Raw genomic sequence first — 46,851 nt, 5'->3', positions numbered from 1 at the left:
CGCCGACAACCGCACCATGTTCATGTTCTACGCCGTCGCCATGGTCCCGTTCATGATCCTGGCCATCGTGCTCGCCGCCGGACTGATCATCGGCCCCGCCGACGCCACGCTGCGGAGGCGGATCACCGGCGCCTCGGTGGTGGGCGCCTTCACGCTGCTCGCGCTCGTCAACTTCTGGTGGCTCTACCCCGTGCTCACCGCCGAGATCATCCCCTACGCGGACTGGAGCTCCCGCATGCTCTTCAAAAAAGGCTGGATCTGACCGTTGGGCATATGAGCTGCTTAGCATTGATTTCCTAGGGTAGGCGACGTGCACGATCCATTACGTCACGTTCATCGTCAGAGCAGGCCCGTATACGGCAGACTTCGAAGCATGCCTGCACCGGACGTGGCCGCGCTCCTCTCCGAGCTGGAGCGATCGGAGCCAGACTGCGCCGAGCACGCCCGGAGCGCGATCGACTGGTTGACCGGCGGCGAACCGCTGGAGACGATCACCGAGCTCAACGTGTGCGAGTTCCTCTGGTACACCCTGCCGACCAAGGTCGGCGGCGACCGTACCGCGATCGCCCGCGCGCTGGGCAGCCTGTTACGGCTGGGCGGGTTGGAACGCTACGCCGCGATCTGCCTCTCCGCCACGACCGCGCGGATCCTGCGCGTCTACACCCGCTCCGGCGAGGACGCCGGGATGGCCGCCTACCAGAGCGCGCTGAACGCCACCGGGGTGCTCCCGCCGGACGTGCCGGAGCTCCGGTGGAGCTCGATCATGGGGCCCGAAGAGCTGGGCGCGCACGGCGCCTGCTCCGCAGCCCTGGAGCTCGCCATCGTCTCGGGAGAGCTCCGCCAGGACTCACCCGAGCGGACCACGCTGACCAGGCTCTGGCTCACCACACCCCGCCCTGAGCTGGGCGGGGACAACTGGCTCCACCGGGTGCAGGGGGAGCGGCTCAACCGCTGGGTGCTCGGCCGGGGTACCGCCTGGCGGGAGCTGGCCCAGCCCTTCGAGGTGCGCCTGCACGCCCCGATCCCGGCCCCGGCCGAGGATCACCTGGAGGCGCTGCGGTGGCTGCTGCGGATAGGCCGCCGCCCTGGCGGCATCCCGCTGACCCAGCGGCACAACCTCGCCCGCTCCGTGCTCGCGGAGAGCACCTGGAGCGCCGCCGAGCTGGCGGCGGTCCGGGAGGTGGCCCAGGGGCAGATGGGCGCGCTGCGCCGCGCGGGCAGACGGCTGGTGACCACCGCGACCGGGGAGCGCCTGCTCGAAGACCCCGACCTGCTCTGGGAGACCGCGGCCGCCGCGCTGCTGGCCCCGGCGTCGGGGGAGCACGAGTTCAGGGCGTCCGCCAGGGAGGTGGCGCTGATGCTGCTGGCCGACGGCTCGCCGGCCGACCGCGACCGGGTCACCGCGGTGATCGACTGCGAGGAGTGGCAGACCTCCGAGGTCGACGCCTCACTGACCGAACTGGGACGGCGCCTGGACGCGTTCGGCCTCCGGGTGGCCGGCGGGCTCACCCCGGCGGGCCGCTCGGCCGCCCTGGCCGCCCTGCGAAACCACGCGTTGCGCCCCCGCCAGTACGTCAACCTGACCTGAGCCCGCCGGACCACCGTCGAGCCGGGGGCCGGACCCGAGGCCGACAGAAGCCCCACCATCACTTAAATCAGGATATTTCACTATCTGCTGAAGACAGATTGTTTCGTCCCATAAAGGGCAGTGCCCAGGCGTGTCCGAGCCCCTCTCCCCCAACCGTGCCGCCCCCTCCCCCGACCGCGCCGGCGCGCCGGAACCGCCTCCCACACCGGAACCGCCTCCGTCGCCGGGCGAGCCGACCCTCACCTCGGTCGGCCCCGTACCCCCGCCCGGCGCCCCGCGGACCGGCGCGCCCTCTCCCGACCTGCCCTTCGGCCCGCCGGGCCGGTCGATGCGCGGCAATCCGTTCGTGTTCGGCTTCACCGCCGCCCTCGGCGTACTCACCGCCTGGTGGCTGGTGCAGGCCGTGGTGAGCGCGAGTTCGGTGCTGATCCTCATCGTCGTCTCGCTCTTCCTGGCCATCGGCCTGAACCCCGGGGTCGAGGGTCTGCAACGACTCGGCCTCTCCCGCCTTGTCGCGATCACCGTGGTCTTCCTCGGCGTCATCGCCGTCTTCGCCGTCTTCGGCCTGGCCGTGGTGCCGCCGCTCACCGCCCAGTCGACCGACTTCGTGGAGAGGATCCCGCAGTACGTCCAGGAGCTGCAGAACAACCCGCTGATCCGCGACCTGGATCAGCGTTTCCAGCTCCTGGAGAAGCTCCAGCGGTATGTGACAAGCGGCGACTTCGGCACCCAGATGTTCGGCGGCGTACTCGGCTTCGGCCAGGTGCTGATCGGGGCGGTCTTCAACGCGCTGACCGTGCTGGTGCTGACGCTCTACTTCCTGGGCTCGCTGAACTCACTCAAGAAGATGACCTATCGCCTCATCCCCCGGTCCCGCAGGACCCGGGCCGGCCTGCTCGGCGACCAGATCATCGACAGCATCGGCGGCTACGTCGCGGGAAACCTGATCGTCTCGCTGATCGCCGGAGTGACGACCTTCTTCTTCCTGGTCCTGATGGAGGTCCCCTACGCCCTGGCCCTCGCCCTGATCGTGGCCCTGACCGACCTGATCCCCATGGTCGGTGCCTTCATCGGCGCCGGAGCCGCCTCCATCGTCGGATTCTTCGTCTCCCCCACCGTCGGCATCGTCTGTGTGATCTTCTTCACCGTCTATCAGCAGATCGAGAACTACTGGATCGCGCCGAGCGTGATGAAGAGCTCGGTGGACGTCCCGCCGCTCGCCACGATCGTCGGCGCCCTGCTCGGCGGCGCCCTGCTGGGCGTGGTGGGCGCCCTGCTGGGCATCCCGCTGGTCGCCGCGGTCCTGCTCATCGTCCGCGAGGTGGTCATGCCCCGCCAGGAACGGGCCTGACCCGCGGACGGATCAGGACGACCGGCACGTCGAGCGGCCTCGGGCCCACCGGCGCGAGACCGGCTGCGCCGCGGCGCGTTCCGCGCTCAGCTTGACGGGCTGTGCGCCTCCCCGGCCCGGGGAGACTCGTCTCCGGTCGCCGGGCCGGGATGTACCGCCACGGTGAGCAGAACGACGGAGTCGTCGATCGCGGTCAGGTTGTGTCGCTCCGACGGTATGACGAGGTAGTCACCGGCCGCCCCCTCCCAGGTGTCGTGGCCGGTCGCGAGGCGTACGCGTCCGTGTAGCACCTGCAGGGTGGCCTCGCCGGGGCTCTCGTGATCGTCAAGACCCCGTCCGGCGGCGAGTGCGAGCAGCGTCTGACGCAAGGAGTGCCGGTGTCCGCCGTAAACAGTGTGGGCGCTGCGTCCGCTCCTGGCCTGTCGCGCTGTGGTCAGGTGCTCGTTCGCCAGGGAACCCAGGGAGATCGACTGCATGGTGGTGCCTTTCGGTGTCGGTCGGTTCATCGAAATTCCTTGAGTGTGGAGACCCCGCCCTCAGCCGCGGGGAGGAGGTCAAGCCGCCAGCAGCAGGATGCCGGTGGCGAGCAGGGCCGCGACCTTGGCGATCTCGAAGGCGACGTAAGCGTGGTGGCCCCTTGATCGTGGAACGTCCTCCCCGGCGAGGACGCGGTCGGAGCGCCGGGTCAGTCGCGGCCGGACCGCGCCGAGTTGCACCGCCAGGACCGCGACCGCGACGACGGCGGCGACCACGGTCCCGACCGGCACTCCGCCAACGGTGATCATGATGATGAGCACCACGGCGAGAACGGCTTCGACGCCATTGAGGGCACGGAAGACCAACCGGCCGATCCCGAGCCCGATGCGCAGGTCCACTCCGGGCGCGCGGAATTTCAACGGTGTCTCCAGGAACGAGACGGCCAGTACCATCCCGAGCCACACGAACGTCACACCTACGGCAACGGCCGACGCGGAAGTCATCTCCAGGTCCTCTCTCTCCGGACGGTCTCTCCACAGGCCTGCCGGCCCGCGTGACCGGTCATCCTGTGCCGCCCGCTGCCGTGAGGTGCGCGAGGCACAGATCGGGCTCGGCGAACGGGTCGAGCCGGCCCACCGTCACCCGCGCGCCGAGCGCTGTCATCGCCCCCTGCATGAGCCCGAGGTGCAGCGGGCAGATCACCTGGGCCCGGGTGGCGACCAGCTCAAGGAACGGGCAGTGCCGCAACCCGATCTGCCTGTGATCACCATCGGCCGATCGTTCCTCGGGTGCGAAACCGAGGTCGTCGAGCAGGCTCACCAGCCTGCGCACCGCCTGCTCCCGGGTGAGGGCGACCGGCGGAGCCGACTGATCGATCAAGAGGCCGCCCCATACCCGGCCGGCCTCGGTCGCCCTGGTGGCGGGTTCCGGGTCGGCGGCCAGACCGCCGGCCAGGATCTCGGCCAGCAGGCGGTAGTTGCGCGGCCCGCCACGGTCCATTCCCGGCCTCGCCCGGAACAGCAGCGGTGGCCGGCCGGGGCCGGCCGACGCGGTGTGCACCCGCTCGACCTGGCCCGTGTCGGCCAGGGCGTCGAGATGGAACCGCACCGTGTTGGGATGGACCCCGAGCCGCTCGGCGATGTCGGCCACCCCGAGGGGTGTCTCGGATCGGCGAAGCATCGTCACGATGAGCCGCCGGCGGCCGGTCGCCGGCGCAGTGGGATGTTCGGCAGCCCGTGCCGACGTCGCGCCGCCCGGGACGTCGTCGCTTCCACGGGGTTTCCGCCGCCGCTCGGCCACGGCCGGCTCACGCCCCCTGCGGCGGCAGGGCCGCGACCATCGCCGTGTCGGCACTCAGCGCACCCAGTTTGGCCGCACCGCCGGGCGACCCCAGAGGCGTGTCCCGGCCGGGGAGGGTCTCGGTGAAGAAGCGCTCGTTGTCGGCCAGATAGGCACCCAGCGCGACCGGGAGATCGTCCTCGTAGTAGATCGCCTCGACCGGACAGACCGGCTCGCAGGCACCGCAGTCCACGCACTCGTCCGGGTGGATGTACAGGCTCCGCCCGCCCTCGTAGATGCAGTCGACCGGGCACTCCTCCACACACGCCCGGTCCTTGACGTCCACGCAGGGAAGCCCGATCACGTATGTCATGGCTTGAGTTTATACAAAAATGACTTGTATAAATAGAGCCGACGAGAGGAACGCCATGCCCGACCAGGAGCTCGACGTACGGCCGCTGCGCAAGCCCGACAAGCACCCCCGGATCTTCCAGGAGTTCGACGGCCTCGCCGTCGGCGAGTCCTTCGTGCTGGTCAACAACCACGATCCGAAACACCTGCGACAGGAGTTCGAACTCGACCATCCGGGCGACCACCGCTGGGACTACCTCGACAAGGGGCCCGGCGTCTGGCGGATCCGGATCGGCAAACTCGCCTCCACCCCGTTGCCGCGGGTCCTCACCGACGCCCACGCCGTCGCCGCCGGCCCCCACGCCTCCGACGCGGCGGGGGCGGTGTGGAAACTCCAGATGAGCAGGCGCGACCTCGACTCCAACATCGTCCACCTGCGGCCCGGCACCACCGTCGAGACGCACGCGGGGCCCGCCCTCGACGTCCTTCTCCTCGTGCTCAGCGGAGACGGCCGGCTGGACACCGAACTGGACACGCTTCCCCTGCACCCCGGAGCGCTCGTCTGGCTTCCCCGGCTCTCCCAACGCCGCTTCACCACCGGGGCGAGCGGCCTGACCTACCTCACCGTCCACCAACGACGCCGGTCCCTGGTCCTCGACATCGCCGACCGGCCCTGAACCGGCGGCGAACAGCACACCGCGTTCCGGCTGGAGGTCCCCGCCCGTTACAACGGACCGCCAGGGGCCGAGGCACCGCGCAGGTTTCCGGACAGCGGGGACCTCGATGACTCCTCCATGGCCGACTGGATCGAGGAACTCGGCGCCATCCCCAGGGTGAGGACATCGGAGGCAGAAGCCATCTCACTCGGCGAGACGGAGCGAGCGCCGTTCCGGGAGTTTCGCAAAGTTCAAAATATGATCATGATTGGTATGTAAGGTGACGGTTCTGCCTGGTCACGCCAGCGAATCGAGAGCGTGCCGGCCGCAGGTGGAAGTCTCGTTTAAGTCAGTTCTTCCTTCCCAAGGAGCAAACCATCTTGTGGTGAACTTAAGCTATGACTGAAACTGGCACCGGACCCTTCGAGCTGTACGCCGGTGCTCACGGGAAGGTGATGGCGGTGAGACTGTCAGACGGATCTCTTCCCGCGGTCGACTTCCTCAAGAGCCTGCCCTTGCCCGCTCAGGCCACCTTCAAGGCGCTGTTCGCACGGCAACTTGATCATGACGTCCTGCTCGCCAAAGAGCGCTTCCGAATGTTGGCGACCGACACCAAAGATCCGCGAGTGTACGAGTGGAAGGTTCACAGCCCTCGCGCTTGGCGGCTGTACGGCATCAGGGATGGCAGCATCTGGTACGCCACTCACGGCAGCGCGAAAGCAGGCGAGACACGGGGTGTTCCACGAGAAGTGGGTCGGGCACGAAAGATCTTCGGAGAAGGGAGTGACGATGAGCTGGTTTGACGACACACCCGAGACCCGCCGACTGTTCGCCGAGGAGGAACTCCTCCTCGCAGCCACAGAGCTGGTCGCGGAAGCCATCGAAACACGAGGCATCACCCGGCAGGAACTGGCCCGACGCCTGGATGTGCGCCCCTCTGAGATCACACAGCGTCTCGCCGGCGCACGCAACCTCACCCTGCGAACACTGGCCGGAATGATGGACGCCCTCGGCTTCAAGGTCGTGCTCGGCCGCTGCGACCACAACGCTCCCCCGGAGGCGGTTCGTTCCCTGTCCCTGCAGATGCAGGAGGAGAAGGTTTGCGAACCCGAGGTCCGCTACACCTCAACGGGCGCAAGACTTCATGTGGTCAGGCAGGCGAGCACAGCGGCATGACTCCCGAAGAGATCGCGACTGCCGCAACACGGGTGGAAGCCCAGCTGGGGCTCTCCAACATCCGCCTCGAACGATCAAACTCAGAAGTGGGCCTACCGCTCAAAGCCGGTCAGCTGACCGTACAGATGGGCATTGAAGTCACACCTGAGCAGACAGCCGAAAGCATCGCCATGCGAGTGGCGTACACCGTCGTCGCCAACCGCCTGTCCAGGGGCGGCAAGGAAGACCTCTGCTGGAAGGTGGAGGTGACATACGTCGTCGATTACAAGACTCCCGCAGAGGTGTCCTTCTCCCGCGAAGAGCTGGACATGCTCGGCGCGGTCTCATCCACACTCACAGTCCACCCATACGCGCGCGCCTTTGTGCACATGATGACCACGCAGATGGGTTACCCGTCGTTCGGCCTTCAGCCGCTGACGGCACACGAACTGGCTGAACTGTCGACCAGCGAAACGCCGGCGGACGTGTAAACATCCACTCGACGGGAGCCCCTCGCCCGATCAGGCGGGGGCTTTGCCACACGGAAACCGAGCGACCGATCACCGTCGGCGCCAAAATCGCCACCACCGACGTCCCATCCCAGACACCCGGCGCAGCTGCACCACATCCGCGCCCCGGTGGGTGGCCACAGCGATCAGGAGTGCCCCGGCGACCGCTACCTGTTCCCATCCCCCAGCGGGCACTACCAGCGGAGCGGCCGGCAGCTGATGACGTCTCCCCCAGGCGAACGGCCGCACCTGGTGAGCCGGTCGCCGATCCGGAAGGGTCTCGCCCCGCACAGGCTGAGGCACGGGCATCAGACGTGGATGGACGACGTGGGGGTCAAGAAGGCCCCGAAGGTCAAGCGGATGGGGCATGAGGACCCGAGCATGCAGGGCCGTTACGGTCACGTAGCCACGTTCCGGGATCGGGCGGCTGCGCCTCCAGCCTGGTCATGTCGACCGCCACGACGCCGCGGACGCACGGGTCAACCGGCGAGACATCACGTCGATCATCGCCCAATACACCCGCGATTCGGAAGCGGTCGGCAGGTGATCGTAGTCGCGGACCAGGCGCCGATGGAGCATCAAGGTGCCGTAGGTCTGCTCGACGATCCCCGTGTCGGCCGGGGGACGAATCCCTTGCCCGCGCGATCGCGTTCGACAATCTCCACATCGATCTCCAGACCGGCCCCGGTTCGGGGATTCACCGACGTGGCCGACGCGATCGTCGCGATCGCCGGCAGCGCGGAGCCGCCGCTGCGCCTGGCCGTCGGAGCCGACGCGATCGACGGCGTCCGGGCCGCGCTCGAATCCCGGCCGAGCTGGAGAAGTCAGCCCAGCGTGGCCGCCTTGCGCAGCAGCACTGAGCGTTCGCGCTGGTTGGCGCAGAGCCGGGCCGCCAGCTCCAGCTCGGCGCGCGCTTCCGGTCGCCGTCCGAGCCGGGCCAGCAGCTCACCGCGTACGGTCGGAACCAGATGCGAACCGGGGAGCCGGTCCGAGGCGATCAGCTCGTCCACGATGGCCAGGGCTTGCGCCGGGCCCGAGGCCATGGCAACGGCGACGGCCCGGTTGAGCTCGACCACCGGCGAGGGCGCGACCCGGCCGAGCGCCTCGTAGAGCACCACGATCCGGTCCCAGTCGGTCGCCTCGACCGAGGGCGCCGACGCGTGGGAGGCGGCGATCGCGGCCTGCAGGCCGTAGGGGCCGAGGCCGCGAGTCGATGCCCTGGCCAGCGCGGCCAGCCCACGGCGAATCGCCGAGAAGTCCCACCGCCGCCGGTCCTGCTCGTCGAGCAGGACCGGCGAACCGTCCGGACCGGTCCGGGCCGGGAAACGCGCGGCCGTCAGCTCGCACAACGCCAGCAGGCCGTGCACCTCCGGCTCGTCCGGCTGCAGCGCGGCCAGCGTGCGGGCCAGCCGGATCGCCTCGTACGCGACGTCGGGGCGCAGCAGCCGGTCGCCCGACGTGGCCGTCGCCCCTTCGGTGAAGATCACGTAGAGGACGCTGAGCACGCCGCCCAGCCGCTCCCGGCGCTCGGCGGCCGGCGGCAGCTCGAACGGCACCCCGGCCGCCGCGATCGTCTTCTTGCCCCGGGTGATGCGAGCCTGCACGGTCGGCACGGGTACGAGGAACGCGCGAGCGATCTCCTCGCTGGACAGGCCGCCGACCACGCGCAGGGTCAGCGCCACCCGGGCCTCGGGGGAGAGCACCGGGTGGCAGCTGACGAACATCAGCGCCAGCACGTCGTCGTCGATCTTGTCGGGATCGATTTCCTCGTCAACCGCCAAGTCGGCCGCCAGCAGGGCGTATCGGTCCTGGAGGGCGGTCCGGCGGCGGATCGCGTCGATCGCCCGCCGCCGGGCCGTGGCCATCAGCCAGCCGGCCGGATTGGCCGGAGAGGCGAGCGGCCACGACACCAGCGCCTCGGCCACCGCCTCCTGGGCCGCGTCCTCGGCCAGCCCGAAATCGCCGGTGAACCGGGTCAGCGCGGCGACGATCCGCGCCGACTCGATCCGCCAGACGGCCTCGACGTCGGCCGTACCCATCAGATCCGGCCGTTGCTCTCGCGCCCGGCCCAGTCCTTGATGATCACTCGTCGACCTGCGGGACCTCGTCGCTCCCGGGCACCCGCCGGACCTCGATCTTGGACCCGGGGGTCGCCGGGACCCGCTTGGCCCACTCGACCGCCTCCTGTTTCGAGGCGACGTCGAGCAGGAAGAAGCCCCCGAACAGTTCCTTGGTCTCGCCGTACGGCCCGTCCGTGACCACCGGGGCCTCGCCGCTGAAGTCAACCACGACGCCCTGGCCCGGATCGTCCAGCCCCTCCGCCGCGAGGAGAACGCCGGCCTTGACCATCTCCTCGATGAACTGGCGGGTCGTGGCCATCGCCTCGTCGATCGAAGCCATCATGGCCGCGTTCGACTCGTCGGTGCCCCGCATGATCAGTATGTACTTCGGCATCGCGTTCTCCTCATCCGGCGGGGCCGCCTCTCGACCCTCGCACCCACACGTCGAACGAGCGGCCCGCGGATCGACACGGCCCCGGAGAAATCTCTCGCCGCGACGCGGCCGATCCCTCCGACCCGCGTTTCGCCCGTCAGACCGGCCCCTGAGCGATGGCTGACGCGGACGCCCTGCTGATCAGAAAGCTTAACGTCGCAGCTTTGGAGGGCGGCATCGTGATGGGCGGACTCGGAAGCGAGGAACTGATGGACTACCGGCTCGCCAGGGGTCCCCGCTCCGGCGAGCCCGGCGTCGGAGGGGCTGTCGGGCCGAAAACGTGGTGGCGCACGCACTGCAACATCTGGCGCATCTTCTGCACAGCGATCCCGTGGTGAAGGCCGCCGAGGCGGAGTCCATGGACGTCACCTCGTGCAGGTACAGCACGGTGAGGACGCCCACGCCGCTGTGCACCGACACCATACTCATACCGGACAAGATGATCTTCTTCATGTACGGTTCGCGGAGCAGTTCCAGCCGCACGCGGGACGTGGTCGGCATTGGGCGCCGGTCAGGTGGGCGGCGGTAGAAGGCCATGAAGGCGACGGCGCCTGACAGTGCGACGAGCGCGCCGGCCACGAGCGTCGACCGCCGGCCGAAGGCCGTTGCCAGTGAGGGAAGTGCGAGGGCGGCGAGGACGCCCCCGAGCGGGAGCCCCGCCTGGCGGATACCCATGGCCAAGCCACGCTGCGAGGCGTCGAACCAGGACGCCACCGATTTACTGCCGCCCGGCTGAATGGTGCTGTACCCCGCACCGACGATCAGCAGAACGACGAGCAAGGAGACGTACCCCGGGGCCGAGCTGCCGGCGGCCAGCGCGACGGCGACCACAAGAGCACCGATCCCGACGACCCAGCGTTCGTCGTGGCGGTCCAGCAGTCGTCCCGCCACGAGTAGTCCGGCGAGAGGAGTAGCTGAGCCGCCGACAGCAGCAGGCCCAGTTGGGTCGTGTTCAGCTCCAGGTCTTGTCGCAGGTGGACACTCATCGCGCCGATGCCCTGGACGAAAAACGCGGCCGCGGCCTGAGTGAAAGTCGCGACCCCCAGAATGACCCAGCGGTACTGCGATGTCCTCACGGCTTCCAGCACAACAAGGGGTCGGGGTGGTCGGAGAAGCCGAGCTGCCGGTAGAGCGGTTCCGCCTCGTGGGAGGCGGTGAGGTCGACCCGCACGGCGTTGCGGTCACGGAACCAATCGAGCAGACCGAGCATGATCGCCCGGCTGTGCCCACGCCGCCGGTACGACGGGTCGGTGACCATGCCGATGACGTGGCCGATCCTCCCGTTGCGGGAGTGGGGGCCGGGGAACCACTGTTCGATCGTGCCGATGCCGCAGGCGGCCAGGCCGGTGTCGCCATCCACGACCAGGATCCGGCAGTCGGGTTCGGCCAGCTTCTGCTTGAAAACCCATGCGAGCGCGTCGCGCCAGTCGTCACCGGCGTTCGCGGGGTTGAAGAAGTCGCCGAGGTCGTCGAAGAGCAGTGCCCGGAGACGGACGAGCTCCGGAATGTCGTGCTCTGTTGCTGTCCGCGTCATGACGTACAGGCTGATGTAATGAGCTTGTGCACCTCAACCCTTACGGCGCGGACGTGGTGAACTTCGCCGCGGAACTGGCGAACCACCCACCGGCGAGCGCCGATGAGCTCGCCGGCCGCTGCCGCACGGCCGGTCTGGTACTGGAACGCCCCGTCGAACCGTCGGATCTCGACCAGGCCCTCGCCGTCATCGACGTCTGGACGAAGGTCGTCGACACCACGGGCGAGCGCGCGAAGGCCGAGTTGGTCAACGAGATGCTGGCCCGGTCGGCCGCCTACCCCCGGCTGACCGACCACGCTCATGGTTGGCACCTGCACTACCGCGACGACCTGCAGCCGCTCGGCGCGGTGCTGTTCGCGCTGATCTCCGTGGGCACGGCGATGCACTTCGTCAGCCGGGGCATGGACCGGCTCGGACGGTGTGCCGCCGCCGGTTGCGAGACGATCTTCGCGGACACCTCACGCACCGCACGGCAGCGTTACTGCTCCCAGCCGTGCGCCAACCGGGATGCGGTACGCCGCCACCGCGCCCGTCGGTCCACGCCCCCCACCTGACCGCCCGGCAGGCGACGGTAGCCGGCGTCGACAGGGTGGCCAGGCCGCGTCGGCTCAGCTTCCGCGCGGCGAGTTCACCGGGGAGGGTGGCGGCGATCGCCTGGACGACGGCGGCGGCCGGGTGCCCGGCCAGGTCCGCGTGGGGCCAGGCCTGCGGGTTGTCGGTCAGACCCCGGGGCGCGGTGGAGCGGGCTCGTCCGCCGACCGTCGGCGTTACCGGTGAAGGTGGTCGATCGCCAGGTCCGCGAGCCGTGGGTCGACCTCGGGAAACGAGCCGTCGCCGAACAGGATCCGCGCCGCCAAGGCACGACCGGCACGACCGCGCAGCACGGTCACCGCCGCCTCTGCCGCAGCAGGGGATCGGATGCCGGCGAACACGCGGCGCAGCAACAGTCGGCCTCGAAACCGGGTCCGCAACGCGTTCCCGTCGTACCGGCTCAGCATCCGCTGGTCGCCAGTACGCAGGTACCCGGCGGTGACCGCCGCGGCCAGTTCGGACATACGTAAGCAAGGGTCCAACCCACCGGCCGTCAGCGGTGACACCGCGCCCGCCGCGTCTCCGACGAGCAGACCGGCGGGGCACGCCAGCCGTCGCAGCACACCGCCGACCGGAATCGGACCACCTCGGCGCTCGACCGGCCCGGTCGGCGGTGTACCGCCGGGCGCATCCGCGACGAAGGCGTCCAGCAGGTGGCGGATGCCGGCGCGCATCGCGTTCGGATATCCCGCGACACCAACATGCGCGTGCCGGCCGTCGTCGATGACCCATCCCAGGTACCCCGGAGCGATCCGGGGATCCAGCACGCAGTGGAACGCCGGGGTGGTCGTGCCCGACGCGATCGGGTGGACGATCTCGGCACCGACGAGGAAGCGCCGGTTGACATCAAGGCCGAGATCACGGGCCACTCGGGAGCGGGCACCGTCCGCGCCGACGATGAACCGGGCCGCCACCGGTTCCGCACCCTCGAACCGCACAGAACCCATCGACGCGTCGACATACCGTACGCCCAGGAAGACCCGTGCCCCGGCCGACTCCGCCGCGCGGTGCGCGTGCTCGTAGACGGCCGCCATGTCGGCCACGCGGTACTCGTCCCGGTCGCTGGTGAGCCGGATCGGTGCCCGCCTCGACGGCGGATACAGCAGCACGTCCCGGACGCCTGGCCCGAGCAGGTGATCCGGCACGTCGAAGTCATCGAGGGTGCGGCGCACGAAGATCCCTGTCGTGCGGATGCCCGTCGACAGCGACCTGCGACGGTCGACCACCATCACGTTCAGTTCCCGTCGCGCGAGCAGGCGGGCTGTGCGCAGGCCGGCCAGGCCCGCACCCACGACCAGTACATCCACTGTCTGCATACCTTGCGACGGTAGGGGCGGTGCCCCATCCGTACGATGGTTTGCACGCTACCTGCCCCATACCTCCACACCGTCGCCACACTCAAGACCGTGGATTGCCCCTCTGCCGAGAGACGGCTGCAGAACCGGCGTCATGCTCCTCCCTGGGGCGCGAGAGGGGTTGCGAAGATCGCTTCCCGTGTCCAAGAAGATCGCTTCCTGCTAAGCCTCTAGTCGCAGCAGGGCAGCGTCTGAACGCTCAGGCCGTAGGTGGCCAACGTTCCGTCCCCGGAGGAGAGAACTGGCGCTTCCATTTCGGTGGGTCATAGGCTCACGGCAGGACGCTTATGTACACCATGTTGTCCATTGGCAGCCCCGTGGCTGCAACCTGCTCGCATAGGTCGCCGCTCATGTGCGTCTGTTTGAGCTGCTCCACGGTAACGAGGACAGAAGGCCATCTGGCCGACTCCAGCCAGATTTCAGGCGACTCCCTGCGCGATACGGACCAGCCGCTCTGGTTCAGCCGTTGCTCGGCTGCGGCGAGTATGTCGTCCTTCACCTTGCCGTCGAAGGAGATCACGAGGTCGTTCGTTTCGACGTACGTGTTCTCCCACTCGTGGAGCATACTGGCGTCTTCGCCGACAACTCGGCCGACGGTTCGTAACTCCGAGAGCACGGCCGGGTCTACGCGCCGCACATCGGGCCCGAAGAAGAAGTACAGCGCGGCCCATCCCAGGCCAACCACCAAGAGGACAGCACCCAGCGGAACCACGAGCGGGGCCACGACGCTCTTCAGGCAGTTGTTTACGCGCGACAGCGCCATGCTACCTGCACCTCCTCAACGCGCTTGAACGCCGTCGCGACACCGGCGGCGCGGGAGCCGGGGCCCTTGGTGACTCGCCGGCGAAGCCTGAGCCGGCGAGGAAGTTCCACGACAACACCGTGAGGTCTCTCCCGGAGGAGCGCGCCGCCGAGATCGCGGCCCGAACGCCCGCCCTTCCTGACGCTCAGAGCGTCGAGGGTCTCACCTCACTGCTGACCTCGGCGGGGGAGCGCTGAGGTCGAGACAGTCACCGCTCCCGGACTGCGTAGGTCAGGTGGGTCACCCGCTGCGTCGGCTCCGCGCGGACCGGCTCCAGGGCCACACGGTCCGCGTCCACGCCCTCGAACAGGCGGATTCCGGAGCCGAACAACACGGGTGAGAGCGCGATCGAGAACTCGTCGATCAGGCCGGCGTTCACGTACTCCAGGATCGTCGCGCCGCCGCCCGCGATACGGACGTCTCGGTCGCCGACGGCCTCGCGGGCCTGGTCGAGCGCGGTCTCGACGCCGTCGTTGACGAAGTGGAAGGTGGTCCCACCCGGCCGCTCCCAGGGGGCACGCTTCTCGTGCGTCACGACGAAGACCGGCGTGTGGAACGGCGCCTCCTCCGGCCACGCCTGCTCGCCGGCGTCGAACATGCGCCTGCCCATCACGCTCGCGCCGGTGCGCTCGAACGTCTCCCGCGCGATGTCGTTGTCGCGCCCCTCCTCGCCGCCCTCGCCGAGCTTCAGGTTCTCCCGGAAGAACCGCTGCGGGAATATCCACTGCTGCAGTTCCATCCACTGCGCCGCCCAGCGCTGGAGCTGCTGGTCGTCCTGCCGCTCAGGCGAGATGAACCCCTCCAGCGACTCCGGCGCGATGAAGCCGTCCAGCGACATGGACACGCTGAAGAACACCTTTCCGGCCATCAGTCCTCAACTCCCTTCCGAACGATCTCGGTGACGTAGGCAGCCAGGTTGCTCAGGGTCTGCCGGCCGCCCTCGATCGCGTGGTACTTCTCGACCGCCTCGTCGTGCAGCTCCTTGGTGGGGAACACCGTGCGCATCTCGATCCGGGTCGCCGCGCCGTCGGGCGCGAACGTGAGGACCGACTCGAAGGCGTTCGGGTCGCCGCGGGACTCACCGTGCAGCAGCGCGATCCGCTCCGGCGGGGCGATCTCGGTCCAGGAGATCCACTCCTGGTAGTCCGTCCCGTCCGGTCCGTGCATCACGAAGTCCCACTCCCCGCCGACGCGGAACTCGAACGCCCGCGTGGTGGTGGTGAACCCCTCCGGTCCCCACCATCGCGACAGGTGCCGGACTTCGGTGAACGCCTCGAACACCAGCTCCCGTGGGGCACTGATGACCCGGGAGATCACGATCTCGCGGTTGGCCGTCGCTGACTGCGCCGGCGTGTCCCGTCCCGTTTCCGCCATCGGTCACTCCTCCTGCCTTGCCTGCTTGAGGTCCTGCACGTACGCGTCCAGCCGGTCGAAGCTCTCGTTCCAGAACCGCTCGAACCCGCCGGTCCACTCGTGGACCGGTCGCAGCCCGCGGGCGTCAAGGCCGTACAGACGCTGCTTGCCTGCCCTGCGGTCCCGCACCAGCCCGACCTCCCGGAGCACCCGCAGGTGTTTGGACGCCCCCGGCTGGGTCATCCCCAGCTCCTGGGCCAACTCGGTCACCGGCCGCTCACCCGCCCGCAGCAGCACCAGGATCTCCCGGCGCTGCGGCTCGGCGATCGCGTTGAAAACGTCCGACGTCGTCGCTGCTCGTGCCATGGGCGCCATCATATGCCCATATCGGCATGCGTCAAGCTGGAGGAATCAGGCGGGTCTTGTCAGATGACGATCGTGACCCTTGTCAGCGGCTGCGGAAACGCATATCCGGAGACGGCACGCGCGACGGCGACGACCACTAGAACGGAAGTCACTGGAGCCGGGCCTTTCGATCTTGTGGAGATGAAGGGATTCGAACCTCTGACCCCTTCGATGCGAACCCCGGTGGGGCGCGCCGGGCCTGCTCGCCGGATGCCGTCAGGTGTCGTCAGGTACCACGCCAATGCCGTCTGGTGATCTCGGCCACGTCCACGTGTCAGCGGGTCCGCTGACTTTTCGCTGACTCTCATCAGCCCTCCTCGGGCCAGTTCCGCCTGTCGGTCACGGAGCTTCCATGCCGGGGCAGTTCGATAGCCTGCCGCTGTGGATCACATGGAGCGTGTCGCCGGGGCAGTCGTCGGTTCGGCAGTGGGTGACGCGCTGGGCGCGCCTTTCGAGTTCGGTCCAGCGGGCGCGTTCTCCGCCCGCTTCCCGGCACCTGGTGCCGGAGTCGAGATGTGCGGGGGCGGTGGCTGGGACGCCGGGGAGGCCACCGACGACACTCAGATGGCCGTCCACGTGGCCGAGTCTCTGCTGGAGCACGGCGGCCTGGACCTGCCCGACGTTTTTACCCGCTTCCAACGCTGGGCGGCCGACGACCCCAAGGACATCGGCCTGCAGACCCGGGACGTTCTCACCCGCGGCCTGCCCTGGGACCAGGCCGCCACCGCTCATTACCGCGCCGGCCACCGCGCCGCCGGAAACGGCTCACTGATGCGGGCCACCCCTTCCGCGGTCTACTTTGCCGCCCACGGGCGACAGGCCACCATGGACGCCGCCCGTCGCATCTCCGCTCTCACCCACGGCGACCCCGCAGCCGGAGAAGGAACGGCGATCTTTCACGATCTGGTGCGCCTCGCCCTGAGCAGCGCGGACCCCCTGGGGGAGCTCTCGCAGACCCTCGCCGCCGTTCACCCCGGCCACCGCGAGCGATACGCCACCATACTGGCCCCTGACTGGCATCCCGGTCAGGCCACCGAGGTCAACGGCGCCGTCTGGCCCTGCCTCGGCTCCGCCGTATGGGCCCTGCGCACCACCCATAGCTACGAGGACGCAATCCGTACCGCGATCGACCTGGGTGGCGACACCGACACCGTCGCCGCGATCACCGGCGGCCTGGCCGGCGCCTTCTACGGACTGACCGCGATCCCGGCCCGCTGGACGGAACCGCTCCATGTCCCCCTTCCCGGAGGCGGCGGCCGGATCCTGCACCTTCCACATCTGCTTGACCTCGCTCACGCGCTGGTAGAGCGGCATTGATCAGTGACGACTCCGAACGACGGACGGTGACTCAGAAGACCAAAGGACCGCCTCTGATTATCGAGGGGTCCCTCCGCCAGTGCCCACACACCAGTCATCGAAAAAGGCCGCCTCTACCGCCCTCTCGCGGATCGGACATGACCCCGGCCCGTGGCGGCCGGTGACGAACGGCCGGCCCCGGACGGCTCAGCCTCGCCAGGCCCACCCCCGACCTGTTCACTCTTCCCGGCGGCGAGGCCGGCCTGTCCGCCGCCGCAATCAGCCGTCGCACTCACCATGGGAGGACACCAGATGACCAGCCGTAACTCCGTTGCGGACAGCGAAGTCCGGGACCCCTTCGACACGTTGCACCGCGCATTGTGGATCGGCGGTGGCCAGTGGGCCGGAAAGTCGACCGTGGCCCGGCTCTTGGCCGTCCGATACCGCATCACCGTCTATCACTATGACTACCACGACGCCCGCGGTCACAACGATCGCCGGATCGCCCGTCGCGTCGACCTCGGCGAGCCGGCCACCGAGCCCAACCCGGACAAGGTATGGGTCCACACCACCCCAGAAGAGATGGCCGCCACGACCCTGGCCGGTTTCCCGGCCCGGTTCGAGTGGGCCCTGGACGACCTGCGCGCGCTCGTCTCAGGCCACCCGATCATCGCCGAAGGCTGGGGACTCCGCCCCGAACTCGTCGCGCCCATCATCAACTCACCGCGCCGGATGGTCGTCATGGTGCCCACGCCAGAGTTCCGCCAGCACCAGCTCCAAGAATTACCGCGCGCCGCCTCGCTCGGGCACCGCGTCAGCGATCCGGCCCGCGCACAGGCCAACCGCCTCACCCGGGATCGCCTCGTCGCGGAGGACGCCGTCCACACCGCCCACCAGCTCGGCATCCGCGTGATCGAAGTCGACGGTTCCCTCGACGCCGCTGCGATCGCGGGGATCGTCGCCGACCATTTCAGCCCCTACCTCCCAGAGCAAGATCGCAAGTCCTGACCAACGGAGGAATTCAGAGGGTTTCAATACCCGGCGTCACCACTACATGCCTCGCGCGACCGCGATAGCAGGGCTCGCGCGGTGTCCGCTGACTCCGTCTCCCACATCTCTCCCAAAGGCGGCTACCAGGGGGGCGAGGAACGGGCGGGCGGAGAAGGACATTGAGCAGAAAATCAAGCTCTGAACAGCGAAAAGGCCCGGCTCCATGTTCTGGAGTCGGGCCTTTCGTCTGGTGGAGATGAGGGGATTCGAACCCCTGACCCCTTCGATGCGAACCCCGGTGGGACGTACCGCTTCCGATCATCGGATGCCATCCGGTGTCGTCAGGTGCTGCGGGAATGACGTCCGTTGATCTCGACTGCGCTCCCGTGCCAGCAGGTCCGCTGACTTTTCGCTGACTTCCTACAACGTTTCCAACCTGCTGGCGATCCCTCCGCCACTCCAGCAACCGCACACACGCTCAACCCATGGCCTGGCACAGCGATGAGCGAGCTCTTTCGATCGTGGCGGTACTGGTCAGGATGATTGCGTTCAATGAATAAGCTATACAGCTATTGGCCAGATCCGGATCGCATGCTCACTCTCGATAAATTCGAGCTCGCGTTCCTCAGAATCGCTCAAGACTAGTACGTCGTAGATCTCGCCCACAGGAAGCTCTCGTATTGTCTCCGCCAGATCATGTCCGCGCAGCAAATCGCCATCGGCATAAACGAGGAGCAAGTCCACATCTGATGGGAACGCTTTGCCTCCAGTCGATGATCCGAATAGATAGAGTTCAATGTCGCCAAGTTCAGCGACATGCTCCTCAATGCCGCTTAGGAGGCGTGTAAGTACGGAGTTGATCTCCGTCATAATTCAGTGCTCCCATCAGTTCGCTGATCTTATAGATCGGCACCCGTGCATCACGAGCGTGTGAATAAGCGGCCGTTGTTGCTCTCCCATTGGGGTTCGCATTCAGAATGATGTCTGCATCCGGGTGTCGACTGATAGCACGCACAGTTGCTTCTTCGCTAAATTCATACTCGTATTCGATGGCAATGACGACATCGCTAAGTGAACCTTCTCGTCGAAGACGCAGGGAACTCTCGCAGATCATGTCACACTTGACGATCCGAGAATGCTGCTCCAAGCGCTCGCGGTTGTAGCTGACATTCTTATCCAAGAATGGGCGCAGATCCGCCTCATGCATGAATGTGTATAGCTCTTTGACGGTGAGAATAGTTGAACCTTTTGCCATGGCGAGTTCCCGAGCGTCCCAGTCATAGTGACCAGACTTAGAAATAAGAACAATCGCCGTGGGAAGTACCTCAGCTAGCACCGCTTCGACGATAAGCTTGTCGATCCGACGATCACCCAATGGTGCCACGGTGATCGGAGAGACCTTCTTCCGCTCAATTCTGACCAGTCCGTCAGTCGAAATCGTGGCATTGGTCACCTCTGAATGTTTACTAAGCGTTGAGGCGAACCAGCTTGATCGAAAATCAGGACTCGTCATACTCATCCTCGACAAATAGGTTCTCTGTGGCTACCGGGAAGCGGCGAGCCGGAGCTGTAACAGGTTGACCTCGATGCTTCTCCCCGAGGTCACGCGTATGTAACCGCAATAGCTCGGCGGTCTCCCGATCTTCAACGGTTGTGATTCGTTCGTTGATGCGCACTATTGCAACAATGAGCTCGTTCCCCGGCACGATGTCTTCGAGAACATGCCGACTCCATCTCTCCACTTCTTCGGTAGAGGGAATCGATCCGTCATCGACGTCCGGCCCATAGTTGCGAAATATCAGGCGGTTCCGTTCGAGAACTTCCTTCACTGCGCGACGTGCATCCATCCTCGTCTGGAAAACTGGTGTGCCGCCAACCAGCGCGACCGCAGCCGCGCGCGAGGCCTTTTTCGACAACAAAACCTCAGCAGGAAAGTTGTCCGGCAGCTTGTCAACCTGCGTATGACATGTTGGGCACAGCATGACAATATTTGCTGGGTCGCTTCGGTCTTCTTCAGATAGCGTCTGATCTGCACGAGGTCCCAAGTCCGAGTGCGCAACCACATGGGCCCGTTCCGCGATCGAGACCGATCGAGAACTGTCGACTATGTCCACAAAGAGACGAACACTGCAAAGTAGGCACGTACCAGCAGACTCCGCGAACAGTCGACGGTCCTGGTCCTGAGTAAGTTTCGGACGACCGTTGTTACAAGCCAACCCAGCCCCACTTTCGTCGCCTGTCGACATCGTACTGCCGAAAGCGGATGGAAGCCGCCTAACGCTGTGACAGCTGTTCTCTCTCGGGCATGTGTGCTGTGAGAACTTCTCTACAAACTTAAAGCGGCCCTGACCGGGCCGCATGCGACGCCGACTCGTCGTGGGCCGGGCTCATCACGGTGACGGTTGATGAGCTTGAACTGCGCCAGCTCATCGAAGCACTCCCGCCGCGTGATCTCGAAGGGCGAGAACTCCTCCAGGTCGAAATCCGCGTACATCAGGGCCCCGTACTCGTCCTCATCATGCTCATCGTCGTAAGCGAGGACCACACCGTTGGCGTACACGATGACCTGCTGATGCGCGGTGCCGGCGTCATCGATGTCGCGGCCGAGATCAACGGGCAGATCTCGATCAAGCCATATCCCAAGTCCAGGGCCGGACGACGAGATCCCGCTGCCCGGCTTCGCGCTCGACCTCCTCACAGCACACCGGAAAGCCTTCCCGGTCGGTCCGCCCGGCGAGGTCTTCACCGTCCGGAGCGGCAACCTGATGAGCCGCCACACCTTCCGTGTCCGAGTCTGGCGACCCTCGCTCGTACGTGCCGGCTTCCTCGGCTCCGTCACGCCGGCAGGAGACGGGTTCCTCGGCACCTGGACAAGCAAGGTCGGTGCGGAGCAGAGCAAGCACTTCACGACCAGAGGAGGCCGTCGCCTATATCGCCCAGCACGCCGGGGAAGGGCTGCGCTTCCACGACCTCCGACACTGCTACGCCACCTGGCTCGTCTCCAGCGGCGTGCCGGTCAACGACGTCGCCGGGCTCATCGGCCACGAGCAGATTTCGACCACGCTCAACCGCTACACGCACGCCTCACGCGACCGTAACAGCAGGGCTCGCGCGGCGTTCGCTGACTTTTCGCTGACTCCGGCCCCAAACCCGCGTCCCAAGCCGGACACCGAGCAGGAGCGAACGAAAGACACCCAGTAGCCGAACAGCCCCTCTAAGCAGCGCAAAGGCCCGTCCGATCATGGCGCATCCCGGACGGGCCTTGCTGTCTCTGGTGGTGATGAGGGGATTCGAACCCTTGACCCCTTCGATACGAAGCCAAGTCACCAGGTCCGGGACCGTGGCCGACGTCGCCTGACGTCGGGGAAACAGTCCCCGGTAGTCCATGGTCGTCCGGCCTCGTCCGTGGCCGTTGTCACTCAGTTGGTCACTCAGTCCAGAGAACATGGCCGTACCTCGAACGGCCCGAACCGCCAGTTAGGCGGGGTAGTGTTCCTTCCCCTCTCCCGGCTTCGCGCTCAGTCCTTCGCCGGCCAGCTCTCCTTGTCGGCCACGAAGCTTCCGCGCTGCGGCAGGGTGATCACCCACCCCTCCTCGCGGAGCATGGCCACGGCCTGGCGAGCGGTGTCACGAGCAATGCCGTGATCCCGGACCATCTCCGACTCGGACGGTATCCGGTCGCGAGGCTGTAGCCCGCTGCTCTTGATCCGCTCCCGGATGATCGCCGCCACCTGCTGGTAGATCGGTGTCGGATCGAACCTGTCCACTTCCACGAGGGCGACGTTACGCACGTTGCCCACGCTGCTCATATGGGCAACGTAGTAGACGAGGTAGACAAGATAGACGTAGGGTCAGCTCATGACTCGGGCTTACCACGGCATTCGCGTGGGGCCACTCGCCGCTGATCACGAAAAGCTCGTCTGGCAGGTCTCGATCGCCTGGTCGGACCACGTGCGCGTGCGCGAGCACACCTGCATATGCCAGGCCCAGAGCTACGAGCTTTGCGCCTCCGGCGGCCTGATGTTCATCCGCCGTATCACGACAAGATCAGGCAAAACCGTCGTCCACGAGACAGAACGCTGGCTCAGCAAACGTGCCGTGGAATTTTCGGTAGCTCGGTTCTCCGACAGGCCGCCCGCCCCCTGATCACCTCGTGCGCCGTCGACCCACCGCGGAGCGGCAGCGGGCCGGGGACGGAGGGGCAAGCTCGGCCTCGCGTGTACATCAGCCGGCCGCCGTTCCTCGATCATTGGATGCCATCCCGCACGGCCGGGCTTGCCCCGGAGGAGCCGGTCTGCTGGGCTTGCCTGGGTCGACGGTGTGCGAGGTGATCAGCCCCAACCACCCCACAACCTGGGCTCTTGCTCGGCGATCACCTCGGGGCCGGAGTGCCCCCGCCGGAGGCATGCCTTGACCTCCGCTGTCTGCGTCGCTGTACGGCTGTCGTGTCGCCGTTCCCTGTCCGGCCTGCTGGTCTTCTTCCCCGTCTCTGCCTGGCGTCCGATGTGCGGTGGGCCGGTCGGGCGGGACCGGCCCGAAGAGGCCGCACGCCCGCCCGGTTCCGGCCCGACCGCCCGCCGCCCACCGGGCGGCGGCTTGATGACGTAGGGAAGGTTTGAACCACGCTCTCCCAGAGTCGGGGCTACCGGCTCGCCCTGACCACCGCGGCGAGCTCCTGCATGCTCCTGGTCACCGCTTCCGCTCCTGCCTGAACAAGGCGCGTCTCCTTGCCCGGCTTGTTGGCGTAGGCGATGCTGCGGGCTCCCGCATTGGCCGCGGCCTGCATGTCGAAGTCGGAGTCTCCGATCAGGACGACCTCTTCCGGCCGTGCGTTGACCAGCTCACAGGCTTGGAGCACCAATCGAGGGTCCGGCTTCATCTCGGCCGGGTTGCCGATCGGGCGGCCGACGACTCCGGCGACTCGCTCCTTCAGCTCGACCAGATCAAGAAACGCCTCGATCGCTCGCTCGGAGTTGTTGCTCACGATCACTACGGGACGGCTCGTCTCGGCACAGGCTTCGAGTAGATCGCGCACTCCTGGTGTGATCTCGGCGCAGTTCACCGCCTCGACTTCGTAGCCCATGAACAGGGTCTCCATCTTGTCGACCAGGTCCGGCGCGAAGACCGCCGTACGGCGTAGCACCTTGAGCGGGTCGTCCAAGGCCACAGCCTCCGGCGGGACTTCCACACCCTCGTCCTGGAGCAGCTGCTTGAGTCGGGCCGCGACCACAGGTGCCGGCAACCCGGCGAAGACGTCGCACACCGGGCCGTCGAAGTCGAGCAAGATGGCGCGGGACTCCCGAAGGATCTCCGCCAGTGTCCCGGCGGTCACACCTCGACCTCACGGCTGATCGTCGACCACATGCTCTCGAACCACAGGCGGGTCTGGGCGACGTACTGCGACTGCATCGACGATGCGTCCTCGGTCACCTGGTAGTGGAACAGCACCGCGTCCTTGCCCATGACGTCGTACAGCTCGTGCTTCTCGCCCTTGATCCGGACCGTGTGCTTGACCACCGGGTAGAAGCCGAAGAACACCTGTTCCCGGTTGATCACGTAGAACTTGAACGACGGGGTCGTCTGGTGCACGCGGATCTCGACGGAGGCGGACTTCACCAGTCCGAGGTCTGCCAGCTCGTGAACGGCATCCGCGATGGCCTGGGTGCTGCGCTGCTGGATGCGGTGGGCTCGTTCCCGGATCACCGGATCGTCACTGAGGTCTTCGGCCCGGCACGGCAGGGACATCGGGTGGTCCATGTCCGGGACCAAGATCCGAATGGCGATGGATTCGGGCGTGAGCCGTCCGAGGCGGATCTTGTCCAAGGGCTCCTGGAGCATGCCCTGTAGCGTCTCCCCGGAGAAGCCCGCGAAGTCGATGGCCACGTTGGTCGCCTCGAAAGCGCGCTCGATGTGCGGTCGGAGCTCCACCGGGCGCTCGGTGCGCTCCCGGACGAACACGCCGCTCCCCTGGCGCGACACGATCAGGCCCTCATCCCGGAGGAGTCGGATCGCCTGTTGCACGGTCATGCGCGCCACGCCGTACTGCTTGGCGAGTTCGGCTCCTGAGGGCAGCTTCTCCCCCGGCTCGAACTTCTTCGTCAGGATCGCCGCACGCAGGGCGTTCGCCACCTGCTGGTAGGGCGGGCGCGGGTCGTCAGGGTCGAGACTCATCACGCAAATCAGTCTAGTTCTCCTAGGTCGCCTAGGCCAGTTGTTCCGAGTTACTTGACATGGCTAGGCAACCTGGCCAACATTGAGCCATGGCCGACATGGCTAGGCAGGTTAGGCAACTTCAAGGAGTGATCATCATGCGTAACATCCCCGTCGACCTCTCGGCCCTGGCGTTCATCGTCGCGGGTGAGCCTGAGCCCAAGATCGTGGATCGCGCCACGGGTGAGGTGAAGAAGGACGCGGAGGGGCGGGAGCTCTACACGATCCCGCTGCTCCCCAAGCCGAACGACGACCGGCGCAACCCGGTGATCGTGGTGACGTTCCCCAGTGCGACGTTCCCGCAGATCCCCGAGGGTGTCTCGGTCGTTCCGGTCGGACTGGCCGCCTTCTTCTGGTCGATGAACGGCCGTTCGGGGCTCGGCTTCCGAGCCGAGACGATCCGCCCGGCCAACCTCAAGGCCGCCTGACCGGCGGACGTGATGCCCCTGGAGCGGGCTCGCCTGGCAGCACCGCCCGCTCCGGGGCCTTCCTCTCGCCTTACGAAAGGACTGCTCCATTATGTTCGAGCGTCTGCTCTGGCTGGCCGTGTTCGTCATCGCCGCCGTCATCTCGCTCCGGTGCTGGCGCACCTGGCACCGGCGCTCCTACTGGTACGTGGTCGGCTACCCGCTCACCGCGATCATCGTCCGCGCGACCTGGCGCAAGGTCGCCCTCGGGTGCGGGCTCACCAAGAAGCGCCAGCGGTTCTGGTTCACCACTGTCCCCGGTCTGATCTCCTCCACGGGCACGGTCCGGGTCAAGCGCAAGTTCCAACGGGTAGCGGTGGATACCAAGCCGTGGATGGGACTTCCCCTGCCTACCCGGCACGGCTGGCGGGTCACCGTCCACACCCTGGAAGGTCAGATTCCCGCCGACTACAGCGCGGTGGCCGAACGGCTGGCGCACTCGTGGGGTGTGCACGCGGTCCGTGTCTCCTCACCCCGGCCGGGACGGGTGGTGCTGGCCGTTACCATCCACGATCCCCTCATTCGCATCGACGACCTGCCACCGTCACCCGGCCTGCTCAAGGTCACGGTAGGGCGTCTGGAGACCGGTCATCCGTGGGTGATCGACTTCCGTACCGTCCCGCACTGGCTGAACGCCGGGGCCACCCAATCCGGCAAGTCCAACCTCGCCAATGCCCTGATCGTCGGCCTGGCCCCGCAACCGGTCGCACTGGTCGGCTTCGACCTCAAGGGCGGGGTGGAGTTCACCCCGTACAGCCCGCGCCTGTCTGCCCTGGCCACCACGCGGGCCGAATGCGCGGCTCTGCTGGATGGCCTGGTGGAACTGATGATCACCCGTATGGAGACATGCAAGGAGGCCGGAGCACGCAACATATGGCAGCTCGACGACCACGAGCGGCCGATACCCATCGTGGTCCTGGTCGACGAGTTGGCAGAGCTGTACCTGATGGCCGACAAGGCTGAGAAAGACGAGATCGCCCGCACGTCCACAGCCCTGCTCCGTGTCGCCCAGCTCGGGCGGGCCTTCGGGATCTACCTCTTCTGCTGCGGCCAGCGCATCGGCTCCGACCTCGGTCCCGGCGTCACCGCGCTCCGTGCCCAGTGCTCCGGGCGCATCTGTCACCGGGTCAACGACCCCGAGACCGCGACCATGACCCTTGGCGACCTCGACCCCGCCGCGCTCGTGTCGGCACGGGCGATCCCCTCGGAAACCCCCGGCGTCGCGATCGTCGCGTCCCAGGACGGCCAGTGGTACCGGGCGCGCTCCTTCTACGTCTCCGAGGACACCGCCGAGTACGCCGCGCACAGTCACGCCCACCTGACTCCGGCCTGGGCCGACGTCATGGCCTCCCACGTCGGCGACACCGTCCCCGACCTGCACGCGGCCTGACCTGGTCTCCCCTCCCGGCTCGGCGTGAGCCCCGATCACGCCACGTCCTTACCCGACCCATGCCTGAACCCGGAAGGAGGTGAACCGCGATGACCACTCGCAAGCTCGGCCGCTTCCGCTCCACGCTGCTGGACTCCGCGCCGGTCGTGGTCCTGGCCGTCATCGCGGCCGTGGGCTCCTTCACCCACATCTCCGAACTGGCCGCCGAACACGGTCAGTACGGCTGGCAGTCCTGGGCGGTCGCGGTGTGCATCGACCTGATGTGCGTCATGGCCGCCCGTGAACTCCAACGCGACAAGCGCACCGGCCGTCCCCGGCGGGGGCCGCTCTCCTGGCCCGCTCTCGTGCTGGCCGGCGGGATCGTGCTCACGCTGGCCGCCAACCTGGCCCGTGCCGAGGCGTCGGTCTGGGGGTGGATCTGCGCGGCGATGCCCGCGGTGGCCTTCCTCGTGGCGGTCTCCATGCTGGAACGCCGCGCCTCACACCGGCCTCCGCCTCCGGCCGTATCCGTCGTCGACCTGGCGACGGAGGCCGCTCCCGAGATCGACACGACTCCCCTCCCCTCGTTCGACATGGCCGAGGAACCACCGGGCAACCCGCCTGGGCCGTCCCCTGCCCTGCTCACCTTCGCCCGACGGCTGGCCGACGAGCACAGCGCCAAACACGGCCGTCCCATCACCGCCGACCTGCTCCGCACCCGCATGGGGGTCTCCGGCGACCTCGCCGCCGACCTGCTGCGGCAGATCACCACCCAATCCGCCTGACCGGAAGGAACGACGTCATGACCTTTCCCAGCCTCGCCCACCTGATCGAGGCGGCCCGTGCCTGGGTGCGCGGCTCCTACGCCACCGAAGCCGCCGTGGAGCTGCTGGTCCACCACGGAACCTGGCTGGAGCGGAGCGACTTCCTCCGCATGGCCGTGGAGTACGTTCCGGGGGTCTACGCCGACGCCCCGTACGCCGTCATCTCCTGGGACACCATCCACTCCGCGATGTACAACGGCCTCCTCCCCTGCTCCGGTGCCGAGGCCGCCATCTTGCGCATCGCCCTCAGCCTCGCCGAGGGGCACCCCGTCGACCTCGGCCCGGCGATCATCCGCCTGGACAAGAGGAACCTCATGTACGTCCTGGCCGCCATCCGGCACGCCAGCGGTGACCGGTCCTCCTGGGGCACCATCCCGCAGGACACGCCATGACGCGGACCACCGCCGACAGGCCGAAGCGTCCCCGCCGTACTCGCGCCTCCACCCCGATCCCCTGTCCCGACTGCGGCGGAGAGGGACAGGTCCCGGCCTCGGTAACCATCGGCACCGGCAAACGACGCGCCACCTTCGACACCTGGGCGTTCTGCCTGACCTGCTCGGGTTCGGGGCTGGCCTCCGCCACATGATCCGGCTGGTCTGTCCCTTCTGCTCGTGCTGTGCCCGCTACGGCTGCGAGTTCGACGGTGACCCGGACGACTGCGATCGCCTCGACAACGCCGACGACACCCCCTGTCCCTGCCCTGACTCCGACTCCGCGGAAGGAGGAGACACCTCGTGATCCACGCCTACGCCTGCGGCACCTGCAACGGCACCGGCCTGATCAACGACGACAGCGACAGCAGCGCCTACCAGGTCGCGGTCACCTGCGATGACTGCGGCGGCACCGGAATCAACACCTGATCACCCTTCACGACGCCACCACGGGGCGGCTCAAGCCTGGCAGCCCACCGCCTCGTGGGGCGTCGTCTCCTCCACTCACTCGCAAAGGAAGCACCAGTATGCGCCATCGGCCATACGCGGACGGTGACAACCACGGCTCCGTCCGCGTCCGCCTCCCCCACAGGAACAACCACCTGACCACCGTCGACCACCCCGACCACGAGAGCACCGGGAAGGAGGAGAAGTGACCGACCAGCCCACACCCATCGGTGATCTCATCGGCCCGGTCATCCGGGACCTGGCCCACCGCTCGGGGCAGGACCTGAACCGCTGGCTACAGCAGGTCGACCGGCTGCGCGGCTGCTCCGCCCCTGTCCGCCTGGTCGGGGAGGTCTCCACCCTCGACCCCGGCACCGGGGAAGTCCTGCACCACTACTCCACCGGTGGGGAGCCACACGGCCAACTGCTCGTCCGCTGCGGCAACCGGCGGGCCTCACGCTGCCCCGCCTGCGCCGAGACGTACCGGGCCGACACCTTCCACCTGATCCGCGCGGGCCTGCTCGGCGGAGACAAGGGCGTCCCGGCCACCGTGAGCGCTCACCCGCGTGTCCTGGCCACCCTCACCGCTCCGAGTTTCGGCCCGGTCCACCGTGGCCCCGGCAAGGACGGCCAGGCCGACATCTGCCACCCGCGCCGCAACGGCCCGGCCTGCTTTGAACGGCACGGCTCCGACGATCAGCGCATCGGCCAAGCGCTCGACCCTGACGCCTACGACTACGTGGGCCACGTCCTGTGGAACGCCCACGCGGGCGCGCTGTGGCACCGCTTCGGGGTCTATCTCCGGCGGCACCTGGGCAGTTCGGCCGGGCTCACCCGCGCCGAGTTCAGCCGACGGATCCGGCTCTCCTTCGCCAAGGTCGCCGAGTACCAGGCGCGCGGAGTCGTGCACTTCCACGCCGTGGTCCGCCTCGACGGCCGTACCGAGGACGGGATCACCGAACCACCGGCCTGGGTCACCGTGGAACTGCTCACCGAGGCCATCGACTCTGCGGCGAAGACCGTACGGCTCGACGTCCCGGACCCGTACGGCGGGGCCATGCGAGATCTGTGCTGGGGCGCGGTCGACGTGCGGCCGATCGCCTCGACCGGCCCGGACGGGGCTTCACTCTCTGAGGCGGCGGTGGCCGGCTACATCGCCAAGTACACGACCAAGTCCGCCGAGACCTCCGGCACCCTGGACCGGCGGGTCAAACGCTCCGACCTCGCCCAGCTCGAACAGCGCGGCGTCACCGCGCACGCCACCCGGCTGATCCGCACCGCGTGGGAACTCGGCAACCCCGAGACCCACCCCGACCTCGCGCCGCTCCGGCTCCGGCAGTGGGCTCACACACTCTGCTTCCGCGGCCACTTCTCGACCAAGAGCCGGGCCTACTCCACCACCATGACCGCCTTGCGCCGCGTCCGCCTGGAGTACCGCCAGGCCCGTGACCTTGAGCGGCTGCCGTACAACCCCGCCACCACGCTCACCCTCGCGAACTGGAGGTACGCGGGACAGGGCTACACCGCGGGGGAATCCGCGCTCGCCACCCAGCTCACCGATCGCTCCGGCAGGAGGTAACCATGCGCCGTAACGTGATTCAGCTCGTCCCCCGGCCCTCTGAGCCGTCCGACCCGGTCCCGGACTCCAGCCGGGCCGTCTACACCGTCACCGAGGTCGCCCGCCTCCTGTCGCTCTCTCGGGGCACCGCCTACGCCTCGGTGCGCGACGGCACGATCCCGGCCCTCCGGGTCGGCGGCCGGTGGGTGATTCCCAAGCGGCGCTTTCACACCTGGCTCGACGGACGGGCGGAAGGCGAGGAGCGCTGACATGGGCCACATCACCAAGACCAAGGCGGGCACCTACCGGGCCAACTGGCGCGACCAGAGCGACCGGCAGCGCTCGAAGACCTTCGCCACCAAGCGGGAGGCGACGGCGTTCCTCGCCGAGATCAACAGCTCGCTCAACCGAGGGACCTACGTCGACCCGCACGCGGGCAAGGTCAAGTTCGGCCCCTACGCGGAGAGCTGGCTGAAGTCCCGTAACCACGAGCTGGCCACGGCCGCCCGCGACGAGTCGATCATGCGGAACCACGTTCTGGCTCGCTGGCGGGACGTCCCCCTCGGCAAGATCGACCACTCGGCCGTCCAGGCGTGGATCACCGACCTGGGCAAGCGGCTCTCTCCGGCGAGCGTGATCGAGTGCAACCGCCTGCTCTCCGGCGTGCTGCGCTCGGCCGTGCGAGACCGCATCATCGGTGCCAACCCCTGCGAGGGGGTGCGACTGCCCAAGCGTCGACGCCAGGACGACGATGACCGGATCATCACCCGCGAGGAGTTCACCGCCCTCCTCCGTCACGTCCCCGACCGCTACCGCGCGGTGGTCGCCCTGGCGGCCGGAACCGGGCTGCGCTGGGGTGAGTGCGCCGGTCTGCGGTGGGACGCCGTCGACCTCGACGCCGGAACCCTGCGGGTGCTCCGGGTCGCCGTGGAGGTCAACGGGCACGTCACCATCAAGCCCTACCCGAAGTCCAGGGCCGGACGGCGGGAGGTCCCGCTTCCCCAGTTCGCGGCCGATCTCCTCACCCGGCACCGGGACACCTTCCCCGCGGGGCCGCTCGGCGAAGTCTTCACCGTCCGCAGTGGCAACCTGATGAGCCGCCACACCTTCCGTGCCCGCGTCTGGCGGCCGTCCCTCGTCCGGGCCGGGCTGCTCGGCTCGGTCTCGGACCTCGGTGAGGGGTTCCTCGGTACCTGGAGCGACAAGGGGGGCACCGAACGGCGTAGGAAGTTCGCGACCCGTGAGGAGGCCGTCTCCTACCTCGCCCAGCACGCGGGCGAGGGCCTGCGCTTCCACGACCTGAGGCACTGCTACGCCACCTGGCTCGTCTCCGACGGCGTCCCCGTCAACGACGTCGCCGGGCTCATCGGCCATCAACAGATCTCGACCACGCTCAACCGCTACACGCACGCCTCCCGCGACCGCAACAGCAGGGCTCGCGCGGTGTTCGCTGACTTTTCGCTGACTCCGTCTCCCGAATTTCTCCCAGAGGCGGCTACTAAGGGGATGACAAGCGGGCGAGCGGAGGAGGACACCGAGTTGTAGATCAAGCTCTGAACAGCGAAAAGGCCCGGTTCCATGATCTGGAGTCGGGCCTTTCGTCTGGTGGAGATGAGGGGATTCGAACCCCTGACCCCTTCGATGCGAACGAAGTGCGCTACCGGACTGCGCTACATCCCCAAGACGCCCCCTAGGTTAGCAAACTTCCGGGGCGGCTCGCGCCATCCACGGCGCACCGCACCGGCGGGGCGAGCTGATCAGTTACCGACCGCTCGGCGCGGCGGTTCGGCGTACTGGTCGAAGAGTTCGTCGCGGTGCGCGTCCAGGTCGATGATCTCCGCCACCGGGCGCCGGGCCTCCAGTTCGGCCCGCCTGCGGGCGCGCCTGACCCGCTCCTTACGGGCCCGGACGGCCGCTCTGTGGTGTTCGGCGTCGATCTGGGCCGAAACCCGGAGGACGGCCAGATAAAGCCCCAGAAGGAACGCCGAGGGCGTCACCCCCCACCAAGGGATCACCTGGATGGCGGCCGTGACCGCGGAGGCGAGGAGCAGCAGCACGGAACAGAGGGTCAGCCGCCGACGCTTGGCCACCCTCCGTGACCGGCGGCGGCGTTCGGCGCGGCGGCGCTCCGCCCGGTGACGGTCGGGCCGGGGCCTTCGGGGCGGCGGTTCGGGTCCGCTCCCCTCCGGTGACCGGCCGGACGCCGGAGTCGGGGACGACTGGCCGGACATCGGGGTGGAGACCCGGGAAGGCGTCCGGGAGCCGGACCCCATGGAGAACGCCTGAGTGGGCGATGACGGAGACATCTGTGGAGGCGGCGGCGCGGACGCGGTGCCGGCCTCCTCCTGAAGAGGTTCGTCCTCCATCTGAACGTACGGCTCGGCGCTCTCGTGAATCTCGGCGAGAGTGGTCCGGTCGCGGCGTAACCACATGGGCACGAGCACGCACAACCACATGACGACAATGGCCAGGTACAGAAGAACACTGCTCACGGCCACCTCCGGGCAGCATGAAAACGCCTGGGGTCCCTTGGCGTCTTCCATGTGCTCACGTCACGCACAGTAAGACCGCGTGTCACTATTTGACGAGTATTCGGTGCGGTGTGTCGCGAGATCTTCAAACCTCTTCATGGGGAGAGCCACCATGAGCGGCCGACTCGCGGGCTCTCCGCCATCGCACCAGCAAACCTCTTGGTGCGTCTTCGACCGTGAGCGCGTAACAAATGTGGTCGCGCCAAGCACCGTCGATGTGCAGATGCCGCCGTCTGATGCCTTCTTCCCTAAAGCCAAGCTTTTCAACCACTCGGCGGCTCGCGTGATTTTCCGGGCGGATATTCGCCTCGATACGGTGCAACCCGGTGGTAAAGAAACAGTGGTCGACCGCCATGGCCACGGCGGTCGGAATGACACCCCGTCCCGCGAGGGCGCCGTCCACCCAGTAGCCGATCTGGGCCGACCTGGCCGAACCCCAGACGATGGCGCCGACGGTGAGCTGGCCGGCGAAGGCACCTCGGTAGGTGACCACCCAGGGCAGGGCGAGCCCCTGCCTGGCCTCGCGGCGGAGCGTGCCGGCCATCGAGATGTAGGGGCCGAGGCCAGTGCGGAACAGCGGGGTCTCGGGGTTGCTCGGCTCCCAGGGGCGGAGCCAGCGGGCGTTGCGCAGCCGCGTCTCACGCCATACACGCACATCTCTCAGGCGCAGCGGCCGAAGTCCCACAGGGCCTTCCGTCAGGGTCACCGGCCAGCCACGAAGTCGATCCACGCCTCCATCATCCCCCCAAGACACGCCGACGTGCCATGTGACGACCGGGCCGGTGAGCGGGCATGGTCACGGATGGTCATGGGTGGTCAGGGGTGGTCAGCGCGGATGGTCTCCGCCGCGGATCTGCTCCACCGCGTGCCGGAGGACCGGGGAGAGGACGGCCATGCCATCGCGGACCCCGCCCGAGGAGCCCGGCAGGTTGACGACCAGGGTGTGACCCGCCTGCCCGGCGAGGCCCCTGGACAGGATCGAGGTGGGCACCCTGTCGCGGTTGGCCTGGCGGACGGCCTCGGCGATGCCGGGGATCTCCCGGTCGAGCACCCTGGCGGTCATCTCGGGGGTGAGATCGGCCGGTGTGAGGCCGGTGCCGCCGGTGGTGACGATCACGTCGTAGCCCTCGGCCACACCGGACCGGAGCGCCGCCTCGACCGGCTCACCGTCGGGGACCACCCGCGGACCGTCCACGTCGCATCCGACCGCCGCGAGGAGCTCGGCCAGCAGTTTTCCCGACTTATCCTCGTATATCCCGGCGGAGGCCCGGTTGGACGCCGTGATCACCAGAGCTCTCATGCCGTCATCCTCCCAGCTCCCCCGGCCGCGTCCGGGCTCCGATGTCCACCCGGCGCATCCGGGCTCCGATCCTCACACCGTCACCGACCACGGCCGGACCTCCCCCGCGAAACCCGGTGGACGGAGCCGCCCCGCCTACGGCCTGGTCCAGACGCCGGTCTTGCCGCCGGTCTTCTCCTCGACCCGGACATCGGTGATCATCGCCGCCGGATCCACCGCCTTGACCATGTCGATCAACGCGAGCGCCGCGACCGAGACGGCGGTCAGCGCCTCCATCTCCACCCCGGTACGGTCCGCGGTCCTGACCTGGACGCCGATCTCCACTCCGTCGTCGACCACGGTCAGCTCGACCTTCACCCCGTGCAGCGCGATCGGGTGGCAGAGCGGGATCAGGTCCGGGGTGCGCTTGGCGCCCATGATGCCGGCGATCCGCGCGGTGCCCAGCGCGTCGCCCTTGGGGACCTCCCCCGAGCGGAGCAGGGCCACGGCCTCGGCGCGGAGCAGCACCTTGCCGGTGGCGGTCGCCGTACGGACGGAGACGTCCTTGGCGGAGACGTCCACCATGCGCGCCGCGCCGGTCTCGTCGATGTGCGTGAACCCGTTCATGCCGACCCCCTTGTCCACGGCTCCGCGCGGGGTGACCTCGGCGCGGACCCGGTGCCGCCTGTCTGCTCGCTCACAGCGGGATGACCTCCACGGTCGCGCCCTCGGGCACCTCCGTGACGTCCTCGGGGACCACCACCAGGGCGTTGGCCAAGGCCAGCGCGGCGAGCTGGTGCGAGCCCTGCCGGGGCACCGGGGCGACCGAGCCGTCGGCGGCCAGCACCCCGCGCAGGTAGGAGCGCCGGCCCGCGGGCGAGCGGAGTGAGGAGGTGGTCACCGCCCGCACGGTGGGCGTGGGGCCCGCGGGCAGGCCGCGCATCTTCCGCAGCGCCGGCCGGACAAACAGCATGAACGACACGAAGGACGACACGGGGTTGCCCGGCAGGGCGAAGATCGGAATCTGGTCCTCGCCCACGACCCCGAAGCCCTGGGGCATGCCCGGCTGCATGGCGACGCGGTCGAATCGGACCGTGCCAAGCGGGGCGAGCGCCTCCTTGACCGGCTCGTAGGCCCCCATCGAGACGCCACCGCTGGTGATCACGGCGTCGGCCCGCAGGAGTTGCGCGTCGAGCTGGTCGAGGAACCGCCCGGCGTCGTCGGCCGCGATCCCGGACCGGTACCCCTCGCCGCCGGCCTCGCGGACGGCGGCGATCAGGGTGTAGCTGTTGGACTCCCAGATCTGGCCCGGGGCCAGGGGGGTGCCCGGCTCGGCCAGTTCGGCACCGGTGGAGATGACCACCACGCGGGGGCGGGGCCGTACCACCACCCGGCGGCGGCCGACACCGGCCAGAATGCCCAGCTGCGCGGGGCCGATCAGGGCCCCCGCGGCCAGCACGACGTCGTCGGGGCGGACGTCCTCGCCCACCCTGCGGATCGCGTTCCCCCGGGCCGCGGACCGCCCGATGACGACGTGCTCGGTGCCGCCGTCGGTCCACTCGACCGGGATCACGGCGTCGGCGCCCTCGGGCATCGGGGCGCCGGTCATGATCCGCATGGTCGTACCGGGGGCGACCACGAGGGGCCGGCCGTCGCCGGCCGCGATGTCGCCGGTCACCGGCAACGTCACCGGGACCCGCGCGACGTCCTCGGCCCGTACGGCGTAGCCGTCCATGGCCGAGTTGTCGAACGGCGGAAGCGGGACCGGGGAGACCACGTCCTCGGCGAGCGTGGTGCCCAGCGCCCCCTCAAGTTCGATCTCCAGCGAGGCCAGCGACCGCACGGTGAGCAGAATGTCGGCGAGGTGCTCGTCGACCGATCTCATCGGACTCGCCGGGCCGGTGGGATTCATCGGGCTTGTCGGGTTCATCTGGAGGCCAGGAACTCTCTCAGCCAGGGAAGGAACTCCGGCGCCAGGTCGGAGCGGTCGGCGGCGAACTGGACCACCGTACGCAGGTAGTCGAGCTTGTTGCCGGTGTCGTAGCGGCGACCGCGGAACAGCACGCCGTGGACGGGGCCACCCTCCTCGGAGCCGCGACCCGCCAGGGTGCGCAGGGCGTCGGTGAGCTGGATCTCGTTGCCACGGCCAGGCGGGGTGTTCTCCAGGACCTCGAACACCGCCGGGTCGATCACGTAGCGGCCGATGACGGCCCAGTTGGAGGGGGCCTCCGCCGCCGGGGGCTTCTCCACCAGGTCGGTCACCCGGACCACGTCGCTCTCGGCGGTGGGCTCGATGGCGGCGCAGCCGTACAGGGAGACCTGCTCCTTGGGCACCTCCATCAGCGCCACGACGCTGCCGCCGTGGGCGCGGCGGACCTCGATCATGCGTTTGAGCAGCTCGTCACGGTAGTCGATCAGGTCGTCGCCGAGCAGGCAGGCGAACGGGTTGTCGCCCACGTGCTGCTTGGCGCAGAGCACGGCGTGGCCGAGACCTCGCGGTTCGCCCTGCCGTACGTAGTGCAGGGTCGCGAGGTCCGCGGGCTCGCGCACCTGGGAGAGCCGCTCGTCGTCTCCCTTGGCCTCCAGCATGTCCTCCAGCTCGATCGCCCGGTCGAAATGGTCTTCGATCGAACGCTTGTTCTTGCCGGTGACCATGAGGACGTCGAGCAGCCCGGCGGAGACGGCCTCCTCGACGACATACTGGATCGCGGGCTTGTCGACGATGGGCAGCATCTCCTTGGGAGTCGCCTTCGTCGCCGGTAGGAAGCGGGTGCCCAGGCCCGCGGCAGGAACGACGGCTTTGGTCACGAGATCGAAGTCGGCCATACCAAAACCTTAGTGGAGGGGTTGTGGACAAGCTGAGGCTGCGGTCGGCTATCGAGGCCACACGTGCCTCGATCCCGGAGGCCGAGCGGCACGCGGCCTCCGTCAGGACGCGGGAGAACCTGCTGGAGCAGCCGTGGGTCCAGATGGCGGGGCTGGTCGCGTGCTACTGGTCGGCCGGGACGGAACCCGCGACCCACGGGCTGGTCTTCGCGCTGTGGAAGCACGGCGCGACCGTGATCCTGCCGGTGCTCCGTGACGACAATGATCTTGACTGGGCGGTGTACGACGGGCCCGACACCCTCGCCCCCGGCCGATTCGGGATCATGGAGCCGGTGGACGTCCGACGCGGCGTCGACGCCATCAGGACCGCCGCGCTGGTGATCGTGCCCGCGCTGGCGGTCGACCGGACCACCGGGGTACGGCTCGGCCGCGGCGGCGGCTCCTACGACCGGGCGCTGGCGAGGGTCGGTCCGAACGTACCGACGGTAGCGCTTTTGCACGAGGGCGAACTTCTGGAAGACGTGCCCGCCGACCCTCATGACCTGCCGGTTCGCTATGTGGCACAGTCCAACGGGATCACCGATCTGGTTACGGGGCGTGTCTGACTAGTGGGTCGAATACGACACAATGGTCCCGAAGCCGGAGAGGGGGCCAGATCCAGATGGGGTTGGATGTCTGGCTGCTTCTCGGTGCCGCGATCGTCATCGCGGCGATCATCGCGGTACGGATCGCTCACGGGAGCGGGCTGCCGAGCCTCCTGATCTTCCTGGGCTTCGGCCTGCTGGTCGGGGAGTCGGGGCTCGGGCTCCAGTTCGAGAACCCGGTGCTCGCCCAGCAGATGGGCATGAGCGCCCTGGCGATCATCCTGGCCGAGGGCGGCCTGACCACCAACTGGCACCATGTGAAACGCTCCATTCCCACCGCGCTGATACTCGGCACCGTCGGGGTCGGGGTGAGCATCGTGGCCGTCGCGGTCCCGGTGCACCTGCTGCTCGGCATGGACTGGCGGACCGCGCTGCTGCTCGGCGCGATCCTCGCGTCCACCGACGCGGCGGCCGTCTTCTCCGTACTGCGCCGCCTGCCCCTGCCCTCGCGGCTGGCCGGCGTGCTGGAGGCCGAGTCCGGTTTCAATGACGCGCCCACTGTCATCGCGGTGGTGCTGCTGAGCGCCGCCACCGCGCCCAGTCTGGGCGGCGCGCTGCTCCTGGTCGTCTTCGAACTGCTGATCGGCGCCGCGGTCGGCCTGGCGGTGGGCCCCCTGGGCGTGTACGCGCTGCGGCGCATCGCGCTGCCCGTCTCCGGCCTGTATCCGATCGCGGTGCTGGCGCTGGCGTTCGTCGCCTACGCCGGCGCGACGCTCGTGCACGGCAGCGGCTTCCTGGCGGTCTACCTGGCCTCCCTCGTCATGGGCAACTCCCGGATGCCGCACCGCGCCTCCTCCCGGGGGTTCGCCGAGGGCGTGGCCTGGCTGGCCCAGATCGGCCTGTTCGTCATGCTCGGCATGCTGGCCAGCCCCTCGGAGATGCCGTCGGCGATCGTGCCCGGCCTGGTGACCGGGCTGATCCTGGTCGCGGTGGCCCGCCCGCTGTCGATCGTGGTCTCGGCCTTCCTGGTACGGCTGACGGGGCTCGACCGGCTGAACTGGCGGCAACAGGCGTTCCTGTCCTGGGCGGGCCTGCGCGGCGCGGTGCCCATCGTGCTCGCCACCATCCCCTGGGCCGCCAACTCGGTGCACAACGGCGTCGCCAAGCTCGTGTTCAACGAGGTCTTCGTCATCGTCGTGGTCTACACCCTGATCCAGGGGCCGACGCTGCCCTTCGTGGCGAAGCTGCTCGGGCTGACCACCCCCGACGAGGCCCGTGATCTGGAGGTGGAGTCGGCGCCGCTGGAGGAGCTCAACGCCGACCTGCTGCAGATCAGGGTGCCGCCGACCTCCAAGCTGCACGGCGTGGAGATCTTCGAGCTGAGACTGCCCACGGACGCCCAGGTCACCCTGATCGTCAGGGACGGCAAGACCTTCGTGCCCGCGGACTCGACGAGGATCAGGGTCGACGACCAGCTCCTGGTGGTGACCACCGCGACGTGCAGGGAAATGGTCGAGCGGCGGATGAAGGCGATCAGTCGCCGGGGTAAACTCGCCGGCTGGTTCGGTGAACAGGGCGCCTGACCGGGGCCGGGCCGACCGGCGTGGTCCGGGAGCGGGGCGGGGGTGCGGGCGCGCGCCGTACGGGAACATGCGGGAACATCGGGAAGCCGCGTGCGCGGCGGCCGCCGATTAGCCAGAATTCCGCATGGAATGGGATAGATCCGACTCGCGTTTATGCTTGTCGGCTGCCTATCATTAGCAGTCGCGTCAGTAGAGTGCCAATCGGCGCGAACAGAAAGAGGAGGAGCGCGTGCCCACCTACCAGTACGCCTGCAGTGCCTGTGGCAACGAGTTCGACATCGTCCAGAGGTTCTCCGACGATGCGCTCACCGAGTGCCCGGCCTGCGCCGGTGAACTACGCAAGGTGTTCTCCGCGGTGGGCATCGTCTTCAAGGGCTCGGGCTTCTACCGGACCGACAGCCGGTCCTCCTCGTCCAGCACCGTCGGCTCGGGCGCCCCCTCGGCGTCGGGTTCGACCACGGAGCCGAGGTCCACCGACTCGAAGTCCACCGAGTCCAAGCCCGCGGAGTCCAAGCCCGCGGCGGCCGCGAGCAGCCCGGCTCCGGCGGCCTCCTGACCCTGACGCCCAGGACACCACCGGGTCAGCCGTTACGGGGGCGGTCGGAGGTCGAGCCGAGCATCTCGTGCGGAAGCCTCTCCAGCAGCTCGCGGAGCCCGGGGTGCTCACCGGGGTTCCAGTCGTCGATCAGCCGCCCCAGCCCCTCGCGCGCCTCGGCGACCAGCTGGCCGGCCACCCGCTCTCCCTCCGGGGTGAGTTCCAGGGACGCCCCGCCGTCCATCCGGCGGGCCAGCCCCCGCGCGACGAGCAGGTCCGCGTACGGCCTCCCCTGATCGACCGTCACCCCGGCCCGCCTGGCCAGTTCCGCGCCCGCCTGCCGGCCCCGGGTGCTCAGCCGCGCGATCAGCCACACGGAGCCGGGCGGCAGGTCCAGGCGCGCCAGGTCGCCCAGGCGGCGGTAGTAGTCCCGGCGCATGTCCACGTCGGCCAGCCGCCACAGCCCGCGTTCGACCACGGCGAGCGAGGACCGCTCGGTGGGGACCGCGCCGTAGCACTCGCCCAGGTCCGTGGCCCTGGTGGTCTCCCGCAGGGGTGGTTCGGGCAGCAGCCAGGCCGCGGCGAAGGCGACCAGGGTCACCGGCGCGCTGTAGAGGAACACCTGCGCGATCGCGTCGGAGTACGCCGCGAGGAACGCCGTGGCGGTCTGGGGCGACAGCCTCCGGATGACCGTGGGGTCCGACTGGACCGCGTTCTCCAGGGCGGGCGGGAGCCGTACCGTCCGCGCCAGCCGCGCCAGGTCCTCGGTGAGCCGTGAGGTGAAGATCGAGCCGGCGATCGCGACGCCGAAGGAGCCCCCGATCGAGCGGAAGAAGGTGGCCCCCGAGGTGGCCACTCCCAGCTCCTCGAAGCCGACGGCGTTCTGCACCACGATCACCAGCACCTGCATCACCAGGCCGATGCCGACGCCCAGCACGAGCAGATAGACGCTCAGCTCGAAGGTGGAGATGTCCGGCCGGACGTGGGAGAGCAGGTAGAGCCCGAGCGTGGTGACCCCGGTGCCGACGATCGGGAAGATCTTGTATCTCCCGGTGCGCGTGATGACCTGCCCGCTGACGATCGAGGTCAGCAGCAGGCCCGCCATCATCGGCAGCAGGTGGATCCCCGACATCGTGGGCGAGACGCCCTGGACGACCTGGAGGAACAGCGGCATGTAGGTGAGTGAGCCGAACATCGCGAAGCCCACCACGAAACCGATGAGCGAGGCGACGTTGAACGCCCTCAACCCGAACAGGTGCGGGGGCAGCACCGGCTCCGCGGCCCGCTTTCCGGCCTGCCACCACAGCACCAGCAGCATCGCCGAGGCGACCGCCAGCCCGATGACGACCGGATGACTCCAGGGGTATACGGTCCCGCCCCAGGTGGTCATCAGCACCAGGCAGGCGGCCGCGGCTCCGAGGAGGAGGATGCCGGGATAGTCGATGACGTGGCGCCCGCGGTCCGTGTCGGAGGGCAGCACCGAGAAGATCACGACCAGCGCGACGGCCCCGATCGGCAGGTTGACGTAGAAGACCCAGTGCCAGGACAGATGATCCACGAAAAGACCGCCGAGCAGCGGCCCCGCGACGCTGGAGACCGCGAACACCCCGCCGAAGAACCCCTGGTACCTCCCCCGCTCCCGGGCCGGCACGACGTCTCCGACGATCGCCTGGGCCAGCACCATCAGGCCGCCGCCGCCCACCCCCTGCAGGGCGCGGAAGCCGATCAGCTGGCCCATGTTCTGCGACAGCCCGCAGAGCGCGGAGCCGATCAGGAAGATGACGATCGCGCTCTGGAACAGTCTCTTCCTGCCGTACTGATCGCCGAGTTTGCCCCAGAGCGGGGTGGAGACCGTCGAGGCGAGCATGTAGGCGGTGACCACCCAGGAGAGCTCCTCCAGGCCGCCCAGATCGCTGACGATCGTCGGCAGCGCGGTCGAGACGATCGTCTGGTCGAGCGCGGCCAGGAGCATGCCGAGCATGAGGGCGCCGATGACAAGGCCCAGCCCCCTCGCGCCAGTCCTGCGGGACTCCTGAACGCTCATCGCGCCCGGCGTCCGGACTCCCCGGCGCTCACTCCCGGACGCTCACTCCCGGGCACACGTTCCCAGCCCTCATCTCGCCCCCCCGATCGATATATCGCAGGTCATACCCAATGTGATCAGATCACCACATCGGATCCGGGGTTATCCACAGGGCGGGGGCCGGGTCTCCGCACTGTCCACAGGACGGGGCCGGGCCTCCTCAACCGCTCCCCTGTACGGCTAGCCTCTGCGCCATGGTCACTCACGTGGATATCGGGGTCATCGGCGGCTCGGGCCTCTACTCCCTGCTCGACGACGCGACGGAGGTCGAGGTCGCCACCCCCTACGGCCCGCCCAGCGACGTCGTCACCGTCGGGCGGATCGGGTCCAGAGCGGTGGCCTTCCTGCCCCGCCACGGCCGCGACCACCGCTTCCCGCCCCACCTCATCCCCTACCGCGCCAACCTGTGGGCCCTGCGTTCCCTGGGCGTCCGCCAGGTGCTCGCCCCCAGCGCGGTCGGCTCGCTCCGCCCCGAGGTCGGCCCCGGCACCCTGGTCGTCCCCGACCAGCTCGTCGACCGCACCTCGGGCCGCCCACAGACCTACTACGACACCGGCGGCGTCGTCCACGTCGCCTTCGCCGACCCCTACTGCCCCTCGGGTCGCGCGGCGGCCGTCTCCACCGCCCGGTCCACCGGCTGGGACCTGGCCGAGGACGGCACGCTCGTGGTCATCGAGGGCCCCCGCTTCTCCACCCGCGCCGAGTCCCGCTGGTTCACCGCCAACGGCTGGACGATCGTCGGCATGACCGGCTTCCCCGAGGCGGTCCTCGCCCGCGAGCTGGCCATGTGCTACACCACGCTCTCCCTGGTCACCGACCACGACGCCGGGGTCGAGGCCGGGGACGGCGTCACCCACGAGGAGGTCCTCGCCTTCTTCGCCTCCAACATCACCCGGATGCGCTCCCTCATCGCCGACGTCGTCACCGCCCTCCCCCAGGACCGGACCTGCCCCTGCCCCAACGCCCTGGACGGCCTCCGCCTCCCCTTCCCCCTCCCCGGCTGATCCCCCTCTGAAGCGTGTGCTCCCCCGACGGAGCCGACCGTCCACGCATCCCCACGAAGTCAGTCATCCGCGCCTTTCTCCCCTGGAGTCGGTCATGCGCGTCCTCCGCCGTCTGGTCGGCCGGCGCCACCGCCTGGTCGCCACCGCCGTCGCCGCCCTGGCAACGGTGTGCGCCGTGATCGGGCTACGGCCCGACACCGCCTCGGTCGCCGTCCTCGCCGCGGCCAGAGACCTTCCGGGCGGCATACTCCGCACCGCCGACCTCAGGGTGGTCGCCCTGCGACCCGGCACCGTCCCCGACGGCGCCCTGAGACCCGGCGCACCGATCGCCGGAAAGGTCCTGACCGGTCCCGTCCGGCGCGGGGAGCCGCTGACGGACGCCCGCCTGCTCGGCCCCGGCCTGCTGGCCGCCCACGGCCGGGGAACGGTCGCCACCCCCGTCCGCGTCGCCGACCCGCAGACCGCGCGCCTGCTCTCACCCGGCGACGTCGTGGACGTGCTCGCCGCCGCCGCGCGCTGGGACGGCTCCACCCCCGCCAGGACCGTGGCCGAAGACGTCACGGTTCTCGCCGCCCCCGCCGGCGAGCCGGACCAGGGTTCCCTGGTCGTGCTGGCCACCACCTCGGCGCAGGCGGTCGAGCTGGCCTCGGCGCAGGCCGACGGCCGCCTGTCGATCACCATCGGCGCTCGTACGGGATAGTTTTCCCGACAGCCGGAACACAAGGTAGTTTCCTCGATACCCAATGGAATGAAACCCGCGCGACGCCGGACACACGGACGACGGGCGGGGCACGGAGCAAGGAGTGACCATGATCGATGGATTCAAGAAGTTCCTGCTACGCGGCAACGTGGTGGAACTCGCCGTCGCAGTGGTAATCGGCGCCGCCTTCACCGCCATCGTGAACTCGTTCGTCAAGGACGTCCTCACACCGTTGATAGCGGCGATCGGCGGTCAGCCCGACTTCTCCAAGCTCACCCTCTGGATCGGCTCGGGCGAGATCAAGTACGGTCTCTTCCTCAACGCGCTGATCTCGTTCCTGATGGTGGCGTCCGTCATCTACTTCATGGTCGTCCGCCCCTACGAGAAGATCTCCTCCTGGTTCGCCAAGGAGGAGGAGATCACGATGCGCGAGTGCCCGGAGTGCCTGTCGGAGATCCCCAAGGCCGCCGTCCGCTGCTCCCACTGCACCGCCTCGGTCACCCCCGTACTGTGACCCGGCCGTGACGGCCTACAGCACGGATCCCAGCTCCGGGTCATACTCCCAGTGCCACGGCTCGAAGGGGCTGGAGTAGGCCCACTTGGGGTGTATCCAGCCGAACTGCTTGCCGTTGGCCTCCAGCCAGGTGAACTCGGCCGACCGGAAACGCTCCACCCCTCCGCACAGGTCGACGGCGAGCCCCAGGCCGTGGTTGCTACGGCCCGGCACGGCGGCGAAGCCTGGCCGACGGTAGTAGACCGACTGCTGCTCGGCCAGGCTCCGGTAACTGTCCGTAACGCACATGGGCCTGCCGAAGCGTTTCCGGTAAGCCTCGTTGAGGCTGATGAACGCGATCGCCGCGTCACCCCGCAACTGGTTGCCCCGCTGCTGGAGCGGACAGAGATAGGCGGCCGGGATCAGGCCGTTGGGGAAACCGTTCGCCGAGGAGGCCCTGGTCGGGTCACACCCGGCCGAGGGGTTACCGGACCTGTCGACCTTGACGCCCAGCTTCACCAGCGCCTGGGTCAGCGACTTCACGATCTTGGCAGAACGCGCCCTGAGCGTCTCGATCTCGGCGCCCATCTGCGCCTCCGACAGGAGGTTGCCCGCCCGCAGTTCCTGCGCCTCGGCGGTAAGCCGCTCCCGCTCGGCCTGTAAGCGGCCGGCGTCCTCAAGGACCTGGTTCCGCTCGGACACCAGGTGGGTGACATCGGCCATGGCCCGGAGGGTCGACTCATCGGACGCGCCGGACAGGAAGGCCGCCGCGTCGTCGCTCAGAGGTCGCTGGTAGAGCTGACTGACCAGATCCGAGAGCGGCTGCCGTACCTCGGCGAAGGACTTCTCCGCGGCCTGCAGCTCGCGCAACTTGACGGCGAGCTCCCTCTCCGAGGCCCGGATCCTGGCCCGCCGCTGCTCCAGCGCCTTCGTCGCGTCTTCGAGGTCCTTGGCCGCCTTCTCCGCCTCGCGACGCAGTTCGGTGAGGTTGACGGGGTCGCGGAGCAGCCCGGTAAGGCGCACCGGCTCACTGACGACGACCGGTCGGGCCTCGATCGGCGCCTGCCTCGCGACAGCCACTCCCGGGAGAAGGGAGGACATCGTCGCGACGACGGCGACCAGACCCGCTGATCGACGAGGTGGCACGTTCGACCCCTCCGTTTGCGAACTCGTGACCTGGGTCAGGCACGCACGTTACTACAGCCAGCCAAGTGTCTGGGTCAGACTCTCCGCAGCCGATATGCGCCGAACACCCCATTTAGCAACCCCCTCATTCATGCCATTCGTCGCGATTGCTCCTTGCACACCTCCCACAACCAGGTCTCCCGCCACTCAGCCGGGCAGCCGAACCCCGCTTCGGACCGCTCCTGCCGCGGCGCCCGCCTCGCCCTCGGCGCCAAAGATTTCCGGGGCACGGCCCTCCGTACGGCCGGCGGAGCCTCCGCCGGCGTGGCATCCTCGGTGGACCGGTGTACGTCCGTCACGACCGTCGGAGGCATCAACCCCCCGTAGGTCCGGTCCGGCCCGTACGGCGGAGGCACGATCCTCGGCTCCATCACCACCCCCCGGCCGGGCACGACCGGAACCACGCCAACCGCCCCCTCCCGGCCCCTCACCCCGCCCCCCTCCACCCCGTTCCCAACCCCCTGCGCCCCGTTCCGGGGCCCCGACTCGGCCACGATTCCCTGAACAACCGCCCGATACCCGGTAAGCTCAGCCACCAGGAGCCCTACCGCCAGAAGCGCGGGTGCCAGCATCGCCCCGCACAGCACCAGAGGCCGCAGCGCACGCCGCCCCCGGATCCGCTTCCGTCGCCGTTCCATCACAGACCGCGACACTAGCCACGCCCACCCGGCCCACTCAGGCGCTTGCCGCCCCTTTACCGCAGCTCAGCAAAGCGATAACCCGCCGATCGCCCCCCAACCCCCCTCCAACCACACATCCACTCCCCACTTTCGCTACTCTTACAGGGAGCCCCTGCCTCCGTAGCTCAGGGGATAGAGCACCGCTCTCCTAAAGCGGGTGTCGCATGTTCGAATCATGCCGGGGGCACCTAGTTGATCTTTTAATTTGCTTCGTGACCTGGGAGTTCTTCCCGGGTACGACCTGCACCGCGTGCAGCCGTGGGCCGCCGAACGCAGCCCTGAATCGCTGGTCGCGGTCTATTCACGGGATGATCTTCGAGCTGTTTGGCCAGCCCACACGGGGCGAGAACGCCTCGGAGGGTCAGACTGGGAAGCCGGTCGGCCTCTGGATCTCAGTCGTCGGCGGCGACCAGGAGCGACAGGGTTCCGGCGATGCGATCAACGAGAACCAACTCGTGGAAGTCGATGTGAACACCGCCCCAGTCGTGAAATGCCCCATGGCCGAGATTCTTCAGCCGGTATCTCTCGGCGGCCTTTGCGACCAGCGGGTGAACTTCGTTCTCCAATCGGACGAGCAGTTCCACGGGCAGGGGGCCGAACTGCTCCGCCCAGCCGCGCAGAATGGCGCTCGCGCTCACCTCGTCAGTCCGCTCGTATGCAGCCGGGCTCACGTTCCGCAGCCAGTAGGGCCCGTGGCGGAGCCCGCCGGCATCGACTCCCCCTCCGGCGTAGTCGTCCCTGTACCGCTCATGGCCGATCAGTTCCGCCAGCAGACGGGCATCATCGGCGTCCGGGCCAGACAGGCCGAAGCGCTTGATGTCGACCCAGCGGTACGCATGATGATCGAAGTCGAACTCACGGAAGTTGATGAATATCTGATCTTGATACCTGAGTGTCTCTTGCATGTCCAAACAGTAAGAGCAGCCGAATCAATGGATTCGGCTGCTCTCCTCCCTTCCGGTGAAGGCCGGTCTCATGTCTCCAGAGCTTTGGTGATCTACCCGTTGGCACGCGCTTTCTGCCCCTCGATGCACTTGGCGTAGACGCGAAGGAGCACGTCCACACCGTGCCCGGCACGCTGAGCCACCTCGGTCGGAGGAACGCCCGCGTTGAGCCATAGAGACTGAGCTTCCCCCTAGAGAACGGACACCTTGCCTGAGTTGGCCCTGGGTCAGCTGGGAAGGAAGGGATCCGTGCCCGCACCACATCCACCTGAGTTTCGGGGTGGAAGAAAAGCATCGGCTCCTTCGCCTGCCCGGTCAGGTAGCCGAGCGTCTTCCCATAGAGGGGGTTGTTGCCGCCGAAGAGCACCGAAGGCGGACCGAAGGTCTCAAGCACCTCGCTGAGCACGCGGTCCTGGGCAACCCAGGTGCTCAGTTTCTGGCGCATGGACTCATGCTCGTCGGCCGTAAACACCCTGTCCGCCTCCAGCCACCCACGAGCGCGGACGAACTCCGCATAGACCGACGCCACGCCGTACTCGTAATCACCTGGCACCAAAGCTCTGAACGCTCCCGTCACACCGATCGAGGTGAGGGTCCCGCGAGACTCCATCGCCTGCCGCTCCTCGGTCCACGCCTCGTCCTGGCGCTCGGCGTAGACGAGGTGATCGAGTATCAGCCGCAGAGCCATCTCCCCGCCGAACATTCCAGGATGGCGAAGTGCCTGGTTGAGTTGGTCGACGAGGTAGCCACGAATCTCGGAAGGGGAGCGTGGTCCGCAGGACGCTGTCATAACACCATCCTCGCCTCAGGAGGTGAGACGCCGGGGACCTCGCGTAATCGGGCCCTCTCCCCAATGTGTGGACACCTTGAGTGCCGGATGATGGACATCCGGAGGCAAGGAGTTCCACGTGGCGATGAAGTCGTATCCGCCGGA

The 46,851-nt window shown here is 68.3% G+C and carries 56 protein-coding genes, 2 tRNA genes and 2 pseudogenes; 29 read left to right on the top strand and 31 right to left on the bottom strand.

The genetic code is table 11. The annotated features are described in order from the left end of the window. The 3 genes and pseudogenes from ACWEF2_RS28505 to ACWEF2_RS28495 all read left to right on the top strand — a co-directional run. Positions 1-262, top strand: a pseudogene (locus ACWEF2_RS28505) (phospholipid carrier-dependent glycosyltransferase); the annotation flags it as partial. Between the two features lie 111 nt (positions 263-373). Further along, on the top strand, positions 374-1,588 hold the full coding sequence (locus tag ACWEF2_RS28500; protein ID WP_355600267.1) for a hypothetical protein: 1,215 nt from the start codon (positions 374-376) through the stop codon (positions 1,586-1,588). Positions 1,589-1,718: 130 nt separating this feature from the next. Then, entirely contained in the window at positions 1,719-2,939 is a 1,221-nt protein-coding gene (locus tag ACWEF2_RS28495; RefSeq protein WP_453819410.1) for an AI-2E family transporter, read from the top strand. Between the two features lie 86 nt (positions 2,940-3,025). Here ACWEF2_RS28495 and ACWEF2_RS28490 read toward each other — a convergent pair whose 3' ends face one another. The 4 genes from ACWEF2_RS28490 to fdxA all read right to left on the bottom strand — a co-directional run bounded on the left by ACWEF2_RS28490 (position 3,026) and on the right by fdxA (position 5,067). Continuing rightward, positions 3,026-3,445 carry a cupin domain-containing protein gene (locus ACWEF2_RS28490; protein ID WP_453819409.1) on the bottom strand — a complete coding sequence of 140 codons (420 nt, stop codon included), beginning with the start codon at positions 3,443-3,445 and terminating at the stop codon, positions 3,026-3,028. A 48-nt stretch (positions 3,446-3,493) separates the two neighbouring features. Then, complete coding sequence (locus ACWEF2_RS28485; protein ID WP_453819408.1) at positions 3,494-3,919, bottom strand: hypothetical protein; 426 nt, start codon at positions 3,917-3,919, stop codon at positions 3,494-3,496. Between the two features lie 58 nt (positions 3,920-3,977). Further along, positions 3,978-4,604, bottom strand: a complete 627-nt coding sequence (locus ACWEF2_RS28480) for a helix-turn-helix transcriptional regulator (protein ID WP_453819411.1) — start codon at positions 4,602-4,604, stop codon at positions 3,978-3,980. 118 nt (positions 4,605-4,722) lie between these two features. Beyond that, entirely contained in the window at positions 4,723-5,067 is a 345-nt protein-coding gene (fdxA, locus tag ACWEF2_RS28475; RefSeq protein WP_355600262.1) for a ferredoxin, read from the bottom strand. A gap of 55 nt (positions 5,068-5,122) precedes the next feature. Here fdxA and ACWEF2_RS28470 point away from each other — a divergent pair, with 55 nt between their 5' ends. From ACWEF2_RS28470 to ACWEF2_RS28455, 4 genes are all read left to right on the top strand, one after another. Beyond that, the gene (locus ACWEF2_RS28470; protein WP_453819407.1) at positions 5,123-5,722 is read left to right on the top strand and encodes a DUF2249 domain-containing protein; all 600 of its coding nucleotides are present in this window, start codon (positions 5,123-5,125) and stop codon (positions 5,720-5,722) included. A 440-nt stretch (positions 5,723-6,162) separates the two neighbouring features. After that, positions 6,163-6,504, top strand: coding sequence for a hypothetical protein (locus ACWEF2_RS28465; RefSeq protein WP_453819406.1), 342 nt, complete (start codon positions 6,163-6,165; stop codon positions 6,502-6,504). Further along, positions 6,491-6,877: a helix-turn-helix domain-containing protein gene (locus ACWEF2_RS28460; protein ID WP_453819405.1), complete on the top strand. Its 387-nt coding sequence runs from the start codon at positions 6,491-6,493 to the stop codon at positions 6,875-6,877. Before ACWEF2_RS28465 ends, ACWEF2_RS28460 begins: the two co-directional genes overlap by 14 nt. Then, the gene (locus ACWEF2_RS28455) at positions 6,874-7,347 is read left to right on the top strand and encodes a hypothetical protein (protein ID WP_453819404.1); all 474 of its coding nucleotides are present in this window, start codon (positions 6,874-6,876) and stop codon (positions 7,345-7,347) included. Before ACWEF2_RS28460 ends, ACWEF2_RS28455 begins: the two co-directional genes overlap by 4 nt. A gap of 842 nt (positions 7,348-8,189) precedes the next feature. On the opposite strand, the gene ACWEF2_RS28450 is transcribed toward ACWEF2_RS28455, so the two are convergent. The 4 genes and pseudogenes from ACWEF2_RS28450 to ACWEF2_RS28435 all read right to left on the bottom strand — a co-directional run bounded on the left by ACWEF2_RS28450 (position 8,190) and on the right by ACWEF2_RS28435 (position 11,392). Next, positions 8,190-9,404, bottom strand: coding sequence for an RNA polymerase sigma factor (locus ACWEF2_RS28450; RefSeq protein WP_453819403.1), 1,215 nt, complete (start codon positions 9,402-9,404; stop codon positions 8,190-8,192). Continuing rightward, positions 9,404-9,819, bottom strand: a pseudogene (locus ACWEF2_RS28445) (YciI family protein). Before ACWEF2_RS28445 ends, ACWEF2_RS28450 begins: the two are co-directional and overlap by 1 nt. Before the next feature lie 189 nt (positions 9,820-10,008). After that, on the bottom strand, positions 10,009-10,749 hold the full coding sequence (locus ACWEF2_RS28440; protein WP_453819402.1) for an MFS transporter: 741 nt from the start codon (positions 10,747-10,749) through the stop codon (positions 10,009-10,011). Between the two features lie 181 nt (positions 10,750-10,930). Next, positions 10,931-11,392, bottom strand: coding sequence for a GNAT family N-acetyltransferase (locus tag ACWEF2_RS28435; RefSeq protein WP_453819401.1), 462 nt, complete (start codon positions 11,390-11,392; stop codon positions 10,931-10,933). A gap of 26 nt (positions 11,393-11,418) precedes the next feature. Between ACWEF2_RS28435 and ACWEF2_RS28430 the strand changes: the two genes are divergently transcribed. Beyond that, positions 11,419-11,946 carry a CGNR zinc finger domain-containing protein gene (locus tag ACWEF2_RS28430; protein WP_453819400.1) on the top strand — a complete coding sequence of 176 codons (528 nt, stop codon included), beginning with the start codon at positions 11,419-11,421 and terminating at the stop codon, positions 11,944-11,946. 213 nt (positions 11,947-12,159) lie between these two features. Here the strand turns inward: ACWEF2_RS28430 and ACWEF2_RS28425 are convergent, their stop codons facing one another. The 5 genes from ACWEF2_RS28425 to ACWEF2_RS28405 all read right to left on the bottom strand — a co-directional run bounded on the left by ACWEF2_RS28425 (position 12,160) and on the right by ACWEF2_RS28405 (position 15,859). Next, the gene (locus tag ACWEF2_RS28425) at positions 12,160-13,299 is read right to left on the bottom strand and encodes an FAD-dependent oxidoreductase (protein ID WP_453819399.1); all 1,140 of its coding nucleotides are present in this window, start codon (positions 13,297-13,299) and stop codon (positions 12,160-12,162) included. Positions 13,300-13,609: 310 nt separating this feature from the next. Further along, positions 13,610-14,101: a hypothetical protein gene (locus ACWEF2_RS28420; protein WP_453819398.1), complete on the bottom strand. Its 492-nt coding sequence runs from the start codon at positions 14,099-14,101 to the stop codon at positions 13,610-13,612. A gap of 247 nt (positions 14,102-14,348) precedes the next feature. After that, positions 14,349-15,008 carry a dihydrofolate reductase family protein gene (locus ACWEF2_RS28415; RefSeq protein ID WP_453819397.1) on the bottom strand — a complete coding sequence of 220 codons (660 nt, stop codon included), beginning with the start codon at positions 15,006-15,008 and terminating at the stop codon, positions 14,349-14,351. Further along, on the bottom strand, positions 15,008-15,514 hold the full coding sequence (locus tag ACWEF2_RS28410; RefSeq protein WP_453819396.1) for an SRPBCC family protein: 507 nt from the start codon (positions 15,512-15,514) through the stop codon (positions 15,008-15,010). Before ACWEF2_RS28410 ends, ACWEF2_RS28415 begins: the two co-directional genes overlap by 1 nt. Positions 15,515-15,517: 3 nt before the next feature. Further along, positions 15,518-15,859: an ArsR/SmtB family transcription factor gene (locus ACWEF2_RS28405; RefSeq protein WP_453819395.1), complete on the bottom strand. Its 342-nt coding sequence runs from the start codon at positions 15,857-15,859 to the stop codon at positions 15,518-15,520. Positions 15,860-16,288: 429 nt separating this feature from the next. Between ACWEF2_RS28405 and ACWEF2_RS28400 the strand changes: the two genes are divergently transcribed. Both ACWEF2_RS28400 and ACWEF2_RS28395 read left to right on the top strand, forming a co-directional pair. Then, positions 16,289-17,215 carry an ADP-ribosylglycohydrolase family protein gene (locus tag ACWEF2_RS28400; RefSeq protein ID WP_453819394.1) on the top strand — a complete coding sequence of 309 codons (927 nt, stop codon included), beginning with the start codon at positions 16,289-16,291 and terminating at the stop codon, positions 17,213-17,215. 291 nt (positions 17,216-17,506) lie between these two features. After that, positions 17,507-18,202 carry a hypothetical protein gene (locus ACWEF2_RS28395; RefSeq protein ID WP_453819393.1) on the top strand — a complete coding sequence of 232 codons (696 nt, stop codon included), beginning with the start codon at positions 17,507-17,509 and terminating at the stop codon, positions 18,200-18,202. 543 nt (positions 18,203-18,745) lie between these two features. Here the strand turns inward: ACWEF2_RS28395 and ACWEF2_RS28390 are convergent. The 4 genes from ACWEF2_RS28390 to ACWEF2_RS28375 all read right to left on the bottom strand — a co-directional run bounded on the left by ACWEF2_RS28390 (position 18,746) and on the right by ACWEF2_RS28375 (position 20,963). Next, positions 18,746-19,054: a nucleotidyltransferase domain-containing protein gene (locus tag ACWEF2_RS28390; protein WP_453819392.1), complete on the bottom strand. Its 309-nt coding sequence runs from the start codon at positions 19,052-19,054 to the stop codon at positions 18,746-18,748. Next, positions 19,008-19,637, bottom strand: a complete 630-nt coding sequence (locus ACWEF2_RS28385; RefSeq protein ID WP_453819391.1) for a hypothetical protein — start codon at positions 19,635-19,637, stop codon at positions 19,008-19,010. The genes ACWEF2_RS28390 and ACWEF2_RS28385 overlap by 47 nt, the downstream gene beginning before the upstream one ends. A gap of 46 nt (positions 19,638-19,683) precedes the next feature. Further along, the gene (locus tag ACWEF2_RS28380; protein WP_453819390.1) at positions 19,684-20,298 is read right to left on the bottom strand and encodes a hypothetical protein; all 615 of its coding nucleotides are present in this window, start codon (positions 20,296-20,298) and stop codon (positions 19,684-19,686) included. A gap of 212 nt (positions 20,299-20,510) precedes the next feature. After that, positions 20,511-20,963 carry a hypothetical protein gene (locus tag ACWEF2_RS28375; protein ID WP_453819389.1) on the bottom strand — a complete coding sequence of 151 codons (453 nt, stop codon included), beginning with the start codon at positions 20,961-20,963 and terminating at the stop codon, positions 20,511-20,513. 104 nt (positions 20,964-21,067) lie between these two features. On the opposite strand from ACWEF2_RS28375, the gene ACWEF2_RS28370 reads away from it, so the two are divergent. Then, complete coding sequence (locus ACWEF2_RS28370) at positions 21,068-21,385, top strand: tyrosine-type recombinase/integrase (protein WP_453819388.1); 318 nt, start codon at positions 21,068-21,070, stop codon at positions 21,383-21,385. A gap of 317 nt (positions 21,386-21,702) precedes the next feature. Here ACWEF2_RS28370 and ACWEF2_RS28365 read toward each other — a convergent pair whose 3' ends face one another. Beyond that, on the bottom strand, positions 21,703-21,993 hold the full coding sequence (locus ACWEF2_RS28365; RefSeq protein WP_453819387.1) for a GntR family transcriptional regulator: 291 nt from the start codon (positions 21,991-21,993) through the stop codon (positions 21,703-21,705). Positions 21,994-22,042: 49 nt separating this feature from the next. Between ACWEF2_RS28365 and ACWEF2_RS28360 the strand changes: the two genes are divergently transcribed. Then, positions 22,043-22,330 carry a hypothetical protein gene (locus tag ACWEF2_RS28360; RefSeq protein ID WP_453819386.1) on the top strand — a complete coding sequence of 96 codons (288 nt, stop codon included), beginning with the start codon at positions 22,043-22,045 and terminating at the stop codon, positions 22,328-22,330. Positions 22,331-22,826: 496 nt separating this feature from the next. On the opposite strand, the gene ACWEF2_RS28355 is transcribed toward ACWEF2_RS28360, so the two are convergent. Further along, positions 22,827-23,516, bottom strand: a complete 690-nt coding sequence (locus tag ACWEF2_RS28355; RefSeq protein ID WP_453819385.1) for an HAD family hydrolase — start codon at positions 23,514-23,516, stop codon at positions 22,827-22,829. Next, positions 23,513-24,355 (bottom strand): GntR family transcriptional regulator, encoded by an 843-nt coding sequence (locus ACWEF2_RS28350; RefSeq protein ID WP_453819384.1) that lies wholly within the window; start codon positions 24,353-24,355, stop codon positions 23,513-23,515. Before ACWEF2_RS28350 ends, ACWEF2_RS28355 begins: the two co-directional genes overlap by 4 nt. A 137-nt stretch (positions 24,356-24,492) precedes the next feature. On the opposite strand from ACWEF2_RS28350, the gene ACWEF2_RS28345 reads away from it, so the two are divergent. The 10 genes from ACWEF2_RS28345 (at position 24,493) to ACWEF2_RS28300 (ending at position 31,035) form a co-directional block, all read left to right on the top strand. Continuing rightward, positions 24,493-24,822 carry an SCO3933 family regulatory protein gene (locus ACWEF2_RS28345; RefSeq protein WP_453819383.1) on the top strand — a complete coding sequence of 110 codons (330 nt, stop codon included), beginning with the start codon at positions 24,493-24,495 and terminating at the stop codon, positions 24,820-24,822. Between the two features lie 91 nt (positions 24,823-24,913). Continuing rightward, on the top strand, positions 24,914-26,251 hold the full coding sequence (locus ACWEF2_RS28340; RefSeq protein ID WP_453819382.1) for an FtsK/SpoIIIE domain-containing protein: 1,338 nt from the start codon (positions 24,914-24,916) through the stop codon (positions 26,249-26,251). Positions 26,252-26,340: 89 nt separating this feature from the next. Then, positions 26,341-27,015 (top strand): DUF2637 domain-containing protein, encoded by a 675-nt coding sequence (locus ACWEF2_RS28335; protein WP_453819381.1) that lies wholly within the window; start codon positions 26,341-26,343, stop codon positions 27,013-27,015. Between the two features lie 17 nt (positions 27,016-27,032). Continuing rightward, positions 27,033-27,446: a hypothetical protein gene (locus tag ACWEF2_RS28330; RefSeq protein ID WP_453819380.1), complete on the top strand. Its 414-nt coding sequence runs from the start codon at positions 27,033-27,035 to the stop codon at positions 27,444-27,446. Further along, positions 27,443-27,640 (top strand): hypothetical protein, encoded by a 198-nt coding sequence (locus ACWEF2_RS28325; RefSeq protein WP_453819379.1) that lies wholly within the window; start codon positions 27,443-27,445, stop codon positions 27,638-27,640. Before ACWEF2_RS28330 ends, ACWEF2_RS28325 begins: the two co-directional genes overlap by 4 nt. Before the next feature lie 148 nt (positions 27,641-27,788). Next, positions 27,789-27,914: a hypothetical protein gene (locus ACWEF2_RS28320; RefSeq protein WP_453819378.1), complete on the top strand. Its 126-nt coding sequence runs from the start codon at positions 27,789-27,791 to the stop codon at positions 27,912-27,914. Between the two features lie 98 nt (positions 27,915-28,012). Beyond that, a complete protein-coding gene (locus tag ACWEF2_RS28315; RefSeq protein WP_355599890.1) occupies positions 28,013-28,141 on the top strand; it encodes a hypothetical protein in 129 nt (42 codons plus the stop codon). Continuing rightward, positions 28,138-29,511, top strand: a complete 1,374-nt coding sequence (locus ACWEF2_RS28310; protein WP_453819377.1) for a replication initiator — start codon at positions 28,138-28,140, stop codon at positions 29,509-29,511. The genes ACWEF2_RS28315 and ACWEF2_RS28310 overlap by 4 nt, the downstream gene beginning before the upstream one ends. Before the next feature lie 2 nt (positions 29,512-29,513). Beyond that, on the top strand, positions 29,514-29,759 hold the full coding sequence (locus ACWEF2_RS28305) for a helix-turn-helix domain-containing protein (protein ID WP_453819376.1): 246 nt from the start codon (positions 29,514-29,516) through the stop codon (positions 29,757-29,759). Position 29,760: 1 nt separating this feature from the next. Continuing rightward, positions 29,761-31,035, top strand: a complete 1,275-nt coding sequence (locus tag ACWEF2_RS28300) for a tyrosine-type recombinase/integrase (RefSeq protein WP_453819375.1) — start codon at positions 29,761-29,763, stop codon at positions 31,033-31,035. Between the two features lie 58 nt (positions 31,036-31,093). On the opposite strand, the gene ACWEF2_RS28295 is transcribed toward ACWEF2_RS28300, so the two are convergent. The 7 genes from ACWEF2_RS28295 to galU all read right to left on the bottom strand — a co-directional run bounded on the left by ACWEF2_RS28295 (position 31,094) and on the right by galU (position 36,126). Next, a tRNA-Ala gene (locus ACWEF2_RS28295) sits at positions 31,094-31,170 on the bottom strand. 77 nt (positions 31,171-31,247) lie between these two features. Beyond that, positions 31,248-31,982, bottom strand: coding sequence for a divisome protein SepX/GlpR (gene sepX / locus ACWEF2_RS28290; protein WP_453819374.1), 735 nt, complete (start codon positions 31,980-31,982; stop codon positions 31,248-31,250). 124 nt (positions 31,983-32,106) lie between these two features. Continuing rightward, complete coding sequence (locus ACWEF2_RS28285; RefSeq protein WP_355599885.1) at positions 32,107-32,751, bottom strand: GNAT family N-acetyltransferase; 645 nt, start codon at positions 32,749-32,751, stop codon at positions 32,107-32,109. Positions 32,752-32,847: 96 nt separating this feature from the next. Continuing rightward, positions 32,848-33,321: a MogA/MoaB family molybdenum cofactor biosynthesis protein gene (locus ACWEF2_RS28280; protein ID WP_453819373.1), complete on the bottom strand. Its 474-nt coding sequence runs from the start codon at positions 33,319-33,321 to the stop codon at positions 32,848-32,850. A gap of 135 nt (positions 33,322-33,456) precedes the next feature. Beyond that, positions 33,457-33,927 (bottom strand): cyclic pyranopterin monophosphate synthase MoaC, encoded by a 471-nt coding sequence (gene moaC, locus ACWEF2_RS28275; protein WP_453819372.1) that lies wholly within the window; start codon positions 33,925-33,927, stop codon positions 33,457-33,459. Positions 33,928-33,997: 70 nt separating this feature from the next. Next, positions 33,998-35,185 carry a molybdotransferase-like divisome protein Glp gene (gene glp, locus ACWEF2_RS28270; RefSeq protein WP_453819371.1) on the bottom strand — a complete coding sequence of 396 codons (1,188 nt, stop codon included), beginning with the start codon at positions 35,183-35,185 and terminating at the stop codon, positions 33,998-34,000. A 41-nt stretch (positions 35,186-35,226) separates the two neighbouring features. Continuing rightward, the gene (gene galU, locus ACWEF2_RS28265; RefSeq protein WP_453819370.1) at positions 35,227-36,126 is read right to left on the bottom strand and encodes a UTP--glucose-1-phosphate uridylyltransferase GalU; all 900 of its coding nucleotides are present in this window, start codon (positions 36,124-36,126) and stop codon (positions 35,227-35,229) included. A gap of 23 nt (positions 36,127-36,149) precedes the next feature. On the opposite strand from galU, the gene ACWEF2_RS28260 reads away from it, so the two are divergent. The 3 genes from ACWEF2_RS28260 (at position 36,150) to ACWEF2_RS28250 (ending at position 38,849) form a co-directional block, all read left to right on the top strand. Next, on the top strand, positions 36,150-36,731 hold the full coding sequence (locus ACWEF2_RS28260; protein WP_355599880.1) for a 5-formyltetrahydrofolate cyclo-ligase: 582 nt from the start codon (positions 36,150-36,152) through the stop codon (positions 36,729-36,731). 56 nt (positions 36,732-36,787) lie between these two features. Continuing rightward, positions 36,788-38,293 (top strand): potassium/proton antiporter, encoded by a 1,506-nt coding sequence (locus ACWEF2_RS28255; RefSeq protein ID WP_453819369.1) that lies wholly within the window; start codon positions 36,788-36,790, stop codon positions 38,291-38,293. A gap of 229 nt (positions 38,294-38,522) precedes the next feature. Next, positions 38,523-38,849 carry an FmdB family zinc ribbon protein gene (locus ACWEF2_RS28250; RefSeq protein ID WP_453819368.1) on the top strand — a complete coding sequence of 109 codons (327 nt, stop codon included), beginning with the start codon at positions 38,523-38,525 and terminating at the stop codon, positions 38,847-38,849. A gap of 25 nt (positions 38,850-38,874) precedes the next feature. On the opposite strand, the gene ACWEF2_RS28245 is transcribed toward ACWEF2_RS28250, so the two are convergent. Then, complete coding sequence (locus ACWEF2_RS28245) at positions 38,875-40,872, bottom strand: MFS transporter (protein WP_453819367.1); 1,998 nt, start codon at positions 40,870-40,872, stop codon at positions 38,875-38,877. Positions 40,873-41,105: 233 nt separating this feature from the next. Here ACWEF2_RS28245 and ACWEF2_RS28240 point away from each other — a divergent pair, with 233 nt between their 5' ends. The 3 genes from ACWEF2_RS28240 to mscL all read left to right on the top strand — a co-directional run bounded on the left by ACWEF2_RS28240 (position 41,106) and on the right by mscL (position 43,129). Continuing rightward, positions 41,106-41,915, top strand: coding sequence for an S-methyl-5'-thioadenosine phosphorylase (locus ACWEF2_RS28240; RefSeq protein WP_453819366.1), 810 nt, complete (start codon positions 41,106-41,108; stop codon positions 41,913-41,915). Positions 41,916-42,009: 94 nt separating this feature from the next. Then, positions 42,010-42,615 carry an RcpC/CpaB family pilus assembly protein gene (locus tag ACWEF2_RS28235; RefSeq protein WP_453819365.1) on the top strand — a complete coding sequence of 202 codons (606 nt, stop codon included), beginning with the start codon at positions 42,010-42,012 and terminating at the stop codon, positions 42,613-42,615. Between the two features lie 109 nt (positions 42,616-42,724). Then, positions 42,725-43,129: a large conductance mechanosensitive channel protein MscL gene (mscL, locus tag ACWEF2_RS28230; RefSeq protein WP_453819364.1), complete on the top strand. Its 405-nt coding sequence runs from the start codon at positions 42,725-42,727 to the stop codon at positions 43,127-43,129. 15 nt (positions 43,130-43,144) lie between these two features. On the opposite strand, the gene ACWEF2_RS28225 is transcribed toward mscL, so the two are convergent. After that, entirely contained in the window at positions 43,145-44,254 is a 1,110-nt protein-coding gene (locus ACWEF2_RS28225; RefSeq protein WP_453819363.1) for a D-alanyl-D-alanine carboxypeptidase family protein, read from the bottom strand. Positions 44,255-45,087: 833 nt separating this feature from the next. On the opposite strand from ACWEF2_RS28225, the gene ACWEF2_RS28220 reads away from it, so the two are divergent. Next, positions 45,088-45,160 (top strand) — tRNA-Arg (locus ACWEF2_RS28220). A 205-nt stretch (positions 45,161-45,365) separates the two neighbouring features. Here the strand turns inward: ACWEF2_RS28220 and ACWEF2_RS28215 are convergent. After that, positions 45,366-45,878, bottom strand: a complete 513-nt coding sequence (locus ACWEF2_RS28215; protein ID WP_453819362.1) for a hypothetical protein — start codon at positions 45,876-45,878, stop codon at positions 45,366-45,368. Then, positions 45,829-46,605, bottom strand: coding sequence for a hypothetical protein (locus ACWEF2_RS28210; protein WP_453819361.1), 777 nt, complete (start codon positions 46,603-46,605; stop codon positions 45,829-45,831). The genes ACWEF2_RS28215 and ACWEF2_RS28210 overlap by 50 nt, the downstream gene beginning before the upstream one ends. Positions 46,606-46,851 lie beyond the last annotated feature (246 nt).

This window comes from Streptosporangium sp. NPDC004631, from assembly GCF_053601935.1.
Note: the sequence above shows the minus strand (reverse complement) of the source record. Positions and strands in the feature narration are given on the sequence as shown.

Coding starts and splice junctions, on each gene's coding strand:
- ACWEF2_RS28500 (WP_355600267.1), top strand. CDS start 374: ATGCCTGCACCGGACGTGGCCGCGCTCCTCTCCGAGCTGGAGCGATCG.
- ACWEF2_RS28490 (WP_453819409.1), bottom strand. CDS start 3,445: ATGAACCGACCGACACCGAAAGGCACCACCATGCAGTCGATCTCCCTG.
- ACWEF2_RS28485 (WP_453819408.1), bottom strand. CDS start 3,919: ATGACTTCCGCGTCGGCCGTTGCCGTAGGTGTGACGTTCGTGTGGCTC.
- fdxA (WP_355600262.1), bottom strand. CDS start 5,067: ATGACATACGTGATCGGGCTTCCCTGCGTGGACGTCAAGGACCGGGCG.
- ACWEF2_RS28470 (WP_453819407.1), top strand. CDS start 5,123: ATGCCCGACCAGGAGCTCGACGTACGGCCGCTGCGCAAGCCCGACAAG.
- ACWEF2_RS28460 (WP_453819405.1), top strand. CDS start 6,491: ATGAGCTGGTTTGACGACACACCCGAGACCCGCCGACTGTTCGCCGAG.
- ACWEF2_RS28455 (WP_453819404.1), top strand. CDS start 6,874: ATGACTCCCGAAGAGATCGCGACTGCCGCAACACGGGTGGAAGCCCAG.
- ACWEF2_RS28450 (WP_453819403.1), bottom strand. CDS start 9,404: ATGGGTACGGCCGACGTCGAGGCCGTCTGGCGGATCGAGTCGGCGCGG.
- ACWEF2_RS28435 (WP_453819401.1), bottom strand. CDS start 11,392: ATGACGCGGACAGCAACAGAGCACGACATTCCGGAGCTCGTCCGTCTC.
- ACWEF2_RS28425 (WP_453819399.1), bottom strand. CDS start 13,299: ATGCAGACAGTGGATGTACTGGTCGTGGGTGCGGGCCTGGCCGGCCTG.
- ACWEF2_RS28420 (WP_453819398.1), bottom strand. CDS start 14,101: ATGGCGCTGTCGCGCGTAAACAACTGCCTGAAGAGCGTCGTGGCCCCG.
- ACWEF2_RS28415 (WP_453819397.1), bottom strand. CDS start 15,008: ATGGCCGGAAAGGTGTTCTTCAGCGTGTCCATGTCGCTGGACGGCTTC.
- ACWEF2_RS28410 (WP_453819396.1), bottom strand. CDS start 15,514: ATGGCGGAAACGGGACGGGACACGCCGGCGCAGTCAGCGACGGCCAAC.
- ACWEF2_RS28405 (WP_453819395.1), bottom strand. CDS start 15,859: ATGGCACGAGCAGCGACGACGTCGGACGTTTTCAACGCGATCGCCGAG.
- ACWEF2_RS28400 (WP_453819394.1), top strand. CDS start 16,289: ATGGAGCGTGTCGCCGGGGCAGTCGTCGGTTCGGCAGTGGGTGACGCG.
- ACWEF2_RS28395 (WP_453819393.1), top strand. CDS start 17,507: ATGACCAGCCGTAACTCCGTTGCGGACAGCGAAGTCCGGGACCCCTTC.
- ACWEF2_RS28390 (WP_453819392.1), bottom strand. CDS start 19,054: ATGACGGAGATCAACTCCGTACTTACACGCCTCCTAAGCGGCATTGAG.
- ACWEF2_RS28365 (WP_453819387.1), bottom strand. CDS start 21,993: ATGAGCAGCGTGGGCAACGTGCGTAACGTCGCCCTCGTGGAAGTGGAC.
- ACWEF2_RS28360 (WP_453819386.1), top strand. CDS start 22,043: ATGACTCGGGCTTACCACGGCATTCGCGTGGGGCCACTCGCCGCTGAT.
- ACWEF2_RS28350 (WP_453819384.1), bottom strand. CDS start 24,355: ATGAGTCTCGACCCTGACGACCCGCGCCCGCCCTACCAGCAGGTGGCG.
- ACWEF2_RS28345 (WP_453819383.1), top strand. CDS start 24,493: ATGCGTAACATCCCCGTCGACCTCTCGGCCCTGGCGTTCATCGTCGCG.
- ACWEF2_RS28340 (WP_453819382.1), top strand. CDS start 24,914: ATGTTCGAGCGTCTGCTCTGGCTGGCCGTGTTCGTCATCGCCGCCGTC.
- ACWEF2_RS28335 (WP_453819381.1), top strand. CDS start 26,341: ATGACCACTCGCAAGCTCGGCCGCTTCCGCTCCACGCTGCTGGACTCC.
- ACWEF2_RS28330 (WP_453819380.1), top strand. CDS start 27,033: ATGACCTTTCCCAGCCTCGCCCACCTGATCGAGGCGGCCCGTGCCTGG.
- ACWEF2_RS28325 (WP_453819379.1), top strand. CDS start 27,443: ATGACGCGGACCACCGCCGACAGGCCGAAGCGTCCCCGCCGTACTCGC.
- ACWEF2_RS28315 (WP_355599890.1), top strand. CDS start 28,013: ATGCGCCATCGGCCATACGCGGACGGTGACAACCACGGCTCCGTCCGC.
- ACWEF2_RS28305 (WP_453819376.1), top strand. CDS start 29,514: ATGCGCCGTAACGTGATTCAGCTCGTCCCCCGGCCCTCTGAGCCGTCC.
- ACWEF2_RS28300 (WP_453819375.1), top strand. CDS start 29,761: ATGGGCCACATCACCAAGACCAAGGCGGGCACCTACCGGGCCAACTGG.
- ACWEF2_RS28280 (WP_453819373.1), bottom strand. CDS start 33,321: ATGAGAGCTCTGGTGATCACGGCGTCCAACCGGGCCTCCGCCGGGATA.
- moaC (WP_453819372.1), bottom strand. CDS start 33,927: ATGAACGGGTTCACGCACATCGACGAGACCGGCGCGGCGCGCATGGTG.
- glp (WP_453819371.1), bottom strand. CDS start 35,185: ATGAGATCGGTCGACGAGCACCTCGCCGACATTCTGCTCACCGTGCGG.
- galU (WP_453819370.1), bottom strand. CDS start 36,126: ATGGCCGACTTCGATCTCGTGACCAAAGCCGTCGTTCCTGCCGCGGGC.
- ACWEF2_RS28255 (WP_453819369.1), top strand. CDS start 36,788: ATGGGGTTGGATGTCTGGCTGCTTCTCGGTGCCGCGATCGTCATCGCG.
- ACWEF2_RS28245 (WP_453819367.1), bottom strand. CDS start 40,872: ATGAGCGTTCAGGAGTCCCGCAGGACTGGCGCGAGGGGGCTGGGCCTT.
- ACWEF2_RS28240 (WP_453819366.1), top strand. CDS start 41,106: ATGGTCACTCACGTGGATATCGGGGTCATCGGCGGCTCGGGCCTCTAC.
- ACWEF2_RS28235 (WP_453819365.1), top strand. CDS start 42,010: ATGCGCGTCCTCCGCCGTCTGGTCGGCCGGCGCCACCGCCTGGTCGCC.
- mscL (WP_453819364.1), top strand. CDS start 42,725: ATGATCGATGGATTCAAGAAGTTCCTGCTACGCGGCAACGTGGTGGAA.
- ACWEF2_RS28215 (WP_453819362.1), bottom strand. CDS start 45,878: ATGCAAGAGACACTCAGGTATCAAGATCAGATATTCATCAACTTCCGT.
- ACWEF2_RS28210 (WP_453819361.1), bottom strand. CDS start 46,605: ATGGCTCTGCGGCTGATACTCGATCACCTCGTCTACGCCGAGCGCCAG.